General features: G+C 41.8%; 33 protein-coding genes and 2 pseudogenes. 15 read left to right on the top strand and 20 right to left on the bottom strand.

Features of this window, described 5'->3' with window-relative positions:
* Nucleotides 1-86: 86 nt before the first annotated feature.
* Nucleotides 87-1,835, bottom strand: a complete 1,749-nt coding sequence (locus tag GVO62_RS18300) for a putative bifunctional diguanylate cyclase/phosphodiesterase (RefSeq protein ID WP_159120473.1) — start codon at nucleotides 1,833-1,835, stop codon at nucleotides 87-89.
* Between the two features lie 232 nt (nucleotides 1,836-2,067).
* Between GVO62_RS18300 and GVO62_RS18305 the strand changes: the two genes are divergently transcribed.
* Nucleotides 2,068-2,541 carry an Lrp/AsnC family transcriptional regulator gene (locus tag GVO62_RS18305; protein WP_159120474.1) on the top strand — a complete coding sequence of 158 codons (474 nt, stop codon included), beginning with the start codon at nucleotides 2,068-2,070 and terminating at the stop codon, nucleotides 2,539-2,541.
* A 34-nt stretch (nucleotides 2,542-2,575) separates the two neighbouring features.
* Here the strand turns inward: GVO62_RS18305 and GVO62_RS18310 are convergent, their stop codons facing one another.
* Both GVO62_RS18310 and GVO62_RS18315 read right to left on the bottom strand, forming a co-directional pair.
* Nucleotides 2,576-3,223, bottom strand: coding sequence for a hypothetical protein (locus GVO62_RS18310; protein ID WP_159120475.1), 648 nt, complete (start codon nucleotides 3,221-3,223; stop codon nucleotides 2,576-2,578).
* A gap of 329 nt (nucleotides 3,224-3,552) precedes the next feature.
* Entirely contained in the window at nucleotides 3,553-4,434 is an 882-nt protein-coding gene (locus GVO62_RS18315; RefSeq protein ID WP_159120476.1) for a hypothetical protein, read from the bottom strand.
* Nucleotides 4,435-4,603: 169 nt separating this feature from the next.
* On the opposite strand from GVO62_RS18315, the gene GVO62_RS18320 reads away from it, so the two are divergent.
* Nucleotides 4,604-6,406 carry a glycoside hydrolase family 43 protein gene (locus tag GVO62_RS18320; RefSeq protein ID WP_159120477.1) on the top strand — a complete coding sequence of 601 codons (1,803 nt, stop codon included), beginning with the start codon at nucleotides 4,604-4,606 and terminating at the stop codon, nucleotides 6,404-6,406.
* A 108-nt stretch (nucleotides 6,407-6,514) separates the two neighbouring features.
* Complete coding sequence (locus tag GVO62_RS18325; RefSeq protein ID WP_159120478.1) at nucleotides 6,515-7,537, top strand: HipA domain-containing protein; 1,023 nt, start codon at nucleotides 6,515-6,517, stop codon at nucleotides 7,535-7,537.
* Nucleotides 7,538-7,778: 241 nt separating this feature from the next.
* Here GVO62_RS18325 and GVO62_RS18330 read toward each other — a convergent pair whose 3' ends face one another.
* Nucleotides 7,779-8,789, bottom strand: a complete 1,011-nt coding sequence (locus tag GVO62_RS18330) for a YhdH/YhfP family quinone oxidoreductase (RefSeq protein ID WP_159120479.1) — start codon at nucleotides 8,787-8,789, stop codon at nucleotides 7,779-7,781.
* A 129-nt stretch (nucleotides 8,790-8,918) separates the two neighbouring features.
* On the opposite strand from GVO62_RS18330, the pseudogene GVO62_RS19695 reads away from it, so the two are divergent.
* A pseudogene (locus tag GVO62_RS19695) lies at nucleotides 8,919-9,085 on the top strand (helix-turn-helix domain-containing protein); the annotation flags it as partial.
* 219 nt (nucleotides 9,086-9,304) lie between these two features.
* On the opposite strand, the gene GVO62_RS18340 reads toward GVO62_RS19695, so the two are convergent.
* Together GVO62_RS18340 and GVO62_RS18345 are read right to left on the bottom strand one after the other, a co-directional pair.
* Nucleotides 9,305-10,192, bottom strand: a complete 888-nt coding sequence (locus GVO62_RS18340) for a ThuA domain-containing protein (RefSeq protein WP_159120481.1) — start codon at nucleotides 10,190-10,192, stop codon at nucleotides 9,305-9,307.
* A gap of 115 nt (nucleotides 10,193-10,307) precedes the next feature.
* A complete protein-coding gene (locus tag GVO62_RS18345) occupies nucleotides 10,308-12,905 on the bottom strand; it encodes a glycoside hydrolase family 3 C-terminal domain-containing protein (RefSeq protein ID WP_173359769.1) in 2,598 nt (865 codons plus the stop codon).
* Between the two features lie 647 nt (nucleotides 12,906-13,552).
* Between GVO62_RS18345 and GVO62_RS18350 the strand changes: the two genes are divergently transcribed.
* From GVO62_RS18350 to GVO62_RS18365, 4 genes are all read left to right on the top strand, one after another.
* Nucleotides 13,553-16,564: a TonB-dependent receptor gene (locus GVO62_RS18350; RefSeq protein ID WP_159120483.1), complete on the top strand. Its 3,012-nt coding sequence runs from the start codon at nucleotides 13,553-13,555 to the stop codon at nucleotides 16,562-16,564.
* 104 nt (nucleotides 16,565-16,668) lie between these two features.
* A complete protein-coding gene (locus tag GVO62_RS18355) occupies nucleotides 16,669-18,243 on the top strand; it encodes a tryptophan halogenase family protein (protein ID WP_159120484.1) in 1,575 nt (524 codons plus the stop codon).
* A 13-nt stretch (nucleotides 18,244-18,256) separates the two neighbouring features.
* Entirely contained in the window at nucleotides 18,257-19,663 is a 1,407-nt protein-coding gene (locus tag GVO62_RS18360; protein WP_159120485.1) for a tryptophan 7-halogenase, read from the top strand.
* 23 nt (nucleotides 19,664-19,686) lie between these two features.
* On the top strand, nucleotides 19,687-21,228 hold the full coding sequence (locus GVO62_RS18365; RefSeq protein WP_159120486.1) for a tryptophan halogenase family protein: 1,542 nt from the start codon (nucleotides 19,687-19,689) through the stop codon (nucleotides 21,226-21,228).
* A 53-nt stretch (nucleotides 21,229-21,281) separates the two neighbouring features.
* Here the strand turns inward: GVO62_RS18365 and GVO62_RS18370 are convergent, their stop codons facing one another.
* A complete protein-coding gene (locus tag GVO62_RS18370; protein ID WP_236547233.1) occupies nucleotides 21,282-22,502 on the bottom strand; it encodes a helix-turn-helix domain-containing protein in 1,221 nt (406 codons plus the stop codon).
* A gap of 190 nt (nucleotides 22,503-22,692) precedes the next feature.
* On the opposite strand from GVO62_RS18370, the gene GVO62_RS18375 reads away from it, so the two are divergent.
* Nucleotides 22,693-24,471, top strand: a complete 1,779-nt coding sequence (locus tag GVO62_RS18375) for a glycoside hydrolase family 9 protein (RefSeq protein ID WP_159120487.1) — start codon at nucleotides 22,693-22,695, stop codon at nucleotides 24,469-24,471.
* A gap of 135 nt (nucleotides 24,472-24,606) precedes the next feature.
* On the opposite strand, the gene GVO62_RS18380 is transcribed toward GVO62_RS18375, so the two are convergent.
* Genes GVO62_RS18380 through GVO62_RS18395 form a run of 4 tightly spaced genes read right to left on the bottom strand, consistent with a single transcriptional unit; the run spans nucleotide 24,607 to nucleotide 31,027 of the window.
* On the bottom strand, nucleotides 24,607-25,293 hold the full coding sequence (locus tag GVO62_RS18380) for a 3-keto-disaccharide hydrolase (protein ID WP_159120488.1): 687 nt from the start codon (nucleotides 25,291-25,293) through the stop codon (nucleotides 24,607-24,609).
* 29 nt (nucleotides 25,294-25,322) lie between these two features.
* Nucleotides 25,323-26,534: a hypothetical protein gene (locus GVO62_RS18385; RefSeq protein ID WP_159120489.1), complete on the bottom strand. Its 1,212-nt coding sequence runs from the start codon at nucleotides 26,532-26,534 to the stop codon at nucleotides 25,323-25,325.
* Nucleotides 26,524-29,295 carry an alpha-L-rhamnosidase gene (locus GVO62_RS18390; RefSeq protein ID WP_159120490.1) on the bottom strand — a complete coding sequence of 924 codons (2,772 nt, stop codon included), beginning with the start codon at nucleotides 29,293-29,295 and terminating at the stop codon, nucleotides 26,524-26,526. The genes GVO62_RS18385 and GVO62_RS18390 overlap by 11 nt, the downstream gene beginning before the upstream one ends.
* A 16-nt stretch (nucleotides 29,296-29,311) precedes the next feature.
* Nucleotides 29,312-31,027, bottom strand: coding sequence for a sulfatase family protein (locus tag GVO62_RS18395; protein ID WP_236547234.1), 1,716 nt, complete (start codon nucleotides 31,025-31,027; stop codon nucleotides 29,312-29,314).
* Between the two features lie 402 nt (nucleotides 31,028-31,429).
* Between GVO62_RS18395 and GVO62_RS18400 the strand changes: the two genes are divergently transcribed.
* From GVO62_RS18400 to GVO62_RS18420, 5 genes are all read left to right on the top strand, one after another.
* Nucleotides 31,430-32,788, top strand: a complete 1,359-nt coding sequence (locus tag GVO62_RS18400; RefSeq protein ID WP_159120491.1) for a BNR repeat-containing protein — start codon at nucleotides 31,430-31,432, stop codon at nucleotides 32,786-32,788.
* 53 nt (nucleotides 32,789-32,841) lie between these two features.
* Nucleotides 32,842-34,248 carry a sulfatase-like hydrolase/transferase gene (locus GVO62_RS18405; RefSeq protein WP_159120492.1) on the top strand — a complete coding sequence of 469 codons (1,407 nt, stop codon included), beginning with the start codon at nucleotides 32,842-32,844 and terminating at the stop codon, nucleotides 34,246-34,248.
* Nucleotides 34,249-34,273: 25 nt separating this feature from the next.
* On the top strand, nucleotides 34,274-35,731 hold the full coding sequence (locus tag GVO62_RS18410) for a BNR-4 repeat-containing protein (protein ID WP_159120493.1): 1,458 nt from the start codon (nucleotides 34,274-34,276) through the stop codon (nucleotides 35,729-35,731).
* Between the two features lie 68 nt (nucleotides 35,732-35,799).
* The gene (locus GVO62_RS18415; protein WP_159120494.1) at nucleotides 35,800-37,041 is read left to right on the top strand and encodes a glycoside hydrolase family 88/105 protein; all 1,242 of its coding nucleotides are present in this window, start codon (nucleotides 35,800-35,802) and stop codon (nucleotides 37,039-37,041) included.
* 224 nt (nucleotides 37,042-37,265) lie between these two features.
* Nucleotides 37,266-38,684 (top strand): sulfatase family protein, encoded by a 1,419-nt coding sequence (locus tag GVO62_RS18420; RefSeq protein ID WP_159120495.1) that lies wholly within the window; start codon nucleotides 37,266-37,268, stop codon nucleotides 38,682-38,684.
* Between the two features lie 48 nt (nucleotides 38,685-38,732).
* Here the strand turns inward: GVO62_RS18420 and GVO62_RS18425 are convergent, their stop codons facing one another.
* From GVO62_RS18425 to GVO62_RS18450, 6 genes are all read right to left on the bottom strand, one after another.
* Nucleotides 38,733-39,236 carry a YgjV family protein gene (locus GVO62_RS18425; RefSeq protein WP_159120496.1) on the bottom strand — a complete coding sequence of 168 codons (504 nt, stop codon included), beginning with the start codon at nucleotides 39,234-39,236 and terminating at the stop codon, nucleotides 38,733-38,735.
* A 73-nt stretch (nucleotides 39,237-39,309) separates the two neighbouring features.
* The gene (locus GVO62_RS18430) at nucleotides 39,310-40,692 is read right to left on the bottom strand and encodes an NAD(P)(+) transhydrogenase (Re/Si-specific) subunit beta (protein ID WP_201282667.1); all 1,383 of its coding nucleotides are present in this window, start codon (nucleotides 40,690-40,692) and stop codon (nucleotides 39,310-39,312) included.
* A 13-nt stretch (nucleotides 40,693-40,705) separates the two neighbouring features.
* Nucleotides 40,706-40,990 (bottom strand): NAD(P) transhydrogenase subunit alpha, encoded by a 285-nt coding sequence (locus tag GVO62_RS18435; RefSeq protein WP_159120497.1) that lies wholly within the window; start codon nucleotides 40,988-40,990, stop codon nucleotides 40,706-40,708.
* Nucleotides 40,990-42,150, bottom strand: coding sequence for an NAD(P) transhydrogenase subunit alpha (locus tag GVO62_RS18440; RefSeq protein ID WP_159120498.1), 1,161 nt, complete (start codon nucleotides 42,148-42,150; stop codon nucleotides 40,990-40,992). The genes GVO62_RS18435 and GVO62_RS18440 overlap by 1 nt, the downstream gene beginning before the upstream one ends.
* A 173-nt stretch (nucleotides 42,151-42,323) precedes the next feature.
* Nucleotides 42,324-42,638 (bottom strand): L-rhamnose mutarotase, encoded by a 315-nt coding sequence (rhaM, locus tag GVO62_RS18445; RefSeq protein ID WP_159120499.1) that lies wholly within the window; start codon nucleotides 42,636-42,638, stop codon nucleotides 42,324-42,326.
* A 3-nt stretch (nucleotides 42,639-42,641) separates the two neighbouring features.
* Nucleotides 42,642-43,553 carry a DUF4861 family protein gene (locus GVO62_RS18450; protein WP_159120500.1) on the bottom strand — a complete coding sequence of 304 codons (912 nt, stop codon included), beginning with the start codon at nucleotides 43,551-43,553 and terminating at the stop codon, nucleotides 42,642-42,644.
* A gap of 332 nt (nucleotides 43,554-43,885) precedes the next feature.
* On the opposite strand from GVO62_RS18450, the gene GVO62_RS18455 reads away from it, so the two are divergent.
* Nucleotides 43,886-46,954 carry a TonB-dependent receptor gene (locus tag GVO62_RS18455; protein WP_159120501.1) on the top strand — a complete coding sequence of 1,023 codons (3,069 nt, stop codon included), beginning with the start codon at nucleotides 43,886-43,888 and terminating at the stop codon, nucleotides 46,952-46,954.
* Nucleotides 46,955-47,085: 131 nt separating this feature from the next.
* Here GVO62_RS18455 and GVO62_RS18460 read toward each other — a convergent pair.
* From GVO62_RS18460 to GVO62_RS18470, 3 genes and pseudogenes are all read right to left on the bottom strand, one after another.
* Nucleotides 47,086-47,610: pseudogene (locus tag GVO62_RS18460) on the bottom strand (transposase); the annotation flags it as partial.
* A gap of 729 nt (nucleotides 47,611-48,339) precedes the next feature.
* The gene (locus GVO62_RS18465; protein ID WP_159120502.1) at nucleotides 48,340-48,681 is read right to left on the bottom strand and encodes a hypothetical protein; all 342 of its coding nucleotides are present in this window, start codon (nucleotides 48,679-48,681) and stop codon (nucleotides 48,340-48,342) included.
* A 103-nt stretch (nucleotides 48,682-48,784) separates the two neighbouring features.
* Nucleotides 48,785-49,252, bottom strand: a complete 468-nt coding sequence (locus GVO62_RS18470) for a hypothetical protein (RefSeq protein ID WP_159120503.1) — start codon at nucleotides 49,250-49,252, stop codon at nucleotides 48,785-48,787.
* Between the last annotated feature and the right edge of the window lie 56 nt (nucleotides 49,253-49,308).

The raw sequence follows: 49,308 nt of genomic DNA on the forward strand, positions 1-49,308 counted from the left end.
CACTTAATGTATCTCATGATAGTTAATTGACTTGTAAATATCAGTTCCACTCTATTGCTAGACTGACATGAGTGCGTGGCAAATTATTAAATAGACAGAGTTTTGATCAGTTCATCTTGAGATTTAGGTTTCGAAAGTAAAAAACCTTGAAATGAATCGACTCCGATAGTTTTAAGAAAAGTATAATCTGACTCATTTTCTATACCTTCAGCGACGCAGTTTAAACTGAAACTTTCAGATAGTTTTCTGATGGATTCTACAATCGCTTGTTTTTTCTTACATTTAGTTACACCACTTATAAAGCAACGGTCAATTTTTATGGTACTTAAGGGTAATTCATTCAAATATGCCAGAGAAGAATGGCCCGTTCCGAAGTCATCTAACATAAATTTAATACCCTTTGCACACAGTTCGTTCATCAACAGTTGGGTTCTTTTTAAATATGTCATCGCTACACTTTCTGTGATCTCAATCCACAGACGACCTCTAGATTTTGGGTATTTTGCTAGCAAGTACTCTAATTTATCGCTGTACATAGAGTCTTTTAACTGAATGCAACTCACATTTATGCTTATATATTTTATATTTTGAAGTTGAGAATTAAGTGCTTTGCACACTTGCTCAGCAACTAGGTTTCCGATTTCAATGACCAAACCAGATTGTTCAGCAATAGGAATAAATTCGGCAGGAGATACAATGCCCAATTGTTTGTTTTCCCATCTGAGAAGCGCTTCTGCTCCCATAATATTATTGTCTTTATCAAAGATAGGTTGATAAACGAGATAAAACTCATCGTTTGTTACTGCTAATTTAAGCTCATTTTCAATACATATACGTCGTTGATATCTAAAAAGGAGTTCGTCGGTAAAAAATAGGTACGGTACTTCTGATTCTTTTGTAACTAAATCCATCGCGAATTCAGTTTGTTTGATCAGTGCTTTTGCGTTTTCTGAAGCTCTAGAGTCACAAAAATCTGAAGGTTTAAATAACCTGATCCCTGCTTTAAACGTAAGAAAGAATTTCTGAGAGTCGATGGAGATATGGTCCTTTAATTTTCGCCTAAAATGTTGAATGTTTTTAGTAACATATTCAAACGCAATAGATTCTGATGGTGTAATATCTTGAAGCAGCACGGCAAGCAGATCGTGCTCTACTCTTGCAATCATGACATTATTGTTCAACCCAAAGCTTACGTGCTCTTGGATCAAAAGAAGCATATCGTCATTGAACGAAAATCTGACAAAGTCTTTCGCTGAACTAAAACGTTCAAAATCTATAAATATAAGAGCAGAATAGCCGGATATATTTTTTTTATCGAATAGAGTTGTAAGTGATTCAAAAAAGCAGCTAAATTCTGTCATGTTATCAGTTGATTTTGGCACTATTGTCGAATTCGATGAATTGAGCTCCCTCTGTTTTCTTGTTGCTATAATAGCTAGCTCCACGGAAATTAGAGACAACTTAGCCAGTGTACTTCTCTGACACGTATTGTTCGGTAAATCTACACACAGATAAGTGTGGTCACACAAAATACTGAGTCTAATAGTTTTATTTGCAAATCTTACTAGGAGTGTATCTTCGGTCGAATACTTTAATAAATCTGCTGCTTTTTTAACTCTATCAAGTGACAGAGGTAGTGTCTTATGAGAACTGCATAACAGTGTCGCTGATCTGGCTGGGTGGGACTGAACTATTGCGATTTTAAAATCTGGCAGTATTGATGCGGTTTCTGCAATACATTTTTGCATCATCGCTGACATTCCATTTTCCGCTTGTAGAGTTTCAATTAGTTCGTATTTTCTAAAAAGCGTGAAAAGTTCTTCATTTAGGTACATCTTGATTATCCTATATTACCCTATTTATACAGATTAACATTGGAAATGATTGTTTATGATGTAGAAAACATCGTTATGTGAACCATGGACCTTTTTAAAAAAGGTTTTTATAATAAAAATCTTATTAATGATTGAAATTGAACAATATTGACTTTATGTTATTTGTTGTGAAATGTTTATGCGGTATTTTTGGTCTCATAATTAGGTGTTAGAGACCGTTGAGAGATGCACAGTGGACAAAATAAATTTCAAGATCATTAGAGCGCTTTCCGAAGACGCAAGAATTTCATTCTCTAAATTGGCAAAGAAAGTTCATCTATCCGCGCCTGCTGTTGCTGAGAGAGTGCGGAAGTTAGAGGAGCTAGGTGTCATTACAGCATACAGGCCCATAGTAAACTTGGAAAAACTTGGTATACCTATAAGAGCATTGGTGGAGTGTGACGTCCATAAAGCACAAGAAAGAAAGCTGAAAGCAATGTTATTAGACATGGATGAAGTTATTAAAATATATAATATTACTGGCAACACGACTTTTATAGTAGAAGTTGGAGTAACAGCATTGTCGGAGCTGGACGTATTTCTTGAACGTATTATTGATTATTGTGACACCAATACGAAATTAATCATGCAAATACCGATAGAAGAGGCCCTTCCAAAGAGATTAGAAAAAATGCTAGACAAGAACGCTAAGCGAAGCGAGGGCTAGCCAAGCCCTCGCTTCGAAAGTCAGCAGTTATGTATTACCTATTGGGACTTTTATGAAAGCGGGACAAAAGTACCACCACAATCAACGATAGTATTATGGCTAGTGATGAGGGCTCGTCTACTTGTATTGGCATGGACGCAATCATTGAATTATTAGATATAACGCTCGTCTCACTAATAATTTCTTCAAATGACTCTATTGAGAAGGTAACCGATAAAATCAATTCAGATAGCGGCAATAAACTGAACCCACTAAAGTCAAAAAGAAGCGCTCCTGGCCGTAGTTCAATTTCACTTATAGAAAATCCATCTAAGCCAGTTAAACTAAAAATTTCTATACCCAGTAACGTTCTAGACTCAGTGGTCATAATATTTTGATCGGTTCGTGTTTTGGTCCCATCTGCATTCGCACTTTCGATAGATTTGACACTATTTGTTACGCTAGTTGAAGCAAAGCCCAACACAGTTTCAGTTCCTGGAAAAATGAAATCGGGCAATAAACCTGAGGTTACGGATGGCGCGGTAAGTACACCTAAATCAAGAATACTAAAGAGCGGAGCCAGTTCTCCACCCAGCAAAGCCTCTTTCCCAGGTGTTACTTGCAAGCTTTGGACAGAAATCATTGATGCGAAACTACAAGACGCATGTAGCCAAAAAACTATACCCAATATTATTTTATTCATTAAGACCTCTTTACCTTTTTTCATGGTGTTGTACAGACGAAATTATGGTAACAATTGAATACGTAGTTATCCTTTGAAATACACGTATATAACGGGCAATTAGTTTTTTATAAAAGGATTTCTTATAGGTCTTCGATTAAAAAATACTTTGTTTGAAAAGCCAAAGATCACCACTGATCTTTGTTATTGTTAGCTAGAGATAAAGTCCGAGAGCTTTTGTATAGGCTTACACGACAAGCGCTATGTAACTATTGAAGATTGTATGAGAGATATCAACAAACCTTTTTCACTTCGTTTTGGTTTATTCACACCTCTCTTAATTTGGTCAATCAAGGCATCAATATGGCTTCAATCTGCTTTGGAGTCGCATGTTTGTCTCCACCATTATCCGCACCCGTAATCCACCAATAAATCATGCCGGCATCAGAACTATCAAATTTGCCCGCTTGAAAGGGAACGATACCGTCTTGTTCGGCATATTCGAGCATTTCGTAAATAAGTGAGATACCTTCGTTTTTACTACCTTTAGCCCAATCCCAAGCATCAATTGGCGTTTGCAAGCCTACATTCTGGTCGCCTATTTGATGTTCTTCAACGCCGAAATCTAGAATTTGTTGCCAAGTAAAATAGTCTCCGCTGTTATCATTTGCGGGGTGATGAGAAACTACTTTCACGTATTGTCGTTTGCTAACTTCTGATTCTTGTAGGGCATAGCCAATCACATCAGGTTCGCCGGCTTCAATAATCCACAAGGGACTATCTGCGTTAGCATTGTTGATTGCTAGTGTTAAGTCTTTAATTGCAGCTTGTTGTTCTGCTCTACAATTAAACAATTTTTCAACGTTTTCGAATGGACCAAAAACATTAAGTGCGCGGTTTATAGAACTGTCGAGCACTCGTTGACGTCTGCTCTCGTTTTCTGGATCTATTTGATACCTAGCTTTATTTCTGAAGGGGTCTAAATCGCAAGAGTGAGAAATATGAACAAGTCTGTCGGCAGCGCCGGCCTTATCAAGTAACGCCAATAAAACAGGAGATGCGCCTATATCATCAGGATCAGGTGAATTGCCGTCTATCACAACAGCAAGTGTGCCGCTGGGTAAATTGACGTGCTCAAGAGTCGAAGACTCGGAATGTTTATTGATAATAGATGCTGAATTACAAGCAGAAAGTGCAAAACCAGCCACTACAAGGTTTATTAAAGATTTCACGAGGGCCCCTAACACGTATCTCTTCAAAACCTGAGGCAGGTATATATCCGAAGAAAGTTTGTGATTGTAAATGATTGTTGTTTGTCAATGGTAATCAAAATGTGTCATTATGTAAACATTGTTAACGGTCTCGTCAATATGACTTACTGAAAAGAGCAACTGAAAATTTATGGACACAATTAAGCAAATGAACTTTAAAAAATTGGGTATTGCATCCGTACTACTTACGGTGCTTTCTGGTTGTCAGGTTGATGCTTCAAGTACGCTTTCTGTGCAAGAGAGGCCAACAAAACAGGCAACTACCGGAAGCTTTGGTGATCAAGGCGACGGTACTTATATTAATCCCATTCTAAATGCCGACTACCCAGACTCAGATATCGAGCAAGTCGGTGATACCTATTACATGATTACGTCAAAACAGCACATGTCCCCCGGTATGCCAATACTTAAATCTAAAGACATGGTGAACTGGGAAAACGTTGGCCATGCTTTTTCAAGTTTATCTTGGGCACCGGAATACAACTGGGATCGAATGAATGGCTATTCTTTTGGAGTATGGGCTGGTGACTTAGCGTATCACGAAGGTAAGTGGTACGTGTATCAAATAGACTATCAACACGGATTAATGGTCACAACAGCCGACAATATTGAAGGCCCGTGGAGCGAGCCAATCATGATGCTTTCTAAAGCTGATGTATTAGACGATCCCGCTGTATATTGGGACGAGGAAACACACGAAGCCTACATTATTGTTAACTCAGGTACTAAACAAAAAAGTGCAGATAACACCATTGAAGGTAATGAAAATCGAATTTACCGAATGAGTTGGGATGGCACTAAAATACTTGATGAGGGCAAGCTGGTATATACCGGAATGGGTGCTGAAGCTGCCAAAATTTATAAGAAAGACGGGTATTGGTACATATTCATGGCGCAGTGGACCATGGGAGACAAATCTACAAAGCCTGGCGTTAAAAACCCAAAGAATGATAGAAAGCAATTGGTTTTGCGGTCTAAAGAAAGTATCTATGGACCGTATGAGGTTAAAACCGTATTGGAGAAAGGTTCAGAATTTGGTAACCGTAGTGCAAGCCAAGGTGGGTTAATGCAAGCCCCTGACGGTAGTTGGTGGTATATGCATCAGCTTATTCAAAATGACGATATTCCATTCCAAGGTCGTCCACAATGTCTAGAGCCTGTTACTTGGATAAACGACTGGCCAATTATTGGTGTAGATGAAGATAATGATGGGATAGGTGAGCCCGTTAAACGTTTTGAAAAACCGATAAAAGGTTACCCTATTGCCGCGCCGCGTTCAGATGACGATTTTTCTGCTAGCGATTTAGGCCCACAGTGGGAGTGGAACCATAATCCACGAGACAGTCACTGGTCATTATCAGAACGAGATGGTTGGTTAAGGCTTAAGGCTAGTAAGGTTTTACCGCAAGGCGATAAGTACGGCCCTAAAATTAACGAATGGACTAATAATGATGGTTCAGATGGTGATTTCTGGCGCGCTAGTAATACCATTAGCCAACGTATAATGGGCATTACAACAGGCACGGCTGTAGCTAAGTTCGATATTAGCGGTATAGCACCAAATCAATTAGCGGGTTTTGTTAGGTACGGCGGTACGTTTAACTTATTAGGCGTGGAAGGCCTAGAAGATGGCACAACTCGTTTGTTTTACATGGATGGAATGAGTAAAAAAGAAGTTGGCCCAATAATCGAAAGCGACACGCTATATGTCAGAACTTCTAATGCGAGAAACAAAGCAACGTACGAATACAGCTTAGATGGCAAAAGCTATCGGGCTTTCGGCCCGACTTTCACCATCAGCTTCGGTAAATGGACGGGTGACAGATTAGGCTTCTTTTCTTGGAATGAGAAAAAGGACGACGGTTACATCGACGTAGACTGGTTCAAATACGACTACGATGGTCCCAAGGGTACTCAACAGATGATGTTTTAGCCTAAAACCTTTGGCGATAAAAAAAGGCTGTAGCGTAGTGCTACGGCCTTTTTTAATGAGAGAAAGTATGTAACCTGAATTAGCTCTCACTATTTGCTGGCGAAAAACGTGAGAGTGCCAATAGAAGATGCCTTTGGATTACTCAAAGTTGCCGGTGCTGAATCTGCTGGTGCCATAACCTTGTTGCCGGAGGGCGAGCCGCTTACAAGAGGTGAAGTACATTCACTTACTTACGAAGAAGTGAATGAGCGAATAAAAAATTTGCCAAAAGCGCCTTTGAACCGCGCCGAGCGTAAAAGAATGTCCGTAGCTGGGGCGCAGAACAAGATGCTGGTTATCTATCGCGACGGTAAAATTTTGGAACCTTCGGGATTTTTTCCGTCGACTCACATTCTTAAACCTGAATATTCTTCGCCAGATGTTTATTGCCACACCGTTAGGAATAAATGGTTTGTAATGAAGTTGGCAAAGCTTTGTGGTTTAGACGTCCCTTCGGTAGATATTCGCTATTTGCCAGAGCCGGTATACCTGATAGAGCGGTTTGATCGCGTAGGCTTGTACCCTGATCAACATCGTTGCCATGTCTTAGATGGTTGTCAGTTACTGAGTCTCGCACCAAATATGAAATACCTCAACAGTACAGCAGAGAATCTAAACCAACTGGCGCAGCGCTCCAGAATGAAAGCCAAAACAACGCTGGATATCTTTCGCTGGGCTTTATTCAATGCGTTAGTTGGTAATGGCGACGCTCATCTGAAAAACCTTTCATTCTTCATCAAAGGCTCTGATGTAGTTATGACCCCACATTATGATTTATTGTCGACGGCGATATATGAGCTGCCGCATAAACACATGGATCATGAATTATCCCAGCCTATGGGAAAAGCACAATTCTTGGGAGAATTGTCAGAAGCAAACATTATGGAATTTGCTGAGGAGTTACACGTCCCCGCTTCTTTGGCGGCGGTTCAGGTAAGAAAAATGACAAAAGCTATCGAGCAAAAGGCTAGTCGTTTAATAAATGTTGTTAAAAATGAAGAACAGCATTCTGGCAAAGCTGGGGAGGAGCGTATGGTTAATGAAATATTTCATAACTCCATCAAAGAAACGATCGCTAACCTCAAGCTTTAGCGCGGGTTCTGCTTTGTGACAGCGGAAGTCCAAATTCAAACGCTAAACGCCTAGGTGTTGTCTGAAGCTGAACTTTATCAAGTAAAATACACCGTTAAGGCTCTGGCGTAGCACTAGTGTTCGTACCGTCGACTAATCGCTTGAGGTATGCTTGTTTTCAATTGATGGTGTACGTGTTGGCATAAGCGCCTCATTTCTAAAAATGAAGCGCCTGTTCAGCAATCAGCTTTCATTGTTGAATTTACGCGTCTTTTAAATTCACGACGTACCGGCCAACCACTTTACCATTGAAGAATCTATCTAGATATTCTGGCGTATCATGTAGTGATATTTCTTGATAGTAGCTTTCTAGATTAGGCAGTTTCATGTCTGTCGCTACACGCTTCCAAATATGTTGCTTGTCTTCAAGTGGTATGTAAACCGAATCGACACCCAATAGAGAAACACCCCTTGTGATAAAAGGAATAACGTTCATTGCTATGTCAGGTGAAGCAGCAAGTCCGACAGAAGTGACTCCGCCACCAGGTTTAACTTGCTTAAGCAATCCTGTTAAGTAATCTCCACCTAGCGTATCAATAGCGTGAGCCCACTTAGGCTTGCCGGCAATAGCGTCCTTTACTTCTAAAATAACTTCTCTGTGCAAAACTTCGCTAGCACCCAGTGACTTTAGCTTCTCAGATTGTTCAGGCTTTCCTGAAAAGGCTATAACGTCATAGCCAAGATGAGAGAGTAGGGCAATACTAATACTGCCAACGCCTCCAGTAGCGCCAGTCACACCCACCGGGCCATCACTGGGCTTCGCTCCCATTTTCTCTAATTTTTGTATGCAAAGCGCGGCCGTTAATCCCCCAGTGCCATAAACCATCGCTTCTTTCAAAGACAATGAACTGGGGCGCTTAACTGCCCAATCGGCTGGTATTGATATTTTTTGACCAAGCCCACCAGGAGTGTTCATGCCTAAGTCATAACCAAACACAAGGACTTCGTCACCAGCACTAAAGGTACCTGACTTATCGCTAACTACTACTCCTGCTGCATCGATTCCGGGCGTATGAGGAAAGTTCTGACTAATTCGCTTATTGCCACTTGCTGACATAGCGTCTTTGTAATTTAAAGACGAGTAATGCACATCTATCAACAAGTCATTTTCTGGAAGTTGACTTATTTCCCGCTCAACTACTTTTTTACTAAAGCTATTATCGTTATGCTCTTCAACGAGCAGGGCTTTGAACGTGGTTGAATTGTTACACATAACTTTTCTCCATAAATACTAACGCGCAAATTAAAATAATAGTTGCATCACTACTGGTTGAACGGCGATGAGACGACCAACTCCTTGTCGATGGTATTCTAAAGTCGCCATACTAATGGAAGTACAACCATGAGTTATAAGCAGCTGTTGATGGGGAAAGATACCAGATAGAGACCTACTTGCGCGAGAGTTTCAGTCACCGAGAAATGGGAAATTGCCTGAAAAAGAGTCATAGTACTTTGCGTCGCGAATTCAGGCGTAACAGAACTAGAGGTAGTCACTACATACCCGAAGTAGATCTGGCCAACCTTCATTCTTCATTGAGATGAGGGTTCAATGAAAAATAAAGGTTGGAAGCGTCAGTACATACGAAAAGGCACTGATTGACGAACAGTGATAGATAAGCAGATTACTGACGTTGAAAGATATTAAATATAAGACCGATAAGCTACTTCGGTTTTAAGCAGCCTATTGTAGTGTTTAATAATCCAAATCAAGCAAGAATATAAACTCTACTATTGTGGGCACGCCTGCTTTCCTTGTTCTAATAAAGTAGTTTCGCTTGAGTCTCTCACCCAATCAAATGCGTTCGTTAAAAATTGTCGATAAACGGTTTCATCAAAACTTTTATGCATATGGCCAATAGCAGAATAAACCGCTCGGAAATTTGGTGTGCAAAGAGCCCAAGCAATTGGGTGTTTATCTGGCGTCGACCCCATCCGCAAATTTTCAGGCCAATCGAGGACTACATTGTTTAGCGGCTCATAGGTCGTTTCGTCAGTTCCTATTAATACTTGTAGCCCGGGCATATCTGGGATTTTATCGAAACTATACCATTCATCTTCGTGCTCCCATGTTTTCGGCACATTTATCATAATAGGATGATTTGAATTCAAGTTCACCAGTGTCGCTTTCTGAATCTGTGGCCCCATTGTATGACCAATAAATCTAGCGCCAATTAAATTGCTTTGATACCAGTTCCAGTCTCCCATTGAGTAATCTCCAGAACCATGTAGCCCAATCCATGATCCACCATTCAGCATCCAATGCTCGAACATACTTCTTTGCTCTTCATTCAACACTCCGCCTGAGACATTGTTAAAGATCACTACCTCGAATCGGCTGAGGTCTTCTTTGTTGAAAATACCGGGATGTTCAGTTGTATAGATACCGTAACCTCGTGCGCTAGCTAATTCTGTAAAAAACAAATCAGCACCAGAAATTCCCTCATTATGTCTCCAGCCATGGGTGCCGGAAAAAACCAGTATAGCGGGTGTTCGCATATATTCTGTTATTGGCGGCCGGTACTGTTCAAATTGCGCTATTCCTACGTGGTGTTTCGCACAGCCGAAAATAATGGGCGGAATAAGTAGTACCAATACTAGATGCTTTTTCAAGGGCATTGTTAGAGCCTTAATTAACTAGAGTTTAATTACTCACAGTACGTACACGTTTCAGGTATATCGAACTAACGCGAAAGATGCTTTGCTAAGCACCTTTCGCCAGAAAGCCCCTAAACTATTTAAGTTCTATAGTATCTTGCACTACATTGTCCTTACGTTTCAGTCCTTGTCCGCCGCCTACAAGCACCTTTAGTGTACCCAAGTAGGGTTGTCGGACACCGCTTTGATCGACATAGGTAAGTTGGTCGCCTGTTAGAGTAAATTGTACTTTTTCTTGTCGACCACTTTTAATCGTCACTCGTTTAAAGGCAACCAATTCGCGTTGTGGCACCTCGGTCGGTGCATCAGGCATGGATAGATAGACTTGCACCACTTCATCTGCCGTTATTTCGCCGAGATTTTCTATTGTTGCACTAATCGCTAGTCCGTTTTTATTTCGAGATAGTGATAATGAATCGTAGCGAAAGTCGGTATAGCTCAAGCCATAACCAAAAGGATAAAGCGGTGTACCCTTGTAGTATTTATATGTACGGTTTTCCATACTGTAGTCTTTAAAGTCGGGTAGATCGTCCACCGACGAATAAAACGTAACGGGTAATCGGCCAGAAGGGCTAACCTTTCCGTACAGAATATTCAATAAAGCTGGGCCAGTTTGTTCACCTGGATAAAAGCCTTGAATAATAGCGTTAAGGTTTTTATCGTGCCAATTCAAGGCCATGGCGCTACCGCTCATATTGACTAATACTATTGGTTTCCCTAATTTATGAAGTGCTTTAAGAAGCTTTGTTTGAATTTTCGGAAGAGAAATATGCGTTCTATCACCATGTGAAAAGCCATCAATTTGCAGTGCCATTTCCTCGCCTTCCAATTGCGCACTAATACCACCCACAAATACTATAACATCTGACTCTCTCGCAATTTTGATTGCTTCAGCGGCTAAGTCCACGTCTGTGTTTACCCATTCAAAGCGAATATCAGGAGCGATAACATTACTGTGCCAATGCTTCTGAATTACAGACTCAGCGCGAAATGAATAGGTTTTTCCTGCCTCCAAATGCATGGTGTCAGCAATGGGAATATCATCTAAATAAGCATCGATGTTACTTAGATTGAATGCATAGTTACCGGTCTTCTGAGGTTTGAATAAACCGTGCCAACGAATAGCGAATTCTTGATTAGGTTGACGATGCATAGGAATACCTGTTTCAGGCAAATTTATGTTTGGCTCTATTTGCCGAAGAGCAGGCTGTAAATTAAAATGGCTTGCCGAAAAATACTCAGCAACCAGCCCAGGAAGTCTTTCTCCTTGAGCATTGGTATGACTAAATACCGGTGCTTGAACAGCCTTGAAATGGGCGTAAATATTTTCGGTTAAGCTACTGCCCGGTGCATAGCTGAATTTATTCTTTGGAAGAAATGCACTTAGCGCTTGTTTTGGCGTGGATGGTGCTACAGGGGTACCGTGATAATTCCCTACAAGGATAGAATTATTGTTAGCGTTTGGACCGATAAGTGCAATTTTGCTTGAAGACTTTAAGGGCAATATTCCATCGTTTTTAAGTAAAACCATAGAAGACTCTGCGGCACGACGGGCGAGGTCAATATGTGCATCCGAGCCGATTACTGACTCTGATATTTGAGTATATGGATGTGTGTTGTTTTCATCAAACATTCCCAGCTTCATCCGTGCTGTAAGCAGACGAGTAAGTGCGCGGTCGATGTCCTGTTCTTCTACTAACCCTTGAGCTAATGCTTCCTTCAAATAGCTAAATGTGTTTCCGTGATGATCTCCGCAATTAAGGTCAGTGCCCGCTTTTAATGCGTTAGCCGCAGCTTCTGCAGGGCTGGTTACTACATGATGAGATTTTTCATCATAAAAGTCAGCTATAGCGCCACAATCAGAGACTACATAACCAGAGAAGCCAAAGCTACCTCGTAATAGGTCTTTCAAGAGAGGATCACTGCCGCATGCAGGTAATCCATTCACCCTATTATAAGCACACATAACAGATGAAACGTCGGTAGCTGAGATGGTATCCTTAAAGGCTCGAAGATAAGTTTCTGAGAGATCTTTTTCTGATGCTTTGTAGTCATCACTATGCCTAGATACCTCGGGCCCACTATGAACTGCGTAGTGCTTAATTGTCGCAACAGATTTTAGATAGGTAGGGTCATTTCCTTCAAGCCCCTTTACGAAGCTAGTAGCCATCGTAGAGGTTAAAAACGGGTCCTCGCCGTAGGTTTCTTGACCGCGTCCCCACCTCGGGTCGCGAAAAATGTTTATGTTAGGCGACCAGTAGGTCAGCCCGCCGTACATAGAAATCGTGCTATTGCGAAGGAAGGCATGGTGTTTCGCTCTCCCTTCATCGGAAATTGCGGTGGCAACGTTTAGCATCAAGTCTTGGTCAAATGTCGCCGCTAATCCAATAGCCTGAGGGAATACAGTGGCTTTACCTGCTCTCGCGACGCCATGAAGGGCTTCATTCCACCAATAATACTCAGGAATAGATAATCGGGGTATAGGTGCCGATTTATCAAATAGCTGACTGATCTTTTCCTCTACAGTTAATCGGTTTATCAAATCGTCTACCCGCTCTTCGATGGGCAGTTCTGCATCCCTAAATGATATTGTATTAGCTAAAGTTATAGGTGTAAGCACTATGCAAGCTGAAAACAGGCAACCTACGTGCAATCTATTTAGTACATTTTTCATTGTATTCACATGAGCTCTTTTCGTTGGAACTCACACACTAAAATAAAGCAGATAGAAAATCGTCAATACGCGTGTAGACGTAGAAACTTGAACGTTCAAATTATTTCCATTTTACCTTTCCTAAAGGTCGAATCTAGAACAAGAGGAGTGCGAGTTAACTAACATTACATGTATCGGGGATTCTCAGACAGTATAGGAGGTTAATCGGCTTTTTATGGAAATGAGATGTAATAAATATGTTTATTTAAAGAATTTTTGGCTGGTGAAAGAGTTCAAGTTTATGAACTTCGAAAAGTTGAACGATTTTTAAAGTTGTTATTATTCAATAGGAAATGGGGTTATTTCGCGTTTTTCATGAAATTTTCGTTCAAATATGCACCGAGCTACCTTATTAGTCGATGTGTTTATCATATGTTGATAATTTGTAACCGTAACTTCGGTGGACTGTTTGCTTGTATACGCGGTCATGGAAGAAAGTATGGTGGCGCACAGAAAACGGGCAACCACACAACAAGGGGAAGCCTAGCATCAAGCTTTTGCTAATTAACAACACAAAAAAAGTTTCAACATATTCGGAATGTAAGAACTGAATATGTTGAAAGATGTTTGAGTGGGCCTATTCAACACATAAAAACAAGAGATTTCGTATGACAACTGAAAAGCACATAGTACTAAGACATAAAAAACGATTCAGATATTCTTTGCTTGCATCTGCTGTATTAGGTTTAATAGCGGGTAAAGTGTATGCACAGGAGGCTGAGGCGGATAGTGAAGACGAAACGATAGAAGTTATTGACGTTCGCGGGACACGAGCCGACCTTTTCAACGCTCAAAACATTAAGCGTTTCAGTGAAACTGTTGTGGATGCGCTTGATGCTTCTGATATCGGTGGGTTTCCAGATCGTTCAGTACTTGAAGCAATTTCTCGTTTACCTGGCATAACCATGGGTCGTTTTGCCGCACCCAACGACCCTGATCACTTCGGAACAGAAGGTAGTGGAGTAGCCATTCGTGGTTTGACACACGTTCGAAGTGAATTTAATGGTCGTGATAGCTTTACAGCAGATTCAGGTCGTGGGCTGAGCTTCCAAGATGTGCCGCCCGAGCTTATGGGTTCGGTTCAAGTATTTAAAAACAGCACTGCCGACATGATTGAAGGTGGTATTGCAGGTACGGTGAACTTGATCACGAGAAAGCCGTTTGATACCAACGGTCAAATGTTTGCTTTTTCTGCAGACGTTACTTACGCGGATTTTATTGAAGAGACCACACCGACGTTTTCAGCGCTTTACAGTAACGTATTTGAAAGCGACAGCGGTAAGTGGGGCTTACTTGTTAACGCATCTCATTCCGAACTTAAAGCGCAGTCTGACGGTGCGATGGTAGGACAGTACTGGCCACAGGCTGACAACGACAATTTAATCCCTGAGGGCGCCAGACTTACACGTAAAAAAGACGACCGAACTCGTCAAGGCTTTGCAGCAGTTGTCCAGTGGCAAAATCCAGACCGCACTATCCTTGCAACGGGGGAATACATTCGTAGTGACTCCCAATTGGCGTGGACTGAAAATGCGGTAGAAATGGATGATACTGATGCTCAAGATGGCTTGATTCCGGTTGATGGTACTCAGTTTGAGTTTGATTCAAACGGCTATTTTGAGCAAGGTATTATGACGTCTAACGAAGGTTGGCGCGGAAACGAAGGTGAGCGTACTCCGGGCGGTATTTTTGGTATGAACCACGTGCTTCAGTCTCGCTTTCGTGATAATGAATCAACGGTTGAAGATTTGAGTTTCAACGTAAAATACACCCCTAATGACTCATGGGCCTTTAACTTTGATGTTCAATATGTAGAAGGGACAAACGATGTCATTGACTTTACGATAATGGGGGCAACCGATGCTGTGATAGGTTTAGATGTTTCGGGAACGGGCAAGCCCTCTATTGACTTCTATGCGCCTACATTCAACGGTCAACCTGATTTTGATAGAAATAATAATCACTTTACTGACCCGAGTCGCTCATTCTTTCGAAGTGCGATGGATCACATTGCGGCTAACGAAGGTGAAGAGATTGCAACGCGCTTTGATACAAAATATACCTTTGATGACGGTCTATTTACATCTGTGCAGTTCGGGGCTCGTTACGCTAAACGCGAGCAAACCACTCGGCAGTCAACTTACAATTGGGGTGTACTGTCTGAAGCATGGACGGGTGATGTAGCTTGGTATGATTCCGTTGCTGGATTACAAGTACCCCATGAAGAAGTTAGCTTTGATAACTTTGCGCGCGGTGGCGTTCTTAACGTAGATGGCGGCAACGCTTTTCTATTCCCTGCAATGTCATTAGCGAAAAACTACAGAAGTGCAGGTTCGGCCTTGGCGCCCGTCTCAAGCGGTTGGACGCCACTTTCAGCGCGAAATGCAGATGGTTCTGACTTTATCAATAATGAAGTAAATCAAACCGATGAAGTAAATACTGCTGTCTATATCAAAGCCAATTTCGAAGGTATGTGGGGGGATATGGACTACTCGGGTAACTTTGGCGTGCGCTATGTTAACATCGAAAACGACACCGCTGGCTTTATCGTATTCCCTGACAACGTGCCCGATGATCCAAACGACCCTACTGAACAGGAAAACTACTTACCAGATGATCAAAAAGCATTCGGGAACGCTGCTTCAACACCATTAGTATCATCGAGCGATTACAATAAGATACTTCCTAGTTTCAACTTCAAACTTAATATTACGGATGAAGTACTAATGAGAGTCGGTGTTGCAGAAACTATTGCCTTGCCTCAACTTGGTCTATTGAGAAACTATGTCGCCATACAAGAGCAAGACCGCATTAATGTGGTCGGTGATGATAACAATGGTGACGGTCAGCCTGATTTGGTCTCGTCTACCATAGGTCGTTACACAGCTAATTCGGGCAACCCTTTCTTAAAGCCAATGGAAGCGGTTAACTATGATCTAACATTGGAGTGGTATTTTGCGCCTGTTGGCTCTCTAACCTTTTCCTATTTTTATAAAGATTTAGAAAATTACTTTATTAGCGGTACACGAACGGAATCGTATACAAATAATGGAGCAACCCAAGAAGTTGAAGTTGCATCGGCACTCAACGGCGAAAAAGGCTCAGTTCAAGGCTTCGAAATTGCCTATCAGCAGTTTTTTGATATGTTGCCAGCGCCTTTTGATGGTATCGGCGTGCAAGCTAACTACACATTTGTTGATGAAGACGGCTCGCCAAATTCCGGCTTGGCACCTGACAACCCTGATACGACCGTTAATGCTAACTTTGCCTTTGAAGGACTCCCATTAGAAGGTTTGTCGGAAGACAACTATAACTTGGTGGTCATGTATGAGAAATACGGTTGGAATGCACGTATGGCATACAACTGGCGTTCGGCTTATCTTTTGACGACGCAAGACGTCATTACACAGCTACCTATCTTTAACGAGGCTATTGGATTTTTGGATGCTTCGGTGTTTTATGATGTCACTGAGAATATCAAAGTAGGTATTCAGGGCACTAATCTAACCGATGAGGTCACTCGCACGTCGATGCAAATAGATCAGGAAGGAAACCGAAGATTACGTGGTGCGTTTGTTAATGATAGACGCTTCAGTTTAGTGGTGCGCGGTGTGTTCTGACGCTAAATATTACTCAACGTAGCGGATCCTACTTTTGATAGGCACCGCTACTATGATTGTGTGTTTTTACTATGAAATTCTTGTTAAGAAAAAAGAGATAATGCGTGTTTAAAGCGCCTACACATCAAATAAGAAATATTGTTATTTTGGGCGGCGGCACCGCCGGTTGGATGACGGCAGCTGCCTTGTCTACATTGCTTGATCCTAAGTTCTTTTCAATCACTCTCGTAGAGTCAGACGCCATTGGTACAGTGGGAGTTGGTGAGGCAACTTTACCTCACTTACGTTTTTTTAATCAGCGATTAGGCATTGATGAGGGCGAGTTTATAAAGGCAACCAATGCCACCATAAAAGCTGGGATTGAGTTTTCAAATTGGGGGGATATTGGCGATACTTACATTCACCCTTTTGGTGATTACGGTAAACCAATAAAAAATGTTGCGTTTCACCATTATTTCTTTGCACGTAAAAAGTACAATAATCAGCTGAAACTCGATGATTACTCTTTGCCTGTTGTGGCATGCAAAAACAGCAAATTTAATTTTCCGACTTCCGAACCTGGTTTACTCACATCAAGCTACTCTTATGCTTACCACATTGATGCAGGTTTATACGCGCAATACTTAAGGACTTTCTCTGAGCAAAAAGGCACCACGCGTATTGAGGGTAAGGTAAATAGTGTATCGCTTCGAAAAAGTGATGGCTCTATTTCCGGCCTAAAACTGGATGATGGCACAATTGTAAACGGCGATTTTTTTGTCGATTGCTCTGGTTTCAAAGGACGTTTGATAGAGCAAAGTTTAAAGGCGGGCTATGAAGACTGGTCTCATTGGTTACCTTGTGATCGAGCCATAGCTGTACAAAGTGAACATAATGGAAGACCCCTACCTTATACCAAAGCGATTGCTCGAGATGCCGGTTGGCAATGGCAAATCCCGTTAAAGCATAGAATGGGAAATGGATATGTTTACGCTAGCCAGTACATAAATGAAGAAAATGCACTGAAAACGCTTTTGACGAATCTGCCCGGCAACCAAACATCAGAACCTAATTATTTGAAATTTGTCACAGGAAAAAGAAAATCAAGTTGGCTTAAAAATTGTGTTGCAATTGGGCTTTCAAGTGGCTTTTTAGAACCGTTGGAATCAACAAGCATTTACCTTATTCAAGCTGCTATCATGAAGTTGGTAGAGCTACTACCGCAACGAGAAAACATGGCTGTTAAAAGTACCGAATACAATCGATACTTTAGTAATGAAATGGATAAAATTCGTGACTTTCTGATTCTGCATTACCACGCGACATCTCGCGAAGACACGCCATTTTGGACTTTCTGCAAACACTTGAAAATACCGCCAAGCCTTGAAGAAAAAATGGAATTGTACAAAGAGATAGGCGTAATTGAAGATTATCAATACGGATTATTTTTAACGCCATCTTGGTTAGCGGTGTACAACGGCCAAGGTGTTATTCCGTCTTACAGTGATATACGTGTAAACGAAACCACATTAGCTCATGCAGACACATATATGTTAACGCTTTTCACTGATATCCAACAGGCGGTAGCAAGAATGCAAACAAATGAGCAAATCGTGTCACGGTTACACGACAATATGACTTGTAATGTTAAGTTACAACTCAACCAAGCAGCCCAATTTAGCCTGTATGGTCGAAAGTAATATAGGCAAAAATATGACAGACACTGTTGCTATTAAAAAAGTGAAGGTAATTAGTGGTAAACACAGTGCACTAGCAGGATGGTACACGGCTGCAATGGCAGCGTACGCGCTTAAAGATACCGAAATAGCCGTATTTCATGTTGCTAGTGATGAGGAACCAGTGTTTAGTCACGGCAGTTTGGCGTTGCAAGCTGATGTGCTATTGGCACTGCAAAATCTCGGTCTAACCGAATCTGTACTAGTTAACCATGCTCGCGCTATGCCTTTTTTAGCAAACAAGTACATGGGATGGCAGGGAAAAAAACATGTTGCATTTGCAGGGCTCGCAAAAACAGGAGTGCCGCTAGGGGGCGTAAATTTCGTACACTATCTCGCTAGGCTTAGAAACGAAACCAATAATTTGAATTGGCGGGCAGAGCTATTTTCTTTGAACACTATATGTGCATTAGTAGGCACGTTTGCAATGCCTAGTGGTGACCCTCGATCAATTCTTTCTAGTTTAGAATATGGTTTACGCGTTGACGCAAAGTTACTTTGTAATTTACTTAAGCAGGTAACATTAGAGCTAGGAAAGGGGGCTGAATTACATGCCGACGCTTTTGACACTGAAGATCAATTCTCTGGCAGGGAAACGATTACGTTAGATTGTCGAGTAAGTAAAGAACCCGACTGTAAAATGCCGTTAGACACATTTCTAATTGAGACATCCGTTCTTAAAGAAAGTGTTCCCAAAGTAAATAACCTTTCAAATGAATACGAATGCACTGATGACGGTTATGTCGAGCGTCAGTACGTAAGCGGCCGTCAATACGCTAGAAAGTTCTTCTCCCGCTGTTTCACTAAAGAGAAAAAAAGTTTGTCTGGTTCGTATAGCGAATGTTTAGAAATAGCCCTAGCGCCCAATACCCATGACGTTTGGCAGCATACCTCAAACACAATCTACTTGTTTGAAACAGGTGTACATCAAATGCTGGACAATGGTGGATTGGGATACAGAACTCAACAGTTAAATACACTTTGGGCATTACTAAGTGGTGTTAATTTATCCACAGCATCGGCTAATTTTTTTAATCGAAAATCGTCAGAGCGTTATCGGTATTGGCGAGATTTAGCATTGCTTCCTGTTTTTTTATGTGACAGAAAAGATACTGAGTTTTGGCAGCTTAAAGCCGAACTTATTGAAGCGGCTGATCTAGAGTATGCTATTAGCTTTTATCAGCGTACAGGAGTCTTTCCTCAGTTAGAGCATTACCCAAACGACTTAGGATTAATTGAGAATACGTTGTTAGCTTTTGATAAATATCCCATTGCATTGGACCCTTTGAGCTTTGCAATAGAAATAGACGATCTTGAGCACAAGCTTACCATGCTTAAGCAACAGATAGAGCAAGCAGCAATGCAGCTGCCTCAGTTTAAGTGATATAAAAACCAACAGGATTCAGTATGCAAGCAGTAAAAAAAGTCGTTATTTTGGGTGGAGGGAGTGCTGGGTGGATGACCGCTGCAGCGCTAGCTACGGTCCTAAAAAATAATTATGCTGAAATTGTATTAGTTGAGTCACAAAGTATCGGAACCGTATCGGTTGGCGAGGCAACCATTCCTCAAATCGCGCTATTTAATAGCATTTTGGGGATCGATGAAAACGAATTTGTTCGCGAGACTCAAGCGACATTTAAATTGGGCATTGAGTTTGCGAACTGGAAACAAAAAGGCCATTCCTACATGCATCCTTTCGGTAGCTTTGGAACCGATATGGATGCCATTCAATTTCATCACTATTGGTTAAAAATGTTCCAAAAAGGCGAAGCTAGCGATCTCGATGCGTATTCACTTGCAGCAGTTGCAGCTAAGCAAGGCCGGTTTATGCGTCCGGAAAACAGAGGCAATTCACCGTTATCTAAAATTGCCTATGCGTTTCATTTTGACGCGACCTTGTATGCGAAATATTTAAGAAAAATTGCCGTAAGTCGCGGTGTAAAACGTATCGAAGCTAAAATGGAAGACGTTTCTATTAGAGACACCGATGGCTTTATTGACAATTTAGTGTTGGACAATGGCCAAGTTGTCAACGGAGATTTATTTATAGATTGCTCGGGCTTTAATGGCCTACTTATCGAAAAAACCTTGGATTCGGGTTTTGAAGATTGGTCACACTGGTTGCCCTGCGACAGCGCTATTGCAATGCCGTGTTTGGCAAAAAATAACGTGTACCCTTACACAATTAGTACGGCGCAAGAGGCAGGCTGGACTTGGCGCATTCCACTGCAGCATCGAATTGGTAACGGTTATGTGTTTCCAAGTCGATTTGTAGATACCCAAAAGGCAATTGACGTATTAATTCAGCAAATGGAGAGCGAACCGCTGAACGAGCCTAATATTCTTCGTTGGAAAACAGGTATACGCAAAAAATCATGGGTGAAAAATTGCGTAGCAATTGGTCTTTCCGCTGGCTTTATAGAGCCATTGGAGTCTACAGGCCTACATCTTATTCAAGCGGGCATTGCGAAGCTTCTTGGCATGTTCCCCCATCAGGGCTTCGAGCAGATTGATATTGATACCTACAATCAGCAAACCAGGTTAGAAATGGAGCGTATCCGAGACTTCATTATTTTGCACTACGTGGCGACAGAACGAGAAGACACTGAGTTTTGGCGTTACTGCAAAAATATGCCTATTCCAGATTACTTGCAACACAAGATCGATCTTTATAAAGCCAATGGTAGGATTTATCGTCAAGACGCAGAGCTATTTAACGAAACTTCATGGCTTGCGGTATTGCATGGGCAGGGCATTAGGGCAAACGGCTACCACCCTCTTGTAGATACATTGCCTGAAGTGGAGATCCGCTCTAGATTAGAACACATAAAGCAAGTGATTGATAATTCTGCGAGCGTCATGCCGACGCAATCAGCATACATTGAAAAATACTGTAAGGCTGTTTCTCAGAATCCCGTAATGAATTTGACCGAGTTAGCGTTACAGTGAGCAGAATTCTATCGTTCAACACACCGTTAATCCAACGGGATGATTCAAGTAGTTCAGTCCCAAAAATCTTTTCGATATTGCGTGGGTGTTTTGCCCACCAATTTCTTAAAAAAAGTATTAAAGGTTGCTTTGCTGTTGAAACCGGCTGCATCCATAATATCTAACATAGTGGCTTTTCGATTTGATTCACTTTTTAGCAGTAGTTTACTCTCTTCAATGCGATATTGGTTGATGAATTCAAAGAAGTTTTTATTGAAATGATGATTAATAATATGCGACAGGGCCCGTGGAGCAATATCAAGCTGTTTAGCTAAGTTTTCTAGCGTAAGTAGATGATTCAAATAAGGTTTATTCAAATGCATATAATGAGTGATTTTTTCTACTTGTCGTAAATCAATCTTTGATTTTTCTTTGGATGTATTAGGAGTGCCTTGACGCTCTATACCACGAAATATAGTTGAATAGCCGGCACTGAAAAATATCAATCCGGACACGATGAGAATTACCACGTAATTAGATGATAAACCTAATAATTCATGGTCGACATAAAAACCGACTTCATAGGCCGAAATAATCGCCAAAGCGGTAAACACGCTAATAACGCGAACCCCTAAAAAGCCTAACACGAGTATCTTTAGCCAGGTCAGATCGACACTTTCGGTTTCAGCAACCTGTTGTTTTAACTGTCTTTGATACTTATTCAATTCCATTAAGCATAGAATGCCACATGCCACACGAAATACTTCTCTGAAAAGATGAATAACTCGCTCATAGAATGGACTGTTGGCAATGGTGTCACCTTGCAAAGCGGCAATTTTCAAAGCTTCATCTTCGAGCCACCAACTATTGGCAAAGTATATGGCGTACAGCAAAAACGGAACGAGTAAGAGTAAATCGTAGCGTCTGAATTGATAATCTTTGTAAATAAGGCTGCGGATGTAGAAAAGCAATAAAGGGGCTTCTATCCAATACGCTAAACCAAATGAATAAAAAAGATTCGGGGATAACTGCAATGCGGTATCGCGAAATATTTCTCCAAAATTAATCAAGTTATCCAGTGGTATAGCCGCTTGCGACAATAAGAAAGCGGCGAGAAGCAAGTGTGTTTTACGCTTACCACGCTTCAACGTTACTAAAAATAAAGCAAACAACAAGCATTGATAAACTGTAAAAAGCAGTACCAAATCATGCATATTGAACAAAACCGCTTTCATATTAACAGCCTGAAACCATTTATTTTTTATGTTTATAACTTTTTCATTTTCGTTAAGCAATAGGATCAACACAAACGTTATAAGTAAATATTGTGTTAATGTCATGTGTTGGCCCGGTTTTCATAATTTTCATAAAAAGCGTTCAAATACCGGTTCATCGCTTTTATTTTAACTTACGATACCTATAAAAAGACGACTTGCCGCGATTTTTGACAAAAATAAAACAAAACATATTGAGGTCAAAATATCTATGGTTTCTTTCATTCATTCGACAGCCGTAATACGCAACCGACATTATTTCCGTGTGCTGTTCGCTTTACTGTCTATCATTTCAATCACCGGATGCAGTGAAGACAATAGCAAACAAAAATACACTGAAGATCAAGTCAACAAGCCTGTGAGTATTAAGGTAAGTCAGGTCGGCTATTTACCTAACGGCAGCAAGTATGCTGTAGTGCCATCAAAGTCTGCGACCCGTTTTGTAATAAAGCGTGAGACGGACGATGCCGTTCGATATGAAGGCGTATTGAACAAACCAGAGAATTGGCCGCTTAGTCAAGAAGCAAACCTTCGTAGCGCTGACTTCAGTGAATTTACTGAGCAAGGTAAGTTTTACTTAGAGATAGCGGCTCTTCCACGCTCCGCACCATTTGTCATCAGTGATGGGGTTTACTTTGCCCCACATATTGCTGCAATTAAATCGTTCTACTTTAACCGTTCGGGTACTGAATTGGATGCTACCTATGCTGGAAAGTGGGCTAGGGAAGCTGGACATTTAGACGAAGTAGTCACGGTGCACTCTTCTGCAACCGCATCATCGCTCGACTCACACACTGTTGTCACCTCTCAAAAAGGCTGGTACGACGCGGGAGATTACGGCAAGTATACAGTTAATGCAGCAATCGCCACCTATACTCTATTGGCTGCGTACGAACATAATTCACAGTATTACGAATCACTTACCATAGACATACCTGAGAGGCATAACGATATGCCCGACATCCTTGATGAAGTAAGCTGGAATTTGGATTGGTTAGCCACTATGCAGCGATATGATGGCGCCGCCTTTCACAAAGTTACGACTTTAGAGTGGCCGGGAAAGGTTATGCCACATGAAGATAGTGAGCCGCTATTTGCGATAGGTGTGTCAACTTCGGCTACCCTTGATTTAGCCGCCATTCTTGCGGTCGCGAGCCGTGTTTACCAAGAGCATGATCCCGATCTGGCTAAGCAATGGCTAGCGCAAGCTGAAAAAGCGTGGGAATGGGCGATAGAAAACCCTAATGCACCTTATATACAGCCGGATGATGTGCAAAGTGGCGAATACGGTGACAATACTTTCGATGATGAATTTTTCTGGGCTGCTGTTGAACTTTACCTTGCTACAGAAGATCTACGCTATCTAAGTCACCTTTCGAATAACCCTGTTGAATTTACAGTACCAGGATGGGCTAACGTAGAGACTCTTGGACTCATCTCGATGCTTACCCGTGACAAAGTTTCGTTACCAAGCGTGCATTACGAAAAGTGGAGGCAGAAGTTACTCACCCTAGCTGATGATATTGTTGAGCAAACAATGACATCTCCTTATCGCGTACCCATGGAAGAGGCCGATTTTGTGTGGGGAAGTAACAGTGTTCTGTTAAATAAAGCAATGGTATTACTCGCTGCGCATCGGCTCACTAGTAATGACAATTATCTGAAAGGAGTTTACCAAAGCATTGCTTATATATTTGGTATGAATGCCACGGGCTACAGTTTTGTCACAGGTATAGGAAATAAAACCCCTATGTATCCACATCATCGTATTTCTGAAAGTGATAAAGTTGAGGAGCCTATACCGGGTATGCTTGTAGGTGGGCCTCATTCTGGGCATCAGGATAATTGCACTTATCCCTATCCATTACCCGCTGATTCCTACCTAGATGAATGGTGTAGCTTTTCAACCAATGAAATTGCTATAAACTGGAATGCTCCTATGGTGTATGTACTAGGTGAGTTGAATGCAATGCAAAAAGAGCCTAAGTGACAGTGTCCACTTCCCATTATGAGACATAAATTAGAGCTTTCCAGTCCTGAACGGTAAGCTGCCCTAGGCAGATTACCCGGACTGAATCTACCATGCTTCTTTAGGCATTTGTTACGACTAGAAACAACTCTTGCGTTATAATTTTTTAATCGAAATAGCTCTAAAGCGCACGATATTATTTTTATCTCGCTTTTCCCTATATGCTTTGCTGCCGTGATGTTGAAATGCGATTACCCCTTTACTGTCTTTCACATCTTTGACATGGGTAGTCAGTAGGTCATTAATAAAGATTTTGATATCAGAACCTTTACAGACTATTTTTACCTTGTTCCACGTTAAGTGACTATAAGCTTCACCTTGCTCTTTAGTCCACTCACCTAAGTAGTTGGTAACAAAGTCTTCATCGGGGTGAGAGCGGGTAGGGTGTATTGGGTAAAGCCATTTTCTGCGGCCCTGATCGTAAAGTCCGCCTGTCCATTTTCTGTCACTGGGGTCAATATCTACTTGATAGCCTATAATTTGTTTACCTTTATCGGTTTCGATAATTTGACCTCGAAAAATTATGCCTGAATTACTGTACTCTGACGTATCTGGCATCATTACTTCTGCTTCAAGTACAAAGTCTTCATAAATTTTTCTAGTTGAAAAGAACCAGTTTTTCTCAGCTATAAGCTGCAGTTCTCCATCAACAAAATGTGCTTCGCCGTCATTATAAACATTTTTGAAGTTAGACAGTTTTTCGTCTAATAAATACTCAGTAGAAGTGCACCCATTTAACATCAAAAGCGCAGCGAATAGACTAACAAACGTGGGGTATCTCATGGTTAACTCTCCAGTTGGTGCACACTAAATTACTCTTGGAATACAAGCCCTCGCCATCTTCCTCTGGCGTATGCCGTGCCGCCATTCTCAGGAACTTTTCCATTCGTTACTGCCTTTGCTTGAACGGTAATGATGTCACCCGGCTTTAATGTAAGTGAGCCCAAGTCAAAATAGTTTTCTTGATAATCGGTGGTAGTTTCTCTATTGGTGAAGCTGCCAATTTCTTTGTCATTCAGTAGTACTTTGTAAGATGACTCACCATCTATTTCGCCAAGCGTAACTAATATTACGTTCTTAAAAGTTTTTTGAGCGCTAGCCTTTTTCCCCCACATTTTTTCAGGAACCTTTAGTTGAGATGTCGCCCAGACATTTCGAGATTGAATCTCTCTCGCATCGATGCCTAACGCACTATTTCTGCGGTCATGATAAAAGGGAACATCACCGGCAGACTCAAAGGTTTGGGAAGCTTCTAAAATAAGACTGTATTCCTGTACGTTAATGAACGTTTCTTTTAAGGAAAGGGGCAGAGGTGTGTATCTAGTTTCACTTGGCCCTGCGCCTTCGGGCTTGTAATCAGGGTCTTGAGTCAGAATGATTTTGTCTAATTCAAAGCCATCTTCACGCATAGATAGGGTGATATTGTGCACGCCATTTTCAGGTATATCTAACCAGATAGTGTTTGGAGTCCCACAATGGTTGTCTTTTTGCCTTTGATTTGATGACCAGGTCCATTTGTTTTTGCCCTCACAAAGTTGAAGCCTTTGGCCATTTGAAGGCCATGTATTGTTTAAGCCGATGTGCAAACCATTGTCTTCACTACCTGAGCTGTAAGCTCTTGCCCAAACGAAGTATCTACCCGGTGTATTAAAATATACAGGATAGGTAAGGACAGCTAACTTACCTGGTGTGGCAGAAAAATTAACGCCGTGCTCTAAGGGCTCGGAATGGTTCGTTCTTGTGTCTGGCAGTAACTCAATGTACGCATCATTGCTGGCGTCCTCTAAATGCATTTTATCGCTATCTGCTAAACCATGGGCGTTATTGCTCTGATTATTGAAAATAATCCAGCGACGCGTGTCCGCTTTATGTTGTGTAGAGTAGTGTTCAGCTTCTATCACCGCAGTTCCGTTTTCGGTAGTGATGATAGAATCTTCAATGCCCGCAAAGGTATTAGTTGCTGCGATTAATAAAAAAAGTGAGCAAGTAATAGTAGTTACCCTATTTGTATCGTTAATTATCATCGCGCTTCCTTAGACTCTTATCCTTGAGGATTACGCGAAATTGATATTGACCAGTCGGTAGAGATGTCCACTGGCTGAGCACTTCCCCATTAGATTTTTCAGCCTGTTCAACTTTGTATTGTGCCGGTGGAATAAATTCTGCGGTAGTATTGAAAGGGATCGTGACAAATACGTCGAACCCACCGCTTGCCATTTTCCAACTTACATCAATAGTTCCACTTGGTGTAGGTATGGAACCATCAGCATAGCCGAGTTGCGAAGTAAGTTGGGGGGAGATAACCGCTCTCTTGAAGCCAGGTAGCGAAGGCTTGACGCCCAAAATACCTTCGTAAAACCACCTTGAAATAGTACCGTAGGCGTAGTGATTCAACGAATTCATGCCTTGTGGGTTAAATCCGTCTTCTATTGAGTACGAGTTCCAGCGTTCCCATGTGGTGGTAGCGCCATTGTTGATTGAGTAGAACCAAGATGGATAAGTTTCTTTAAATAGCAGTGCATAGACTAAATCAGTTCGTCCAGCCTCTTGTAGAACATTAGCCAGTAACGGCGTTCCAAGAAAGCCCGTTCTTAAGTGTGTGTCCGACGCTTCAAGTAACGAAACGAGTTTAGTTTGGGCAATCTTAACATCGCTTTCAGGTAAAAGGTTGAAAGCGAGTGCAAGAAGATAAGCTGTTTGTGTTTCCTTTCCTTTTACTACGTTTAAATTTGAGTCAAAGAATTCACTTCTGAAAGCCTTCGCTAGCTCTTTGTGTTTACTCGCTAAGCGTTTAGCATCTTTCTTGAAGCCAAGCTCCAATGCTGTTTTTTTGGTTAGCTCTACCGAACGAGCAAAAAATGCTGTCGAGATAAGAGAGAAGTCAGTGTCTCCTCGGTTTGCACCTTTTCCTTCTTTTTCAGGGTAGGGTTGTAGCCAATCACCAAACGTCATCATGCTTGATATATTATCTTCAGCCTGGCTTTCGTGATAATCAATCCAGGCTGTCATTGATGGGTAGCTGTCTTCTAGGATCTTTTTATCGCCTGTCATCATGTAGAGCTCCCACGGGAGAATAGTCGCGGCGTCACCCCAACCCGATGATGTCCAGTTTATCCATTTTACAAAGGGTACGTAGAGTGGAACGAAGCCGTCTTCGGTTTGTTCTTCGCGCAAACTCTTAAGGTAGGCAGACCAGAATCCATATACATCCGCCATATACATTGATGGGGCTATAAAAGCGTTGGCATCACCTGTCCAGCCTAACCGTTCGTCGCGCTGAGGGCAGTCCAAAGGGATATCGAAAAAGTTGCCTCTTAACCCCCAATTAATATTTTCAAATAGTTTGTTCAGTTTTGGGTTGGCACTAGAAAAATTGTTATATAGCGCTATGTCAGAATGTTGTACGTTCGCTACTATCCAATCTTTTACAGGAACTTTGCTTTCGTCAAAACCAGATACTTCTATGTAACGAAATCCATGGAAGGTGAAAGTAGGCGTATATTTGGCTACGCCGTTTTTTGACGGCAAGTAGTAATCCGTTGAATGCGCAGAACGATAATTCTCTGTGTAAAAGCTTCCTTTATGTAGTGCCTCAGCAAAGCGTAATTTAACTTCTTTGCCTTCTTTAACGGGAATATTGATAGTGGGAACGCCCACCATGTTTTGGCCAAAATCAAAAATAACGGTGTCTTTATCAATTTGCTCGAATGATACTGGGGCTAACTGCTTTATATTACGAACGGGTAAGTGACGTTTCGGACGTAAGAGTGTGTCAGGCGTTACCACCTCGGTAACAGCAGTGCTCCATTTCGAATCATCAAAACCTGGTTTAGTCCAACCGTCCATTTCGAACCGCTGGTCATATCGTTCTCCATCGTAATTACTCGCAAAACGGATGGGTCCCGACTGTGTTGCTTTCCAAGAGTCGTTCGTTGTAACAAGTAATGTCGTATTGTCTGAATAAGTAATTTCAAGCTGAGTAAGAAACCGTGGAGATTTTAAATGGTCGGTTTCCTTTAAATCTGCAATTCTTCCCGAATACCAACCACCTGCAATGATAGCCCCAAGTACATTTTCGTTTTGGTTAACTAAAGAGGTTACATCATAGGTAAGGGTTTCAATTCGTTTTTCATAAGGTGTCCAACCTGGTGGCAATGCATCGTTGGCGGTGACGTCCTCACCATTTAGGAAAACCTTAAACACACCTTTCGCCGTTACATATAGCCTTGCTTTACTCACTTCCTTATCTAACGAAAACGGCTTTCTAAAATACTGCGGTGTAGCTAACGTGCTTTGTGAAGGTGATTCAGTTGCTTGGGTTTCTTTCGCCCCTATCCATGAAGCTTTCCAGTCGCTATTTTTGAGCAGGCCTAACTCAATGTGCGCTACATCGCTCCATTGCGAGACGATATTGTTTTCGTCCCAAAACCTGACTCTCCAAAATACCTTTTCTCTTGAAAAGATTGGCTTACCTTCGTAATTTACCCATGACATGGCGGAAGACTGGACTTTGCCACTATCCCATTTATCTGGTTTATCCATTAAGTTTTCAAATGTTGACGCCACTTGTATTTGATACGCCAATTGTTGGGTGGACCTTTTATTGTCTAACGGTGCCTTCCAAGAAAAACGTGGAGTAGATTCATAATAGCCAAGCGGGTTCGTGAATCCTTCTCCTACAGTTAATAATGTGGGTTTATCATTATTTGAATAAGAATGGGATGAACAGGCACTTACAAACATGACCGTTGCTACAGCAAGCCAAAATACTCTTACAAAATTCATTTTTATTCCTTGAACATCAGTTTTTTTCAATGGTCAACATTGTTGTAGCACTCTCGATGTAACCTGGTCTATGTGCGACAGCTTCTATTACACCGGGTTTAATAGGTTGCGCTTCTTTATATATTTGCCAATTTTGTGACGTTTTATCCCGTTTATACCTAAAAGCAATAAAAGCTCCAGGCGTCTCGCTAGCAATTACGGCTTTGCCATCTTCAATGACTAATTTTGGGGCTTTGGTTTTAGGCTGAGTGCTTGCATCACCCCATAAGGTAGCTATGAGTTGCCTCTCTGTTCTTGTAGGGTCGTCACCAATATCCTTTAACCAGTTGTTCAGTGCACTCTCCATCTCATTACGTTTATTTTGATAGTTTTTGATATAGGCAAGATTGGATAGTTCGTAAGGATCATTGCAAACATTGAAAAGCTCATAAGCGTCCTTGGTTTTTCGAAACCATTGGCTTTGTGCTTCATTGAGTTTACCCGCAGCATTTAATGCAAGTAGCTCGCGCATACTCGGTATTTTCTCTCGGTATGCAACAGGAAGGTAATACGGGTCATTAGGACGATAATTGCGAATATATTTATAGCATTGATCTCTGACGGCTCTTATTGTGTCAGTAAAACCATCGAACCTATCCGCTGCAGCATAAATGTATTCTCTCTCATCTGAGGTGTCTAAAAAGTTGTCCCCTTGCATATAATCAGGAATGGGCACTCCGGCCATAGCGAGTGTAGTCGGTGCGAAGTCCACAAAAGACACAAGACGCTCTTCTATCGTTCCTGCTTTCTGACCGTTGGGAAAGCGGATAATCAATGGTACTTTTAGCCCGCTGTCATAGATTAGGCGTTTTTGCTTTGGCATTGGACCGCCGTGATCAGAGTAGAAAACTACTATAGTGTTGTCTAACAAGCCGTCGTCCTCTAACACATCTAAAATTGCTCCGATTTGTTTATCAGTTTCGGCTAAATTATTGTAAACCTTCCATAGGTCTCTCTGCACAATTGGCGTATCGGGTAAATAAGGTGGGACTGGAAATTTGGTCTCTGGGTCTACATGAATAGGTGTAGACTCTTTATCCGTCTTAATTCTATGATCGGTAGGCAGTGCCGAAATCTTGTCAGCGTCATTAGAAAAGTAATGTCGTTGTTCCAGCTTTCTTATGCCGTAAGGTTCAAATAGGCCTGACTCATGAGTTGTCGTGAAATTGAAAATAGAGAAAAAAGGCTGATTACTTGGGCGGTTGCGCCAGTGAGCGTAAATTCCATTTTCATCCCACGCAGTCTTTGGTGCTTTAAATTGATAGTCGTTTTTATAGTTGTTAGTAGTGTAGTAACCTGCCTCCCTCAGCAACTGGCTTAACATCTTTGTGTTTTGAGGAGGAACTGCTTCATACTTTGGCAGGCCGGTTTCTTCAGTGTTAGATGAAGTTCTCATATTGTTAGCTCCGAACCCGTTAGGGTAGAGCCCTGTAGCTAACGCTGCTCTACTTGGTGCGCAAACGCCTGACGTTGAGAAAACGTTATTGTATACAACACCCTCGTCAGCCAATCTAGATATGTTCGGAGTTTCAATGCTGTCGTCACCGTACATAGGCAGTAGTGGGCTCATGTCCTCTATTACTAACCATAAAATGTTTGGCTGGTTGGTAGCAGCACTTGCATGTATTGAAAAGCCTAAGATTAGAGCAATAGTTGCAAAGACTTTGAGCATTTCAGCCTTCATTTTGTTCATGGCCATTTTCCTCTTTTTAACCAATCCTCTTATTCTTATAGAGAGAATCCCATTAATGACTCTAGCGCCGATGTTAACATTGTTTTAATCATAAATGTAAATATTAAGTCAAAATCAATCTTTCGTGAGGAATTACAACTCTCTTCATCAAGGCAATCACTGTCTTCACTTGGCCTATTTCTAAAGCGTACGCTTTTTTCAATTATTACAATATGTTGCTATATTTATTATGAAATTACGTTACTTATATGCATTTACAATGAATTCTAAACGGCTTTATTTATTCAATAGAAGAGACGCTCACATTGTTTTTGCGTGAATGAAAAAGATTGTAAATGACCGCTTTTTTGTTTAAAGTCACTATGGATATTAACGATGTATTAACGTTTCGAGGTTATATTAGTGAGCCGATTAAAAACATTGCTACTTCAGAGTGTTCTGGGTTGTGCGGTCAGCATCAGTGGCGTAGCCGCTGCACAGACTTTCGACAAAGCAGGCTGCTTCGAGGTTGAAGCAATAGACCGTGTTTGGTCGGGGCACCGTGTTGCGTTTGATTACATCGGTAAAGGCGACCAACAAATTGTGGCTTATTATGATGCTAGCAGACAAATGAGTGTTGCTTATAAACCCTATCCCACAGGAAACTGGATATATCAAAAGTTAGACAGTTATTTGGGATGGGACAGTCACAACAGTGTCGTTATTGGCCTCGACGAAGAAGGGTATATTCATATCGTTGGGAATCTACATGTTAACCCTATCGTCTATTTTAAAAGTGAAAACCCTTACGACGTGCGAAGTTTAAAACGTGTTGACTTCATGGCTGACAAGGAAACAGAAAGTCGAATGACTTATCCAGAGTTTTTTAACGATGCCGAGGGGAAACTCTATTTTAAATACAGAAACGGACGAAGTGGGAGCGGTAACGAAATTTATAACGCTTTCAATGCTAAAGACGGGACGTGGCAGAGGTTGCATGATTCTCCATTAGTTGACGGAGAGGGAGAAAGAAATGGTTATTTCTGGGGGCCTGTTCTTGGTCCAGACGGTTACTTCCATCTTTCGTGGGTTTGGAGAGAAACACCTGTCGCAGCCTCTAATCACGATATTTCCTATGCCAAGAGTAAAGATCTTGTGAACTGGCAGAAATCAGACGGCACTTCAATCTCTCTACCTATGAAATTAAGTAATAGTGAAGCGGCAGTTCCGCTTCCTCAATTTTCAGGCATTCTAAACGGTCACACACCTATTGGATTCGACCATAAAGCTCGACCTTTAATTTCATATCAAGCCTATGATGACAAGGGAGATAGCCAACTCTTTATAGCTAGAAATGACAATGGGAATTGGAAAAGTTTTCAAGTATCTAGTTGGAAAGACTCACGTCAAGAATTGAATATGACTGGTGCCCTTCCTACTACTCTTACAGTCAAGAAACCAGCGAAGCTTCTTAATAGCGGAGATGTAGAGGTATATGCAGACCTAAACGGTACATCTTACGCTTACACACTTGATGTTGATTCGTTAGAAGTTAAATCTGAGTCGACCGGCTCACAAATTCCACCGGCATTGCTTGCCTATGATAAAACTAACGACATGCCCTTATATACAAAGGCTTTGAAACAGCTTTCACCAGAAAATAATCATCTTACTGCTGGAAAACGCTTCTACTTGGCATGGGAAGCCTTGCCGCCTAACCGTGATAAAGGAAGGGCGTTTATACCAGAACCAACAACATTAACTGCACATTGCCTAGAATAATATGCAGAAAAAAGAAACAAGCGGTTTAATCTTCAACTTAATTAGGAAATACCATGAACAAACTTAGGTTTAGTCTTATAAGCGTACTTGGTGCTTTATTCACATCTCTTTCTTCCAGTGTAGCTGCACAGGACAAACCCAATATCCTATTCATTCTTACAGATGACTTGGGCTTTAACCAAGTCGGAGCCTATGGCAATACGCCAATCAAAACTCCAAACCTAGATGATCTTGCTTCTAATGGTATCCGCTTCGACCAAGCGTATGCAGGTAACACAGTGTGTTCTCCATCGCGTGTCTCTTTATTTACAGGGCGAGATGGCCGTTTAATGACGAACAATTCAAACACTGTTCAGTTGACAGAAATGGATATAACCCTAGCGCACGTATTAAAACATGGCGGCTACGACACGGCATTATTTGGTAAATATTCTATTGGTTCACAAATGGGTGTCACAGACCCCCATGCCATGGGATTCGATACTTGGTACGGGTTTTATTCAATCCTTGAGGGTCATCGTCAGTACCCTCATATCGTTTGGAAAGACGGTAAGAAAATTCGCGTCCCTGAAAACGAAGGCGGTAAAAAAGGCGCCTATGCTCAGGAGCTTTTCACGAAGGAAGCTATTGAATATATAAAGCAGCCACGAGAAAACCCATTCTTTATCATGCTTGCTTACTCGTCGCCACATGCTGAATTAGGTGTACCAGAGAAGTTCAGTGAGCAGTACAAATTCGCTGAAACGCCCTATACAGGTATGAAAGGTGGCAATCCAGCTGACAAGTATGCGTCCTACTATCCAGAACCTGTTGACAAGCCGAACGCGACACTGGCAGGTATGGTTTCAGCACTTGACCACTATATTGGTCAAATTGTTACACAGTTAGACGAAATGGGTGAACTTGATAACACACTCATCTTCTTTACGTCTGACAATGGCCCGCATGATGAAGGCGGCGCGGACCCTGAATACTTAAAAGCCTCTGAGCCCTATCGTGGTATGAAACGAGATTTATACGACGGCGGTATCCACGTTCCAATGATTGTTCACTGGCCAGAGCGCATTAAAGCGGGTCGGACAGACGATACACCTTGGCTATTTGCAGATGTTATGCCCACTGTAGCAGAGCTTGCGGGCGTAAATCTAAACATGGTTCCTAGAGTTAAAACCAACGGTAAATCAATTGTAGGGCTTTTAAAGACTGAACCCAGCGAGATGGGTGAGCGAGTACTCTATTGGGAGTTCTCGAAGCAGGTAGGTGATCCTAACTCAGGCGTAATTGGAGATACCTATCAAGCGGCTCGTAAAGGCGAGTGGAAAGCGGTCCGTTATGGCTACGACGCACCACTTGAACTGTTCAATATTGAAAAAGACCCTGCTGAGTTACGTGATCTTTCGAAGAAAAATCCAGATATTGCCAGCGAGTTTTTGGCGCTATTTGAAGAAAACAAAGATTAGTAGAAAAGTGACGGGGATAAATAAGATGTTAAAACGTCAATTTTTACTCAAGAAAACGCAACTAGCGTTCAGTGTAGCTTTAATGAGCGGAGCAGTTCTATCTGGCTGTGCTATGCAAACGAGTAAAGTAGGTCCTACAGCCTCTGAAAACACTCAGTTTGTAGAGTACTTTGCAGACAACGCAGTAGGTAACCCTCTCGCAATTGTTCAGCATCCAGCGGCCATACACCAAAACGGTATTACCTATGTGTCTTATCAAGGACCTAAAGAAGATCCGTTTGTTGCCACGTATGATCACAGAACCAAAGAGTGGAAAGGTCCCTTCAAAGCGGGGACCAGCGAGTTAGGTCGGCGCGATGGTGGCAAGAAATTCGATAACCATGGTAAACCAACCATGCTTATTGATAACGAAGGCTATATCCACATTTTTTATGGTGGCCATGGCGGCAATAAATCAGACGGTCACAATTCTCTGGGTAATACTCATGTTGGTGCAAACAAACATGCGGTTTCGAAACGTCCTTACGACATTACTGAATGGGAAGACTTAGATAATATCACGCCTTTCGGTACTTATAACCAAGTAGTCAAAATGGACAATGGCGATATTTATCTGTTTTTCCGTCATGGAGCTCACCGTAGTGATTGGGTGTATCAGAAGTCTGTGGACAACGGGCGAACTTTCTCTGCGCCTGTGTCATTTCTTAAGCACAAACGTCGCACAGACTTAAAGGCTGTGGATAGCTGGTACGCATGGGTCGGAAAAGGGGAAGGAGATAACCTAATCGTTTCCTACGATTATCATATTTGCTGGGATAGTGATGCTGGTAGGGATGATAGAGGGCATACCCCAGAGCGTCACGACCTTTACTTCATGAAGTTCAACACGCAGACAAATGAATGGAGCAATGTTAAAGGCGAGGCTTTGTCTCTGCCGGTTACCAAGGAAATGGCTGATGAGAAAACGTTAGCAATGAAAACGGGCGAGCTTTGGACATTTAATGGTACTTCACACCTCGATAGTAAAGGTAACCCGCATATAGCAATCAATGCTGGCGTGGATATCGGTCAGAAGGCTGGTGGACCCAAACAAACTAGACATGTTTGGTGGGACGGTGAGCAGTGGTTAGGTGGCGAAAAAATAATCGATGGATATGAAGGTGTATCTCGTGGTGACTTTCTAGTCAACGGCCCTGAAGATATTCGCTACCTCGTTGCTTACGAAAAGGACGGGGCCGCGGTTTTGTCTTGGTGGAACAGCAATAATAACGGAAATTCATTCTCAGAATCATCAACTGTGCTACGAAAAGAAAATGCGAGTTTCGCTATCACAACACTAATCGAGAACGCGCATCCAGAGGCACAAATGCTAGTGGCTGAAAAAGAGAGTGATGAAAACATAAAAATTTATCTGGTCGGTGAAGATGGTCCGGTACCGCGAGCTTTGAGCAGCCTTAATGCTTCAAAAAAACCGGATATGTAAACCTACAGAGTTGTTAATTGCTCCCGCGTTTTAGGAAGCAGACTGCAAAAAATTAATTGAGAGTAACGATGAATCACACAAAATTAAAGTTTTCAGCCATTGCGGTGAGTTTAGCTATAGGATTAAGTGCATGCTCCGGTGAGTCAACAGAGAAAAAGACAAAAAACGTAGAAGTTGAATCTGTGAAACAAATGGAATCAACGCAGGTTGAGGCCGAGCAGGACATTCAATCTGAAGCGTTGCGTATAGGAAAAAATGCAGCGAACTGGCAAATAGCTCAGTTTGGCAACTTGGACTATATACCTGAGTCGCATCGTGCTAAATCTGAAAATGCAAAGTTTTGGATTCAAGCTGCATTTTACATCGGTTTGACCCGCTGGATTGATGCTACTGATGACGAGAAGTTAAAGAATTTTGTAAAAGAAGTCGCTGAAAGAGAGAGCTACGAATTAATTCTTGAGCGTCCTTATCATGCAGATGACCACGCGATTGCTCAAACTTATCTTTGGCTCGCTGAGCGTGAAGGTATTGAAAAAGCATATGAGCCTACCAAAGAAGTGTTCGACATGATTTTGAGTAAGCCCCCTGAAGTTGGATTAGAAATGGGGGATAGTGAGTCGAGTACAGGTAAATATCATTTGGAAGGGAACTGCCAACTAAGATGGTGTTGGGCCGATGCGTTATTTATGGCACCTCGTGCATGGGCCCAAATGACGAGAGTTACCGGCGACCCAAAATATCTTGAGTACGGTGACAATGAATTTTGGGCATCGGCAGACTACCTTTTCTCAGATGAGTACGGCTTGTTTTATAGAGACAGCCGCTATTTTGATGCGAAGAGCGATAACGGAGAGCCAGTCTTCTGGGGGCGGGGCAATGGTTGGGTTTTCGCCGCCATACCGATGATTATTGAAGAATTGCCAGACGGGCATCCTTCTAGAGAACGTTATATTGAGCTCTATAAAAAGAATGCAGAGGGGTTAATGGCACTTCAGAAAGAAGACGGTTATTGGCCAGCCTCTTTGATGGACCCTGATAAGGTAAAAACACCAGAGGTGAGTGGAACAGGGTTTATAACCTTCGGTCTAGCCTGGGGCGTTAATAACGGCATCTTGACTGACCAGCGTTCAAAAGAAATTGTCGAAAAAGGCTGGGAAGCAATTACGAAAGCGGTTTCTGACGATGGCCGCGTTCATTGGGTTCAGCACGTTGGAAAGAGTCCTGACCCTGTAAAAGAGTCTGACTCTCAGCTATATGGAACAGGTGCTGTGCTACTAGCTGCGTCAGAAATGTTGAAATGGAATAAATAGAAACGTTTGTACTTCAGCCCCTAGTTTTACGCGCGTTTGCTAGGGGCTTTTTTGTATCTGCAATTCTCAATTTTGAGATCTCATCTTTCAAAATGTAATAGAGAAAGGAAGAAATCTATTTGAAACAGAGGTTTTTCTGGCACTCGATATACTCAAAGAATGATTTATTGAAAGGTTAAATAAAAAGCGCAGTGTTAACTAATATACAAATAAAGGAATCTGAAATGCTCTCATACGAAAGAAAAATAAAACAAAATCTGTTGCGTTTTACAAGCTGTGCGATTGTCTTATTTTCTCTAGCAAGCTGTGCCAACCAAACTAAACAAAATGTGATAACTAATGCTGCCGAGCAGCCAGCGCCACCAAATATACTGTTGATACTATCTGATGACCACGCATGGAATGATTATAGTTTCATGGGCCATAAGATCATTAATACACCAAGCTTAGATACTTTGGCCAACGAAGGAGTTACGTTTAGTAAAGGCTATGTTCCGACTTCACTCTGTAGACCTTCTCTAGCAACAATTGCAACAGGTCTTTATGCTAGTCAACACGGCATTACTGGAAACGATCCCTCTAGAGAAACTCCAGGAGGAAAACAAGGAGAGCAATATAAACAGCTTCGCTCGCAAATTATCGCAAAGATTGATGAAGTTAAAACCTTACCAGAATTATTAAAAGAAAAAGGCTACGTATCTCTACAGACCGGAAAGTGGTGGGAAGGCAGTTATGAACGAGGCGGTTTTGATGAAGGAATGACAAAAGGATTTCCGAATCCAGGTGGTCGACATGGCGATGAGGGCTTAAAGATTGGTCGTGAGGGAGTCGATACTATTACCCGTTTTATAGACAAGACTCATGAAGCAAATAAGCCGTTTTTTGTTTGGTATGCGCCATTTATGCCGCACTCGCCACACACGCCTCCTAAGCGAATTTTATCAAAGTACGAAAAGTATGACTTACCAGAGTCTATTGCTAAATACTACGCGATGATTGAATGGTTTGATGAAACGAATGGAGAATTGTTTAGCCATCTTGAAAAACGTGGTTTGAAAGATAACACGCTTATTGTTTACGTTTCTGACAACGGGTGGATTACTAACCCAAAGCAAACTGATAGGTTTTTACCAAAGTCGAAGCAAAGCCCAAATGAAAGTGGCGTTCGGACTCCTATTATTTACTCATTGCCAAATAAATTTAAGTCATCGTTTAGACAAGAAAGGGTGAGTAGTATTGATATAGTCCCTACTATTTTAGGTGCTGCGGGTATAAGCGTTCCAAGTGAGCTGCCAGGTATCAATTTGTACGATAATTTAGTAACGGGTGAAGATATCGACAGAGAATTAATATTTGGCGAAGGTTTTGCACATGACATGGATGACTTAGACGACGTTGAGTCTACACTGCTTTATCGCTGGGTCATTAAGAACGATTGGAAACTAATTGTTAGCTATGATGGTAAAAATGTTAGTTACCAGAAATATCATGATGAATTTTTGGTTGGCCCAAGACTTTATAATCTTGCTAACGATGAATTTGAAGAGAAAAACTTGGCTGCGCAATACCCTGATAAGGTTGGCGAACTGAAAAAAGAAATTGAAGAGTGGTATGCATTGGAAGAACGTAAACTAATCCAGTAACATCTTCAATAAACTCCATGAAGCTTGTTGCTATTGCGGCAGGCTTCTTTAATTCTTCCCGTTATTATCTTTACGCAATCGGTAAATAGTGATGCTATTTGCCGCTATCACACTAATTTCAAGCAAAACTCCTCCAACAGAACCTAGATAGATATTGTTCGTGAGCCAAAAAACGGCCCCGCAAATAAAGAGTTGTCTCATTCTTATGCCTGAAGCATAAAAGATAGCGTAAGTGCCAAAACAAGCACCAAATATAGGACATAGGTCAATAAGCTGGTTGACGTTGAAAGCGCCCCAAACAATATTTATGGCTATAAATACGATGCCTATAGACTTGTGGTTAGTTTTGACCGATATGATCGTGCGAAAAAAATTGAGAAAATTAGCGATAGTTCCAGTGACGGAACCTAAAAAGAAAAAGTGAGCCGTTTGAAATGAAAACATAACAATTAGGCTTATCTTAAGTTTTATATCGCTTTTTTGTGTAAAAGAGTAAATCGCAACTAAAAAAGCGAGCACACCAAAAAGCTGACCAAGGGAAGTAAAAGACATGCTTGTGATGTACCCACTTAACAGTAAGAAAAAGGCTCGTAAACATATAAAATACGAGCTCCGGTTCGTTCAACTAGTCGCCAAATTCGCGAATTAGGCCGTTAATCGTTTCTTTAGCATCGCCCAGGATCATTCGCGTGTTATCCTTAAAGAATAAAGGATTGTCGACACCTGCGAAGCCTGCGTTAGCTGAGCGCTTCAACACAAATACAGTTTTTGCACGATGAGCTTCAATAACCGGCATCCCGTAAATGGGACTACCTTTCATCTCTTTCGCAGCCGGGTTAACAACATCGTTAGCGCCAATTACAATAACAACATCATAATTTTCCATTCGAGGATTAACGTCGTCCATTTCGTAAAGCTGGTCGTAAGGAACATCCGCTTCCGCTAACAGAACGTTCATGTGCCCTGGCATACGCCCTGCAACTGCGTGAATGGCATAATCTACTGTACATCCGTTTTCTTCTAGTAAGGTGTGAAGCTCTCTAACAGCATGTTGCGCTTGAGCTACGGCCATTCCATATCCAGGCACAACCAGTACGGCTTGCGCCGCCTCAAGTACATAAAAGGCATCTTGAGGTGATAGCACTTTTATTTCGCCAGTAATAACCTCGCCTTGCTCGATAGGTTTGGCAAACCCAGATAACAAAACATTCATTAGCGATCTGTTCATCGCCTTACACATTATGTTCGTGAGGATCAACCCTGAGGCGCCAACCAGTAGGCCGGTTACAATCAAAATTGTATTGCCTACTGCAAGACCTGCTGCTGAAGCGGCAATACCTGAATAGCTGTTTAGCAAAGCGATAACTACAGGCATATCTGCTCCACCTATAGAGATCGTCGCCCATAGGCCGAAGCTCAGCCCTAATGCAATAATACAATACAGCCATACCTCATTAGACGGTTGTGTTACAAAGAGATACCCCACGGCTACCATAGCCACCAAATGAAGGATACTTAATTCCCTTAACCCAGTGAAAATGAAAGCTTTTGAAGATAATTTTCCGGAAAGTTTTCCCCAAGCAACTACGGATCCTGAAAACGTAATCCCGCCGATGAGCAGCGTTAAAAGAACAGTAATGAAAACAAAAGCGTGATTATAACTCGATGCACTGGCTTCCATACTGCTAACTGTCGCCCATCCTAATAGCAACGAAGCAGCGCCACCAAAGCCGTTAAAAAGAGAAACCATTTCCGGCATTTGCGTCATCTGGACACTACGCGCTTTCCAAGCACCATATAGCCCACCTACAAGCACCCCAACCAAAATGTAATGGTAACTGATGACTTGTTGATCGAGCAGAGTAACCACTACTGCGGCAAACATACCTACTGCCGACACGAAGTTTCCTTTGCGTGCAGTCGAAGGATGACTAAGTAATTTTAAACCAAATATAAAAAGCCCTGCTGCTAGTACGTAAGCAACGTTAATGAGTGTTTCAATTGTCATGTTCAGCGCTCTCTTAGTTATTATCTTTCTTTTTAAACATGCCAAGCATGCGATCGGTAACAAGATAACCGCCCACAACGTTAATACTTGCTAACGTTACAGCCGCAGTACCCAATATAGTTGTCAACATACTGTAATCAGAACCAGATGAGACTAGAGCACCAACTAAGGTAATACCTGAAATAGCATTTGAACCAGACATCAATGGAGTGTGTAACGTGGCAGGGACTTTACGAATGAGTTCAAATCCAAGAAACGCAGCGAGTAATACAATAAATAGTAGGTAAATAGTTTCCATTATTTAGCTCCTTCGTACGCAGACAACAGCATGTCATTTCGAATTAGTCCACCATGAGTAATGACAGCAGCATCAAGAATGTCATCTTCAAACGTTAGTTCGAATTCAATAGGCTCGTTCTTTACAAACTCATCCAGCAAGTTGTAAATGTTGTTTGCGTACATATCGGTCGCAGCCCTAGGTACGCCTTCACTCCAGAAGCCGTCTCCAATGATAGTAACGTTATTCAGTACAGCGGTTTCACCTGGCTTAGAGCCTTCTACGTTGCCGCCAGAGACCGCAGCCATATCAACAACAACGCTACCTGGTTTCATAGACGCTAGTGTTTCTTTTGAAATCAACACAGGCGGCTTACGACCGAATAGCTGAGCTGTAGTGATAACTATATCTGAACTTGCTATGGCTTCTTTTTGTGCCTGTGCGAGCAACGCTTTTTGTTCGTCAGAGAGCTCTTTAGCGTAACCGTCTTTTGTCTGACCGGTTTCGCCAATATCAACGTTAAGGAATTTACCGCCTAAAGACTCTACTTGTTCAGCTACAACTGGGCGCGTGTCATACGCTAACACATTCGCACCAAGGCGCTTTGCTGTCGCAATAGCCTGCAGACCTGCAACGCCTGCTCCAATAATAAATACTTTGGCAGGTTTAATTGTACCGGAAGGTGTCATCATCATTGGTAATATAGAAGGAAGTGTGTCCGCGGCCTTCATCACCATCGCATATCCAGCCAAACTCGCTTGAGAGCTTAATGCGTCCATTTTTTGTGCTCTAGACGTTCTGGGAATCATTTCTACTGAGAGCGCCGTCAAATTGGCCTTTGCTAGTTTAGTTACCAACGCTTCGTTAAAAAATGGGTCTAGGTGTCCAATAACAACTGTGCCAGCAGGCAGCTTTTCAACAATTGATTCTTTAGGTGTGTTGACACAGGCTAGTATATCTACTTGCTTAGCTATTTCTGTAATATCGGCAACGATACTAGCGCCAGCTTCCGCGAAGTCTTCATCTTTATAATGTGATAGCAGGCCAGCACCTTTTTCGACATAGACCTCAATGCCTTTTTTGACAAGCTTGGCGATAGTTTGTGAAGACACCGCACAGCGCCGCTCCACATGAGCGTGGTGCCTTTGCTCTAGGGCTTCGTTTAAAATTAGGATTTTCAATTAACTCTCCTTTTCAAAACTGTAGGAGAATGAGGTAACTCATTCAGTAAACTTCTCTGTCGTTAACTGATATGTTTTAAAGAAGCCCGTTCCCTTACCCATTTTAAGTATGTTGTAGGTGCTTTAGTGTTGTTAGATTTACACCGGCAACGTTCAGGTAGGTATAGAAGGTCTTACTCTAGGTGAAAAACCATTCTCAAGTCTGTAGCAACAGGTTGGTTATCTTCATGCGTGTCCATTATATCTGCCATATGCCTCCACCACATCTTAACTACGGAGTTGTGAGGCAGCGCATCCATGGTGTGGTCGTCCTCGCGCTTTAAAACAGCAAAGAGCTTATTCGAGCTTTCCTCATAGAAAATACTGTAGTCTGACACGCCTGCATTTTTAAGCTCTTTTACTAGCTCGGGCCATATTTCGTCATGACGTTTCTTATACTCTTGCTCATAACCCGGCTTTAGTGTCATAACAAAGGCAACTTTTTCCATCTATTATTCCTCTAGGCTGTCCAAGTATTCTTTCCATTGCTCTACAGTGGTGATCTCACTGTCACCTTCCCATGCAAAGCCAGCTTTGTAGTTCAACTTACCTTCCGGTGATGTTTGAGTTATTAGCCAAATATGACTTTCATCTTTCCTTTCAGAAGGTGTATGAATGATGTTACTAATTTTACTTGGCGCGATAAGGGCCGCGGTGCCTAACCCTTGGTTGTCAATTTCTTCCCAAGCGGCAATCCATCCTTCTTGTAGATTTTTATACACGTCGGCTTTTTCGTCGTGTGTAGCTACACCTATGGCAATAGGGATAGAGGCCGGGGCATTATCTAGATAGAAAGTCGAATCGACGTTGTACATTCGAGAGCCTAGCGCAAGCGACACGATTTTAACTTCTTTTACCATGCCAATAGGCGTTTCAAATTCGTAGTAAAGGGTAAACTTAACTTCGTCAGCATTGTTTTTATGAATTTCATAACGAGTGAAATTGTGGCCGTAGTACGGTGTTTCGTTTATCCACACGGCTGAGCCACCCACGCCACGACTAATACCCGTATGGTAAGGGTCGTAACCTTCTCCTCTGTCTTCGTGATACGACTGACCACTGAAGTGCATGTCATACCACTTGTCGATAATCGAATAATCGACTTTCTTTAACCATGCGTCCACGCCACTGGCGTGGCCAGCTAAAGGTGCGGCAGGGCCATAAACCCTAAAAGCTACCTTATCATTTTCCCATGCAAAATCGTCCCGTCTCTCAGGTACGAATTTAGCATATGCCTTGACTTGGTTAGCCATAGCCGGCGCGCTGTCATTATCAGTTTTTTGTACTTCAGATGAGCACGCTGACATGCCTGATAATCCAATAGCGATCGCCGCGGCTAAACAAATTTTCGTATGTTTAAACATCTACTCTTTCCTCTATTTGGTAGCAAAGCAAGTGCTTCGATATTGTTTACAAGCGTACTCATTTGGTCTTTTCAATCAACTTTATGATTGTTAATGAGCGATATTGCATTATTGTAATTTGGTTTGCAATGGTTTTAGCGCACGATTAATAAAATTGAGCTAACTGTTATTCCTTTAAGTTATTAAAATAGCTTTGTTTTTAGTTTATTTTCTGCCCTCGTATAATAATACTCTAATATTAACAAAAATATAACAAATATGTTGATATTGGTTAACTAGTGATCTATCTTGCCTTCTTGGTGATTGATAATGACTGTTTATGGAGAGAATATATGGCGTTAATCGGTGCGAAGAAATTAAAGCTAGCTGTAGCTATTTCATCTGCGATTGCTTGCTATTGTGCAGAGGCTGTCGCACAGGATACAGATACATCAAAAAGTGCAGACCAAGAAACCGAAGTAATAGAGGTTAGAGGAATAAGGAGCGCGCTAGCTAGTGCATTGGCTGAAAAGCGCTCTGCCGACAGTATTAAAGAAGTAATTCAAGCTGAAGATATTGGTAAGTTACCGGATCAGAACTTGGCAGAAGTCTTAGAAAATGTCACAGGCGTTCAGATCGATCGAACTGCCGGCGTAGGAACTGGGGTCCAAATACGCGGTACGAACGCGAACCGAGTCGAAATTAATGGGGTGTCAACTGTAGGAAGTGGAAACGGACGTTCAGGTATCAGTTTCGACGACTTACCCGCAGCGCTGATTTCGTCTCTGGAAGTTATCAAAGTGCCTACCGCGGAAACTGTTGAGGGCTCTGTAGGTGGAACGATAAATCTACGTACACTTAGAGGCCTTAGTTTAAACGAGCAACTGATTTCAATTCGTGCTCAAGCGGAAAACAGTGATTTGGCAGATGCTACTTCGCCGCGAGTATCTGCAACCTTTGGAGATAGCTTTGACACCGATTATGGGCGAGTCGGTTTGGTTCTCACCGGTAGCTACGCAGAGCAACAGGTTGCTTCGTTTGACCCACGCTTCGACAGGGACAGGGAAGTACTTCCTGATTCTGGTAGCGCTAGCGCAGAGTCGTTTCCATTTTTAAGAACGCAGTTTCTGGATCAAGTCATTTCTCGGTATGAATATGAAACTAAGAACTTCACTGGGTCTTTGGAGTTCGAGCCGATGGATAATTTAAGGTTATACTTTGATGCAACGGTAAATCGTCAAGAACGGGCTCAAAAAAGCTCTCGTGCATTCATTTCAGGTACCGGTGGAACGGCTGTCGTGGACAATACCGATAACACAGCGTTTGAAACTATCGATTTAGGAACAATTGATGGACCAAATGGACCTTTAGTTCTGGGTGAGGTTCAAGCTGTTTTAACAGGAACTCTGGGTGTAGGTGTTGATGCTAATAACAATAATATCGATCCTAATTTAAGGACTAGCGTTAATACAGGCTCACGTATTACAGACAGTGATGTATTCGCCACCGGTTTCGATCTTTTGTTAGATCGCCTTGCTCTTAAAGGTGAAGTATCTTATTCGAGCTCGGATTCGGTTTTTCCTCGATTAAATACGGAGCTTGATTTTATAAATCCAAATGGCCCGCAACCGAGCGAAGGGATGAGTATCGATAATGGTGTACCTGTAGAGTTTGATGCTTCGGGTCGCACGCTTCAATTCGGGATAGCTCAAAATGCTGAATTCGGCCCTTCGAGCCAAGACTTGTTAAATCCAGCTAACTATGCTCTTCGTGGTGTCGGTGTGGGTAGAAGTACTCAAGAAAATTCCGAAACCGCATTTAGACTAGATGGAGATTACGATATTTCTGATCTAAACCCGTATTTTTCGGGCATTAAAGCAGGATTGAGATGGAATAAAAATAAGGCAGAAAGTAATGATATAAATACTAACTCAAACTTTTCTAATCCTAATTCAGCATTCTATAGACCAAGGGCGGATCTGTTTTCAAATATTGTTTCTGCTGGCCCTTCAAACTTTAATGATGCTGATGGAAGACGCCTGTACATTGCTGACTACCTTACCGTAGACGGTGACTTATCATTTAATAACCCAGACCAAGTTTTGACTGCTATTAATAACGCTATCGCTGAAAATAATGCTGCTCAAATTGCAAATGGAAATATATCAGAGCCCTATTCGTCATTGGCACAACCTGAGCTTCAGCTAGATTCATTTTTTGATATTGAAGAAGAGACAACAGCGTTATATTTGCAAGGAGACTACTTCTTTTATATCAATGATATGACATTTCGCGGAAATGTTGGGGTTCGTTACGTTAGTACAGATATTACTTCGGTAGGTAACAACATAGAGAATGGTGAAGTAACTGGCCTGCGCGAAGAAAGTGCTTCTTATGACTATTATCTGCCGAGATTCAATATTGCGTCTGAAGTTATCGATGATTTAGTAATTCGAGCTGGTGTTGCTAAAGACATTCGAAGACCCAACTTCGATAACCTTTCAACATCAATTAACTTTCCGGGAGGAGCCGGCGCCGCAGTAAGAGTGGGTAACCCAGCTTTAACACCAGAAGAAGTTATTTCTTACGATCTATCTGCCGAATACTATTTCTCTGACTCAAGTTTTGTCAGTGTAGGTGTCTTCCACAAAGAAAGAACGGATATTTTTGCCGCGGTCCGTGATAATCCAGAAGAACCTATTGGACAGAATGGTCAAATTGAGCGGGATATAACCGCTCCATGTGAAGGTGGCGGGATATTCAATCCCACTGTCACTGATAGGAATGTTTGGTCGTCTGTTCCCGGTACGGGGATTTGTGTTCCACTCCAAACAACAATTAACTTGCCAAATGAAGAGACTCAAACTGGTATTGAATTCGCGTTTCAACATGACCTTTCTGATTATGAAGAGGAGCTTGGATGGGCTTCTGGTTTTGGGGTAATAGCAAACTATACATATCAGGAAGCGGGTGCAGGTATCGAAACATTCCGCCCAGCTACAGGAGATGGAAATGCGCTTAATAAATTGTTGGGACGTACAGATACAGACCAATCTACGGCGACATTGGCCGACGATATTGTAGAGGAACGGATTGAGTTGGAAGACTTATCTCAAAACGCATACAACATTACGTTGTTCTATGACAAATATGACCTTAGTGTAAGAGCAAGGTACACATGGCGTTCAGCGTTCAAAACAGGCGACTTGATAAGCTTTGATATGCCGCGAATAGTTGATGATAGGGCACAGCTTAATATGAGTGTGAGTTACGATATAAATGACACCTTTACCGTTGGACTCGATGGAATAAATCTACTGCGCGAAGATCGTACTGAGTGGTGCGTAAATGAAGGTGCGTTGCTTTGTGCACAAGGGTTAACTGATAGACGCATTGTGTTAGGGGTTACAGCAAACCTTTAATTAACTTTTCAATAATTAAGTAACTCTACAAATTCCGCCTTTAGCTTGTCTAGAGGTGGAGTTTTTGTTTTGATGAGCGAAGTAAGTGGACAGCTCAATGTATAAATTCAAGCTACTAGGTAGCTTTTGATGCAGTAAACGCGATAGACGCGCTTGTAATTAAAGGGGAAGCCTTTGAACCGCATTCGGCCAAAACACTTCCAGAAGCCTGCTCGTGGCGACTTCTCTAAGACCGCATTGATAGCATTAATGACAGCAGTATCTACCTTGCGCCAGTCTCTCTGGACGATAAAAGGTCGCACGGCCAATACCAACAAACAAACAGGCCTTTACGATACTTAGTCCCGCATCAACTAAGATGCTGACGCATTCTCGCTTCTCTGCTGTCACCAACCCTTTTTTGCGACAAGCTCCTTAATGGCATTATTTTCTAAGCCTACATCGGCAAACATCTTTTTGAGCTTGGCATTCTCTTCTTCAAGCTCTTTCAGTTGTTTGACGTCAGACGCTTCCATGCCGCCGTGCTTAGATTTTCAATTGTAGTAAGTTGCGCTGCTGATACCATGTTGACGGCAGACCTCCTCAACCTTCATACCAGCATCAACTTCTTTTAACACCCCGATGATCTGAGATTCTATGTAGGGTGATTTTTTCATAGTCGTCTCCTGCATTAATGATTACAGAAAACTCCAATTAAGTCTGTCTTAGCTTAAGGTAAGTGGACAACTTCTCTCAGGATAACTTTTAGAGCGCTTTCTCAATATTGTATCTGTGCGATCCGTTTTTACGTCTTTGAAAACTATATTTTTGCTCAAAAAACGTATAATACCTTCGCGTGGGTATGCGGTTTGCCAATTTTGGCATTAATCAGTTTATATCGGATGAAAAATTGATATTGAGTCATTCTTCAGCAGTATGTGATTTAAAAACTGACCTGCTTGGGGTTTGAAAATGCTTTATTTGTCAAAAAGTTAAATATTTCTTTGAGATTTTGCTAAGTAGCTTAAGAAAAAACGACTTTGGTTGAAACTATATCCAATCTCATCATTAACAATGACTCGCGAATTCAAGTCAAGTGCACCACGCCGAAAACGGCATATCGCCAGTAAAAACTAGTTGCAAACTGTTTTGTCGACGCCGAAAACGGCATATCGTCAGTAAAAACTAGTTGCAAACTGTTTTGTCGACGCCGAAAACGGCATATAGGCAGTAAAACCTAGTAGCAACTTAAAAATCGAGATACAGAAAGTGTTAAATTCCTGACTTAGTAGTACTAGCTCAGGGCTTAAGCGGACGAACAGATTATTGACTAGCTACTTCTGCTTTGTGCCAGAAGCGGACGGTGGGAACTGTTTCAGTGAACGTAAATAGTAGGGAGTTTGCGGCTATTTGGCGTTTTCATTTATATAGCTAGGAACACTGTTTGATTGGAGACGAAACTGTTTAGCAACTTGTTCGATTTCATTTTTACTCCCTATAATTACGCCCTCCATGTAATTGTCCCACTCAAAAACGAGAGTTGTATTGTCTTTTCTAATTTTTACCTTTCCGAAATCTATCCAAGCATCGATTGCGTCGTACTCATAGAGCTTTACCCAACCATTACCTAGCAACTGTTCAAGTATTTCATTAAACAAATCTGTGTTGATGTTTTCGATAATGGCTTTATTTAGATACTTATATTTAGCCTTAGTAAATTCTTTCGTAAAAAAACGTACTGGGTTCATTCGGCACCTAACTTTTAAATAAGGGGCGCAGACATGTGGGGCGTAATGGCGAAGCCGCCCCGCGTGTATGCGTCCCAGCGAACGCAGTGACTTAATTTTTTTGTTAGGTGACATTAGTGCTTCGGACTTTCCTGTAACGCATAGAAAGAACCGAAAGAATGCCACATATAATACCTGTGCTTATTGCTCCATGTAAGCCAAAAGCAACTATAAGCGGCCGCAATACGAATAGGTGAATAATAAGCGCTGGTATAAGTGCAACAGCGAATATTTTAAGCTTAATCGTTGATTCAAATGGAGAGTTGCAGTGTGGACATGTTTTTGTCTTTCCCCATTTATTAGCAGTTTTAGAGAAGAGCCCTATTTTCTTTTCACAGGTCGGACATTTGAAGAATTGTTCGTTTGGTTCAAAATCATCACTAACTGTATTTAAGATGCTTTTCTCTGATGTTTGTCGCGAAGCTAATTCGACTTTTATTCGCTCTACCCGATCTGGGAAACTTTCCTTATCTATATTGTCTAGAGCATCTTCTAGCTCTGAGGTCGAGTACTCTGAATAATTTGGTTCCATCTACTAAATTCTCCTTGTCACCTAGACACAATGACTCCCTGTAAAAGTGCTAGCCC

It is taken from the genome of Alteromonas sp. KUL150, from assembly GCF_009811475.1.
Taxonomy (GTDB): Bacteria; Pseudomonadota; Gammaproteobacteria; order Enterobacterales; family Alteromonadaceae; genus Alteromonas; species Alteromonas gracilis.

Excerpts from the sequence above, each read along its gene's own strand:
- GVO62_RS18300 (WP_159120473.1), bottom strand. The coding sequence starts at position 1,835 with ATGTACCTAAATGAAGAACTTTTCACGCTTTTTAGAAAATACGAACTA.
- GVO62_RS18310 (WP_159120475.1), bottom strand. The coding sequence starts at position 3,223 with ATGAATAAAATAATATTGGGTATAGTTTTTTGGCTACATGCGTCTTGT.
- GVO62_RS18320 (WP_159120477.1), top strand. The coding sequence starts at position 4,604 with ATGGACACAATTAAGCAAATGAACTTTAAAAAATTGGGTATTGCATCC.
- GVO62_RS18330 (WP_159120479.1), bottom strand. The coding sequence starts at position 8,789 with ATGTGTAACAATTCAACCACGTTCAAAGCCCTGCTCGTTGAAGAGCAT.
- GVO62_RS18340 (WP_159120481.1), bottom strand. The coding sequence starts at position 10,192 with ATGCCCTTGAAAAAGCATCTAGTATTGGTACTACTTATTCCGCCCATT.
- GVO62_RS18345 (WP_173359769.1), bottom strand. The coding sequence starts at position 12,905 with ATGAAAAATGTACTAAATAGATTGCACGTAGGTTGCCTGTTTTCAGCT.
- GVO62_RS18350 (WP_159120483.1), top strand. The coding sequence starts at position 13,553 with ATGACAACTGAAAAGCACATAGTACTAAGACATAAAAAACGATTCAGA.
- GVO62_RS18360 (WP_159120485.1), top strand. The coding sequence starts at position 18,257 with ATGACAGACACTGTTGCTATTAAAAAAGTGAAGGTAATTAGTGGTAAA.
- GVO62_RS18365 (WP_159120486.1), top strand. The coding sequence starts at position 19,687 with ATGCAAGCAGTAAAAAAAGTCGTTATTTTGGGTGGAGGGAGTGCTGGG.
- GVO62_RS18375 (WP_159120487.1), top strand. The coding sequence starts at position 22,693 with ATGGTTTCTTTCATTCATTCGACAGCCGTAATACGCAACCGACATTAT.
- GVO62_RS18380 (WP_159120488.1), bottom strand. The coding sequence starts at position 25,293 with ATGAGATACCCCACGTTTGTTAGTCTATTCGCTGCGCTTTTGATGTTA.
- GVO62_RS18385 (WP_159120489.1), bottom strand. The coding sequence starts at position 26,534 with ATGATAATTAACGATACAAATAGGGTAACTACTATTACTTGCTCACTT.
- GVO62_RS18390 (WP_159120490.1), bottom strand. The coding sequence starts at position 29,295 with ATGAATTTTGTAAGAGTATTTTGGCTTGCTGTAGCAACGGTCATGTTT.
- GVO62_RS18395 (WP_236547234.1), bottom strand. The coding sequence starts at position 31,027 with ATGAACAAAATGAAGGCTGAAATGCTCAAAGTCTTTGCAACTATTGCT.
- GVO62_RS18405 (WP_159120492.1), top strand. The coding sequence starts at position 32,842 with ATGAACAAACTTAGGTTTAGTCTTATAAGCGTACTTGGTGCTTTATTC.
- GVO62_RS18410 (WP_159120493.1), top strand. The coding sequence starts at position 34,274 with ATGTTAAAACGTCAATTTTTACTCAAGAAAACGCAACTAGCGTTCAGT.
- GVO62_RS18415 (WP_159120494.1), top strand. The coding sequence starts at position 35,800 with ATGAATCACACAAAATTAAAGTTTTCAGCCATTGCGGTGAGTTTAGCT.
- GVO62_RS18420 (WP_159120495.1), top strand. The coding sequence starts at position 37,266 with ATGCTCTCATACGAAAGAAAAATAAAACAAAATCTGTTGCGTTTTACA.
- GVO62_RS18425 (WP_159120496.1), bottom strand. The coding sequence starts at position 39,236 with ATGTCTTTTACTTCCCTTGGTCAGCTTTTTGGTGTGCTCGCTTTTTTA.
- GVO62_RS18430 (WP_201282667.1), bottom strand. The coding sequence starts at position 40,692 with ATGACAATTGAAACACTCATTAACGTTGCTTACGTACTAGCAGCAGGG.
- GVO62_RS18435 (WP_159120497.1), bottom strand. The coding sequence starts at position 40,990 with ATGGAAACTATTTACCTACTATTTATTGTATTACTCGCTGCGTTTCTT.
- rhaM (WP_159120499.1), bottom strand. The coding sequence starts at position 42,638 with ATGGAAAAAGTTGCCTTTGTTATGACACTAAAGCCGGGTTATGAGCAA.
- GVO62_RS18450 (WP_159120500.1), bottom strand. The coding sequence starts at position 43,553 with ATGTTTAAACATACGAAAATTTGTTTAGCCGCGGCGATCGCTATTGGA.
- GVO62_RS18455 (WP_159120501.1), top strand. The coding sequence starts at position 43,886 with ATGGCGTTAATCGGTGCGAAGAAATTAAAGCTAGCTGTAGCTATTTCA.
- GVO62_RS18465 (WP_159120502.1), bottom strand. The coding sequence starts at position 48,681 with ATGAACCCAGTACGTTTTTTTACGAAAGAATTTACTAAGGCTAAATAT.
- GVO62_RS18470 (WP_159120503.1), bottom strand. The coding sequence starts at position 49,252 with ATGGAACCAAATTATTCAGAGTACTCGACCTCAGAGCTAGAAGATGCT.